This is a genomic window from Massilia arenae, from assembly GCF_008014745.1.
Taxonomy (GTDB): Bacteria; Pseudomonadota; Gammaproteobacteria; order Burkholderiales; family Burkholderiaceae_D; genus Telluria; species Telluria arenae.
On the sequence record NZ_VPFD01000011.1, the window covers coordinates 1 to 56,294 of the forward strand.

Consider the following 56,294-nt stretch of genomic DNA (forward strand, 5'->3'; position numbering starts at 1 on the left):
CAACACCAAATGGGAAGTAGTCGGCGGCACACCTGACGATGCGGTTATCGAGATGCGCGTGTCGCCCCAGGCACGCAAGAAATGCCCTGGTCTGCCTGAAACCTGGCGTGTCCGTGCCATCACAATCATCGACCAAAGCGCTCGCAAACACATCCTGCTGACATCGCTTTTCGACACCAAGCGCTATACGGCCAAGGACATCGCGGCCTGCTACACGCAGCGCTGGCAGATCGAGACGAGCTATCGTGAACTCAAGCAGACGATGATGGGTATGGCGCTCACTCTGCGTAGCCGTACCGTCGAAGGCATCTACCAGGAAATCTGGGGCACACTGACTGCCTACAATCTGATACGGCTNCATCGCGGCCTGCTACACGCAGCGCTGGCAGATCGAGACGAGCTATCGTGAACTCAAGCAGACGATGATGGGTATGGCGCTCACTCTGCGTAGCCGTACCGTCGAAGGCGTCTACCAGGAAATCTGGGGCACACTGACTGCCTACAATCTGATACGGCTTGAGATAGCTAAGGCAGCGTTGGAAGTGAAATGTGAGCCGACCGAGATTAGCTTTATCCGCGCCTTCCACGTCATCCAGTACGAACTGCACTGGGCAGCCGTGACGCGGTCCTACGGCAAGTTGCCCGCCTTGATGCAGCGTTTGCGCCAGCGCTTGGTAATGCTCTTGAATGAAGAACGGCCCGGCCGAAAAATCGACCGGGCCGTAAAGGCCTTGCCTCAGCGCTACACCGTTCGTGTCCTGAAGCGGGACCTTAACTGAACGGCATTAACCCGATTGGGTGCTTTTTTGTTTCAAAGATCATGAACGTTGTTGCAGCACAACCCAGCAATAAACTAATTTCGATTAGTGCGGACGGCGACGGCGCATGGTCAGCATGGCCATCAAGCCGAGCCCCATCAACAGGGCGCCGGCCGGCTCGGGAACTTCGGCCGATTCAGTGCTCACGAAGATATCGAAGTTAATTCCCAGCACGCCGAGTCCGCCCACTCCCTCGGTACCGAAGGCGTCATTCGTCGCCGGGAAATAACCGTCCCAGGGATTATTCTGATAAACATCACCGGCGAGATTTCCGCTGTCGACCAGCACTTTATTACCGGCGTCGAGGAAAGAAACACGGGCCTCGTACAGGGAAACCGCGCTGGTCAGCATCAGCGGAAAATCGAAAAGGCCGATACCGTAGATCGCAGTTTCTCCCAGGAACGGGAATAAATCACCGGTACTGCGAATCTGTATACTGATGAGCGATTGACCATTGCCAAGATCGGTTTCGGACTCGTTCACCGTGAACGCACCGGTGTTGCGAACACCTTGTTCCGCCACGCCATCGAATGTGGCAACAGCGCTATAGGCATTATCGCTTTCATAGCCTTGCAGATAGAAGGAATAGGTGGAGCCAGCTGCGACGAGCGGTGCGGCAACAGCAGCCTGCGCTCCCAGCCCCATTGTCGCCATGACAACAAGAATCGATCCAATAAATTTACGCACGGTTTCCCCTTAGTATGAAAATGCTATGTTTAACATCAATGCAAGTTTCGTGCCGATAAGAAATTTATCGATAAAAATCAAATAATTAGCGCTACGCACCAATTGCTGGCAGGCATCCCCTGTAAATTATTCCGACATCAGCTTTTAGTAGAGACCTTTTTCAAACCACCGGTTCGATTTTCTCAAGGAACTTCGTTCCGCCCTTCCCTAGGCCATCCACAGCACCTTCCTAGCCCGTACCTTGTCCAGCGATGGACTTTCATCCCGCATTTTCGAAAATCTGCCTTTGTTATCCAGATCTTTCTGGAATCATATATTCAAATTTTTCTAGAAGAAATAAGCAGTGAATACATAGACGACAACTCTGCTTCCAAAAATCCTTGCAAGAAATAGTTTCCAGACATGTTCGTGAATGTATATTTGTTAAATATTTCCATAATGCACTGTCACAATTAGTTACAAGTAGGCCCTCATAAACATCGTATCCTTCAAAACTTTCCAACCGGAACAAATTCCAAGCGGAATTTTTTACAGGATAAATATCATGCAATTCTGCAACTCTGCGTCGACCAAACACCATGTCTTCCGCCTGAACGCCGCGCTGCTGATGTCGCTGGCAGCCGTAGGCAGCGCCTCGGCCGCCACCCTGTCGGTGGGTCCGGGCAAGACCTACGCGGCGCCCTGCGCCGCCTTTGCCAAGGCCAAGGCCGGCGATATCATCGAGATCCAGGGAGGCAAGACCTATAGTGGCGACGTGTGCGCCATCTCCGCCAGTGACCTGACCATCCGCGGCGTCAATGGCCGTCCAAAAATCGATGCCGCCGGCAAGAATGCCCAAAGCAAGGCGATCTGGGTCGTCAAGGGCAACAATATCAAGGTCGAGAACGTCGAGATGTACGGCGCAAAGGTCCCGGACAAGAACGGCGCCGCACTGCGCCTGGAAGGCACCAACTTCACCCTGCGCTCATCCTTCCTGCACGATAACCAAAACGGCATCCTGTCCGGCGCCAATGCCAACAGCAATGTCGTGATCGAGTACAGCGAGTTCGGCTACAACGGGTATGGCGATGGCTATTCGCACAATCTGTACATCGGCAATATCGCCAGCCTGGTGTTCCGCTTCAACTACTCGCACGACGCCAACGTCGGCCACAACCTGAAATCGCGCGCCAAGCTCAACACGATTACCTATAACCGCTTCTCGAGCACGCCGTCCGGCCAGACCGGTTCGACCAAGAGCGGCAAACCGAGCTACGAGATCGACCTGCCGAACGGCGGCACATCGTATGTGATCGGGAATGTGATCCATCAGCCGTCGGCTCACAACAATCCGGGCATGCTGGCCTATGGACTGGAAGGCGCGACCAACCCAGGGCAAGACCTGTACGTGGTCAACAACACCTTCTTGAACGACGACAGCTCGCGTGGAACGTTCGTGCTGATCGGTGGCAAGGTGACGAAGGCAGCCCTGATTCAGAACAATATCTTCGGTGGTACGGGTACGGTGACCGGCCAGGCAAGCGCTGTTCAGAAAAGCAATTTCCGCTCTGTGGCGCCAGGCTTCCTCAACCGTGCGCAGTACGACCTGCGTCCTACCGCCAACGCGCTCGTGATCAATGCTGCTACCGCGCCGGGCAAATCGGCATCCGGCTTCAGCCTGGTGCCTACCGCACAGTACAAGCATACGGCAGCCAGCGAGACCCGTCCGGCCTCGGGTGCACTGGATATCGGCGCCTATGAGAGCGCAGCCCCGACGGCATCGCCTTCGATCCCGGCACCATCGGTCCCGGCCGCCCCGGTCACCTGGAAGGTCTGTGCGCCCGAAGGCGGTACTTGCTCCTTCACCGGCACCCGTGAAGTGCGCTTCGGCGCTCCCGGCTACTACAACACCAAGGTCATCACTGCGAAGACCCCCTGCAACAGCACGGTCTTCGGCAATCCGAAGACTGGCGTCTACAAGTCCTGCAGCTACTCGAGCCTGGCCAAGTAAGACCGGCATCGACCGCCGCATGAAAAATGGGCCGCGTAAGCGGCCCATTTTTTTATGCATCCGAGGAATGCTTACCAGATGATCACGCGATCCTTCGGCGCCAGGTACATCTTGTCGCCCGCCTTGACCCCGAACGCCTCGTAGAAGCCCGGCTGGTTCTTCAGGGTGCCGTTGGCGCGGTACTGCGCCGGCGAATGCGGATCGGTCTTGATCTGGGCGATCTGCGCCGGCTCGCGCATCTTGGTGCGCCACACCTGGCCCCAACCCATGTAGAAGCGCTGGTCGCCGGTGAGACCGTCGATGACGGGCGCGGGTTTGCCCTTCAGCGAGATCTTGTAGGCTTTATAGGCGATCGCCAGGCCCGAGTTGTCGCCGATGTTCTCGCCCAGGGTCAGTTCGCCGTTGACGTTATAGCCTTCCAGTGGGCTGAAGGCGGCGTATTGCGCGATCAGCGCGCGGGTCTTCTCGCCGAAACGCTTGCCGTCTTCTTCGGTCCACCAGTTGCGCATATTGCCGTCGCCGTCGTACTGCGAACCCTGGTCGTCGAAGCCGTGGCTGATCTCGTGGCCGATCACGGCGCCGATGCCGCCGTAGTTGACCGCGTCGTCGGCGTTGGCGTCGAAGAACGGCGGCTGCAGGATCGCGGCCGGGAACACGATCTCGTTCAGTTCCGGGTTGTAGTAGGCGTTGACGGTCTGCGGCGTCATGCCCCACTCGTCGCGGTCGATCGGCTTGCCGAGCTTGTTCAGTTCGCGGTTGTATTCCACTTCGCGCGAGCGCATCACGTTGCCGACTAGGTCATCGCGCTTGACGGTCAGCGCGGTGTATTCCTTCCACTTGTTCGGGTAGCCGATCTTCGGCGTGAACTTGGCCAGCTTGGCCTGCGCTTCCTTCTTGGTCGCGGGGCTCATCCAGTCCAGGGTGTCGATCGACTCCTTATAGGCGGCCAGCAGGTTGTTGACCAGGACTTCCATATGCGCCTTGCGCTCGGCCGGGAAGTGCTTGGCCACGTACAGCTTGCCGACCGCGTCGCCCAGGCTCGACTCCAGGGTCGAGACGCCGCGCTTCCAGCGCGGTTCCAGCTGCGGGATGCCGGCCAGGGTGGTGCCGTTGAAGGCGAAACGCTGGTCGACGAAGGCCTTCGACAGGTAGTTGGCGTAGCCGTTCACGGTCTGGAACTGCAGATAGGCTTTCCACGTCTCCAGCGGCATGCGGCCGAGAACATCGGCGAAGCCTTTCAGGTAGGTCGGCTGGCTGACGATCAGGTAGTCGGCCTTGCCCTGCAGGCCCGAAGCCTTCAGCCATTGCTGCCAGTCGTAGCCCGGCGCCAGCGCGGCCAGCTTGTCCAGTTCAACCTTGTTATAGGTCTTGATCGGATCGCGGTTCTCGACCTTGGTCCACTGCACCTTGGCCAGCTCGGTTTCCAGCTCGACGATGGCTTTCGCATCCGCCGCGGCATTCTTGCCGCCGGCCAGCGCCAGCATCTTCTCGACGTGCTGCTGGTACTTGGCGCGGGTGTCGGCCAGCTTGGCGTCGTCCAGCTTCAGGTAATAGTCGCGGTCGGGCATGCCCAGGCCGGCCTGGTACAGGTCGGCCACGTATTTGGTCGAATCCTTGGCGTCCTGGTGGATGAAGAACACGAAGGGCACGTTGACGCCGATGCGGCCCAGGTGGGCGAACATGGCCGGCAGCTCGTTCTTGTTCTTGATCGCGGCGATCTTGCCCAGTTCACCGGCCAGCGGCTTGGCGCCCAGCTGTTCCAGGCGCGCTTCGTCCATATAGCTGGCGTAGAAGTCGCCGATCTTGCGCGCTTCGGTGCCGTTGGCGGCGCTGCGCTCCATGGCCGCCTTTTCGATGACCGCGCGCAGCTGCGGCAGGGTGTCGTCGCGCAGCTGGTGGAAGGCGCCCCAGGTCGACTTGTCGGCCGGGATCTCGACGCTCTTGAGCCACTTGCCGTTCAGGTGGGCGAAGAAGTCGTCCTGGGCACGCACGCCGGCATCGATGTACTGGGTGGCGATACCCGAAGCGACTCCCACCTTGCCTGCATTGGCTTTGGCGGCGGTGGCAGGGGTGGCGGGGGCGGCGGCGCCGGATTCGGCGTGCGCGAACGAAGCTACCAGCACGAGTGCGGCAGCGCTGAACAGATGACGTTTCATGTTCTCTCTCTCTTTGTTGTGAGTGCAATGCAAAACGGGCCGGCGCTCATGACGCCGGCCCGTCATGTGGACCAGATTACCAGATGATGACGCGTTCTTCAGGCGGCAGGTACATCTTGTCGCCCGGCTTCACGTCGAAGGCCTTGTAGAACTCGGCCATATTGCGCACGGTGCCGTTGGCGCGGAACTGGCCCGGCGAGTGCGGATCGGTCTTGACCTGGTTGATCTGCTGCGCTTCGCGCATCTTCGAACGCCACACCTGGCCCCAGCCCATGAAGAAGCGCTGGTCGCCCGTGAGGCCGTCGATCACCGGCGCCGGCTTGCCGTGCAGCGAGATCTGGTAGGCCTTGTAGCCGATCGCCAGGCCGGCATTGTCGCCAATGTTCTCGCCCAGGGTCAGTTCGCCGTTGACGTTATAGCCTGGCAGCGGGCTGTAGCCATTGAACTGGTTGACCAGCTTGTCGGTGCGGGCCTTGAACGCGGTCTTGTCCTCGGCGGTCCACCAGTTGCGCAGGTTGCCGTCGCCGTCCGACTGGCTGCCCTTGTCGTCGAAGCCGTGGCCGATCTCGTGGCCGATCACGGCGCCGATCGCGCCATAGTTGACGGCGTCGTCGGCGCGCATGTCGAAGAACGGCGGCTGCAGGATCGCGGCCGGGAACACGATCTCGTTCATCGTGCTGCGGTAGTACGCATTCACGGTCTGCGGCGTCATGCCCCACTCGGTGTGGTCGATCGGTTTACCCAGCTTGCCGATATTGCGCTCGTACTCGAAGGTGGAGGCGCGCATCGCGTTGCCGACCAGGTCGTCGCGCTTGATGTTCAGGCGCGAATAGTCGCGCCACTTGTCCGGATAACCGATCTTCGGCGTGAACTTGGCCAGCTTGGCGCGCGCTTCCTTCTTGGTCGCGGGGCTCATCCACTCCAGGTTGTCGATCGACTGGCCGTAGGCGATGATCAGGTTCTTGACGAGCTGTTCCATTCGTTCTTTGCGTTCGGCCGGGAAGTGCTCCTTCACGTACAGCTTGCCGAGCGCCTCGCCCAGCGCGCCTTCGACGGTGGCCACGCCCTTCTTCCAGTCCGGACGCTGCTCGGTCACGCCGGTCAGCGCGGTGCCGTAGAAGGCGAAGTCCGCGTCCACGAAGGCCTTCGACAGGTAGGGCGCGTATTCGCGCAGCAGCTGCCATTCGAAGTAGGACTTGACGGTCGCCAGGTCGGTCTTCGCCAGCAGTTCAGTCAAGCCGCTGAAGTAGCTCGGCTGGTTGACGATGATGTAGTCCAGCTTGTTGCCCACGCCGGCCGCGCCCAGGGCCGCCTTCCAGTCGTAGCCCGGCGCCAGCTTGGTCAGATCAAGCACGCTCATCTTGTTGTAGCGCTTGACCGGGTCGCGGTTCTCGACCTTGGTCCACTGCACCTTGGCCAGCTCGGTCTCGAAGTCGACGATGGCCTTGGCCTGGGCCGCGGCGTTCTTCTCGCCGGCAAGCAGGAGCGTCTTCTCGACGTGCTGCTGGTACTTGGCGCGCACTTCGGCCAGCTTGGCGTCGTCGAGCTTCAGGTAGTAGTCGCGGTCGGGGAGCCCCAAGCCGCTCTGGCTGATGTAGGTGGCGTACTTGGTCGACTCGCGCATGTCCTGGCCGACGTAGATGCCGTAGGGGCTCGAGACGCCGATCTTGGCCAGGTGGGCGGCCAGGGCCGGGATGCCCTTCTTGTCCTTCAGCGCGCGGATGCGCGACAGCTCGCCGGTCAGCGGCTTGTAGCCCAGGGTTTCGCGGCGCTCGGCGTCCATGAAGCTGGCGTACAGGTCGCCGATTTTCTTCGTTTCAGTGCCGGCCTTGGCGCCCGTATCTTTCTGCGCCGCCTCGATGATCGCCAGCAGCTGCGGCGTGGTGTCTTCGCGCAGCTTCATGAAGGTACCCCAGCTCGAACGGTCGCTCGGGATCTCGGTCTCCTTGAGCCACTTGCCGTTCAGGTGGGTGAAGAAATCGTCCTGCGGACGCACGCTGGTGTCAATGTACTGGGTGTCGATGCCCGAGATGACGCCGGCCGGCGCGGCGGCCGTGGCGGCGGTGGCCGGCGCAGCGTCGGCGGCCATGGCCGGCGCAGCGAATGCAGTCATCAGGGACAGGGTCAGGGTGCTCAGGAGGTGTCGCTTCACGGGAAAAATCCTTACTTGCAGTGCGATTGCAGGGGTGAATCGGTTCCGGCCGGATGGTCGGCAAAAAATCATTCTAGCGGTTAGGCAATAAACCTCGCTGCCAGAGCACGGATTTTTACTTTTCGATACACGGCACACATGTGTTTTCGCGTATGCATGTGTTGGAAGATGACAACAGGGTGACAAGTGCGGCCCGTGTCCGGCGACGGGGAATGTACAATCTGCGCAGAGGCAGCCGACTAGCTCGCACCATGTGCGAAAACGGGACCGGAAAGAAAAAAGCCCGCGGTGGAGGCCTCGGGCAAAGACCACTTCAAGAGTGGAGAGAGAGAAAAACTGGTTCCAACTATAGGCTGCCTCATCAGCACGCTCTTCTACTCTTACAATTGCTTACCATCGTAAGACCGGGTGCAACAACTCCCCTCCCCCTCCCCCGCCGTGTTTCCAGATTAATAGCTTTTGCGCCGCCGCCCGCAGCCGCGCACGAACCGGTTTATACTGGCCTTGCGCTACCTCAGGCATAAGCTCGCGCCTGCCGGTTCCGTGCGCAACGCGTGCCTCAACGGATCAACACCATGGGTTCCACCTTCAAGAATTCCTGCCTCGTCGGCCTGGGCGTGGTCGCCGGGGTCGGCCTGACCATGCAATTCTCGGCCCTCGCCTTCAAGCCGCCGGTCGACGCCAGCATGCCGATCGCCGAGCTGCGCCAGCTGGCCGACGTCTACGGCGTCATCAAGTCCACCTATGTCGAGCCGGTCGAAGATAAAGCCCTGCTGTCCGAGGCGATCGCCGGCATGGTCGCCTCGCTCGACCCGCATTCGGCCTACCTCGATCCGCGCGCCTACCGCGAGCTGCGCGAAGGCACCGAGGGCCGCTTCGTCGGCGTCGGCATCGAGATCGCCGTGAGCGAGGACGGCTATATCGAGATCGTCACCCCGATGGAAGATTCGCCGGCCTACCACGCCGGCATCAAGGAGGGCGACCTGATCACCCGCATCGACGGCCACCCGGTGCAAGGCACGCCGATCGATGACGCCATCAAGCGCATGCGCGGCGAGCCGGGCACGCGCGTGACGCTCACGGTCGCGCGCAAGGACGCGCCCGAGCCGCTCGACTTCACCATCGAGCGGCGCGAGATCGTACAAAAAAGCGTCAAGGCGAAGATGGTGGAACCGGGCTACGCCTGGCTGCGCATCGCGCAATTCCAGGAACCGACGGTGGACGATATGGCGGCCCGGCTGCAGGCGCTGTACCGCGAAGACCCGGACCTGAAAGGCCTGGTGCTCGACCTGCGCAACGACCCGGGCGGCCTGCTGCAGGGCGCGATCGGCGTCGCCGCCGCCTTCCTGCCCAAGAACGCCGAGATCGTGTCGACCAACGGCCAGCTGGCCGACTCGCGCCAGCGCTTCTACGCGCGGCCCGAGTTCTACATGCTGCGCAGCGGCGCCGATCCGCTGGCCACCCTGCCGCCGGCATTCAAGAACTTGCCGATGGTGGTGCTGGTCAATACCGGCTCGGCCTCGGCCTCCGAGATCGTGGCCGGCGCCCTGCAGGACTACAAGCGCGCCGCCATCCTGGGCAGCCAGACCTTCGGCAAGGGCTCGGTGCAGACCATCCGCCCGATCGGGCGCGACGCCGCCGTCAAGCTGACCACGGCGCGCTACTACACCCCGGCCGGGCGCTCGATCCAGGCGCGCGGCATCGTGCCCGACTTCCCGGTCGACGAAACCCTGGAAGGCGACGGCCTGAACGCCCTGCGCATGCGCGAAGCCGACCTGCAGCACCACCTGTCGAACGGCTCGGGGCCAGAAGTGGCCACGCGCGAGGACGACATCGAGGAGCAGATGCGCCTGCTGGCCGAGGCGCGCACCCGCAAGCCGCTCGACTACGGCAGCGCGGACGACTTCCAGCTGGCCCAGGCCCTGCGCCATCTCAAGGGCCAGGATGTGGTGCTGTCCAGGCGCGCCGAGCCCTCCACCACGCTGGCCCAGCATGGGCCCAAGAGCGACTGAACAGTCCCTGCGGCAGCCGATTCCCAGGTATGCGCCGAGCGTGTAGAATCGGCGCATCTTGCGCACAACCGTGCTTATTTTCCCTGAAAGTTTGCTGAATATGAAACCTGTCGTCATCAGCGGCACCGGCCTGTTCACCCCACCGCACTCCATCTCGAACGACGAGCTGGTGGCAGCCTTCAACGCCTATGTCGAACTGCACAACCAGGAGCATGCCGCGCAAATCGCGGCGGGCGAAGTGACGGCGCTGGAACCGTCGAGCAGCGCCTTCATCGAAAAAGCGTCGGGCATCAAGTCGCGCTACGTGATGGAAAAGAGCGGCATCCTGGACCCGGGCCACATGACGGCGCGCATCCCGGAACGGGCCGACGACGAGATCTCGGTGCAGGCCGAGATGTGCGTGGCCGCCGCGCGCGACGCGTTGACGCGCGCCGGCAAGGCGCCGCAGGACATCGACATGGTGCTGGTCGCCTGCAGCAATATGCAGCGCGCCTATCCGGCGATGGCGGTCGAGGTGCAAGAAGCGCTGGGCATCGACGGCTTCGGCTTCGACATGAACGTGGCCTGCTCCTCGGCCACCTTCGGCATCGCCACCGCGGTCGACGCGGTGCGCAACGGCCGCGCACGCGCGGTGCTGGTGCTGAACCCGGAAATCACCAGCGGCCACCTGAACTTCCGCGACCGTGACAGCCATTTCATCTTCGGCGACGCCTGCACCGCGCTCGTGATCGAGGCCGCGGAGACGGCAAGCGGCGCGCACCAGTGGGAAATCCTCGACAGCCGCCTCAAGACCAGCTTCTCGAACAATATCCGCAACAACTTCGGCTTCATGAACCGCTTCGACGAAGCCGGCATCGGCCAGCCGGATAAACTGTTCCGCCAGCAGGGCCGCAAGGTGTTCAAGGAAGTCTGCCCGATGGCGGCGGCCACCATCGCCGACACGCTCACGGCAGCCGGCCTGGAAACGAAGGACGTCGCGCGCTACTGGCTGCACCAGGCCAACCTGAACATGAACCTGCTGATCGTGCGCACCCTGCTGGGCCGCGACGCCGAGCCAGGCGAGGCGCCGGTGATCCTGGACAGCTATGCCAATACCTCGTCGGCCGGCTCGATCATCGCCTTCCACAAATACCAGGATGACCTGCCGGCGGGCGCCAATGGCGTGATCTGCTCGTTCGGCGCCGGTTACTCGATCGGTTGCGTGGTGGTGCGCAAAAAGTAACCCACATCGGCGCGGCTTACAGCCGCGCCGCCAGTTCCGCCCCTTCGCGGATCGCGCGCTTGGCATCCAGCTCCGCCGCCAGCGCCGCGCCGCCGATCTTGTGGAAGCGCGGTCCACCCGTGGCGCCTTCGGCCGGCATCAATTCCGCCAAGCTTTCCTGGCCGGCGCAGATCACCACATTGTCGACTTCGAGGAGGCGCGCTTCGCCCCCGACCGTGATGTGCAGGCCGGCGTCGTCGATGCGGTCATACCCCACGCCGGCCAGCATGGTCACGCCGTTACGCGCGAGCGTGGCGCGGTGCACCCAGCCCGAGGTCTTGCCCAGGCCGGCGCCAGGCCGCGTGGTCTTGCGCTGCAGGAGCAAGACCTGGCGCGGCGGGTGCGGCGCCACGGGCGGCGCCAGTCCGCCGGGCGTGGCCACCGTCGGATCGACACCCCACTCCTTCAGCCAGTGCGCCGCCGGCACCGGCAGCGCTACCCGCGGATCGTGCACCAGGAATTCGCCGGTATCGAAACCGATGCCGCCGGCGCCGATGATCGCCACCCGCGCACCGATCTGACGGCCATCGCGCAGCACGTCGATATAGCTCGCGACCATCGGATGGTCGATGCCGGGAATCGCCGGCTTGCGCATGCGGATGCCGGTCGCCACGATCACGTCGTCGAAGCCTTGGGCCAGCAATTCCTCGCGCGTAACCCGACAGTTCAGGCGCAGGTCGACACCCAACAATTCCAGTCGGCGGCCGAAATAACGGATCGTCTCCGCGAATTCCTCCTTGCCCGGAATGCGCATCGCGATATTGAACTGGCCGCCGATGCGGTCCTGGGCGTCGAACAGGGTCACGCGATGCCCGCGCTCGGCCGCCACGGTCGCCGCCGACAGGCCCGCCGGCCCGGCGCCGACCACCGCGATGCGGCGCACCGTAGCGGTCTTGCGGAACACCAATTCGGTTTCGTAGCAGGCGCGCGGGTTGACCAGGCAAGTCGCGCGCTTATTGGAGAAAGTATGGTCCAGGCAGGCCTGGTTGCAGGCGATGCAGGTATTGATTTCGTCGCTGCGGCCGGCGGCGGCCTTGGCGACGAAATCGGCGTCGGCCAGGAAGGGCCGCGCCATCGACACCAGGTCGGCGTCGCCGCGCGCCAGGATGCCTTCTGCCTCGGCCGGCATATTGATGCGGTTCGAGGCCACGACGGGGATGCCGACTTCCTTGCGCAGCCGTCCCGCGACCTCGGCAAAGGCGGCGCGCGGCACCGAAGTGACGATGGTCGGGATGCGCGCCTCGTGCCAGCCATAGCCGGTGTTCAGGATCGTCGCGCCGGCGTCTTCCAGCGCCCTGGCGGACAGCACGATCTCGTCCCAGGTATTGCCGCCTTCGACCAGGTCGAGCACCGAATGGCGGTGCATCAATATGAAATCCGGGCCGACGGCGGCGCGGATGCGGCGCACCACCTCGACCGCCAGGCGCATGCGGTTCTCGATCGGCCCGCCCCAGCGGTCGGTGCGGCGGTTGGCGCGCGCGCACAGGAACTGGTTCAGCAAATACCCCTCGCTGCCCATGATCTCGACGCCGTCGTAGCCGGCGGTGCGCGCCAGCGTTGCGCAGCGCACGTAGGCGCGGATCGTCGATTCGATGCCGGCCTCGGTGAGGGCCTTCGGCTTGAAGCGCGAGATCGGCGACTTGATGCTGGACGCCGACACCACGAAAGGCTGGTAGCCGTAGCGGCCGGCATGCAGGATCTGCATCAGGATCTTGCCGCCCTCCTCGTGCACGGCGCGCGTGACGCGCCGGTGGTTGGGCACGTCGAAGAGGGAGTTCAGGGTCCCGCCGAAGGGCAGCAGCCAGCCCTGGCGATTGGGCGAGATGCCGCCGGTGACGATCAGGCCCACGCCGCCACGCGCGCGTTCGCGGTAGAAGGCGGCCAGCTTGCCGTAGTTGTAGAAGCGGTCTTCGAGCCCGGTGTGCATCGAGCCCATGATCACGCGGTTCTTCAGGGTGGTGAAACCGAGGTCGAGCGGCGCAAGCAGGTGAGGATAGGTAGCTGTAGTCATCGCGGCATTACACCGCGATTTTCTGGAGTCGTGCGTCTAAACGACTGAATCAGGGGACGCGCTGCGGCATCAAGCCAGGTGGCTTTCGCGGTCGCGCAGTTCGGCGAAGCTTTCGATGCTGCCGATGCTGACCACCACCGGGTTCAGGCTGGCGCCGGGCGACATCGGACGCCAGGCGAACTGCCATTCCTTTTCGCGCGCCTGGCCCAGGCTCTTGGTAAAGGCCGCGCCCAGCGGCGAACGGTTGCCGTACTCGATGGCGCCGTCGATGCCGGCCCAGTTGGGCAGCATACGCTGCACGGCGCGGTGCAGGCGTTCGCCAAATTCTTCGGTATTGTGGATCACCAGGCAGGCGTCGCTCGGCGTGATGATGTCGAACAGGCGCTTGTCCCAGACGGTGGAAAACGCGACGTGCAGGAAGCCGCCATTGGGCTCGAGGCGGAACTGGCCGGTCTTGAGCGCGTTTTCGAGTTCGGTGCGCAGCGCGTAGCGGTGCAGGGTCGGAGGGCGTTGGTAGTCGTGCATGGGATTCTTTCTTACCGCATTCAAGGCTGGGTGGTCGGCGATGGTGGCGGCGGCGGTGGCGATTGCAGCATCATGATGGCCTGGTGCTGCATGCGCATGAACTTCGATGCGATGAAGATCTCGCGCAAAAAATAGACGAAACTGCTGATCAGGGCGATCATCGCGAACACGAAGCAGGCGGCGATGTACTGGTCGAGCGGAATGCCGGTGGTATCGCCCGCGAACAGCATCGCGATGACCACGCACACCAGCAGGCCGCAGGCGGTGCTGGAGGCGATCGCGAAGTTGATCAGGTGCGAGCGCTGGTAGAGCAGTTCGAGTTCGCTGGAGAACTCGGCGTTGGGGCTGACCTTGAGCCGGTCCTCGAGCACGCGCGTGCGGTCGATGATGCGCGCCAGCCGGTTGGTCAGCACGGTCAGCTTGGTGGCCACGCCGGTGAGCAGGAAAACCGGCGCGATCGCCAGCTGGATGACATGGCCGATGTCGCTGATCTGGATATTCATAAGAACACGTTTCGAATTGTTGTGATGTGCCTGGTGCGTAGGGTGGACGGGTTCCCCGTCCACGCGTTCAACCGCATAAGCGTAGTGTAGCAGCCGTCAGCACCATAACCCTCATTCGAAACGGCCGAGGCGCTTGAACTGCTCGGTCGCCGCCACCAGCGCGCGCGCGATCCCCGCCTCCAGCGCGCCATGGCCGGCGTCGGCGATCATCTCCAGCTTCGATCCCGGCCACGCCGTGTGCAGGCGCCAGGCCGACAGCGGCGGGCAGATCACGTCGTAGCGGCCCTGCACGATCACCGCCGGCAGGTGGGCGATGCGTCCCAGGTCGCGCAGCAGCTGGTCTTCTTCCAGGAAGGCGCCGTTGAGCATGTAGTGCGATTCGAGCCGGCCCACGCCCAGGTCGAGCGTATCGTTCGCCACTTCCTCGGGCTGCGGCAGCAGGAAGACGCGCCGGCCCTCGAAACGGCTCCAGGCGCGCGCGGCCGGCCAGTAGACGTCCGGATCGTGGCACAGCAGGCGGCGTGCGTAGGCCTTGAGCAGGTCGTGCCGTTCTTCCTGCGGAATCGGGGCCACGAATTGTTCGTACAGCTCGGGATAGAACCAGCGCACCTCGTTGATGAACCAGTCCACCTCGGCCTGGGTGCACAGGAAGATCCCGCGCAGCACGAAGCCCAGGCAGCACTCGGGATGGGCCTGGCCATAGGCCAGCGCCAGGGTCGAGCCCCAGGAACCGCCGAACACCAGCCACTGTTTGACGCCGAACAGCGCGCGCAGGCGCTCGATGTCCTCGATCAGGAGCTGGGTCGTGTTGTTGCGCCACTCGCCCAGCGGCGTCGACTTGCCGGCGCCGCGCTGGTCGAACAGGATCACGCGGTAGGCGCGCGGGTCGAAGAAGCGGCGGTGCTGGGGCGACAGGCCGGCGCCGGGGCCGCCGTGCAGGAACAGTACCGGGATGCCGTCCGGATTGCCCACTTCTTCCCAGTAGATCGTGTGCGTTTCGTCGACCGCCAGCATGCCGTGGCGGATGGGCTGGATCGGCGGGAACAGCGACGGCGGCGTGACGGGCATGGCGGCTCTTGTTGGCAGTGATTCAAGAAGCCGATTGTAGCGTACCGACAGCTGCTTTTAGAAGAAGGTATTGAGCGCGTAGCGCACCGTGTAGGCGTCGTCCACGGCCAGCAGCAGCGGCCACTTGTCGAAGGTGGTGCACGGATGCGAGATGCCACAGCCGACCAGGTCGCCGACCGCCAGGCCCTCACACAAAGGGTCGCCGTCCGGCAACCTCAGGTAGGCGTGCTGGTCGTTCATCTTGAAGATCGTACAGCCGGGCGGCAGCGCGGCCGGCGCGGTATCGCCATCCGCAGCGCCGTCGGGGCGCGCCGTGTAGAGCGGGATCGGCAGGTCGGCATCGTAGGAAGCGTCGCGCTTGCCCATGGTGAGGATGGCCAGGGTTGGCTCGGGACGCGACTGGACCATGCTCCAGACTTCGAGCGCCGGCCGTAACCCTTCCTGCAAGCCTTCCCTCACATTCAGCTCGTCGATATGACGGCGGTACATGCCATGGTCGCTCGTCAGGTAGCAGCCGCTGCGCAGGATGGGGCGCAGCGGACGCGACAGGCCGTCCACGCCCTGGAAGCCGCGCGCCACCAGGTCGAAATAGGATGAGCCGCCGGCCGAGACCAGGATCTCGGGCGTGGCGAACAGGCCCTCGCCATCGGCGCCGCGCACGAGGTCGACGAGTCCAGCCAGGAAATCGTCGACCTGGCGCAGGTCGGCGGCGCGGTCGTCGCTGACGAGCAGGCCTTCGTAACCCTCGAAGCCGGCCAGCGCCAGGCCGTCGGCCGCTGCGATGGCGCGCGCCACCTCCATCGCTTCCTGCGGCGTGCGGCAGCCGGCGCGCTTGCCGGCCAGGCCCAGCTCGACCAGCACCAAGAGCGGACGCGCCAGCCTGTGCGCGGCGACCGCCTGCGCCAGGCGCGCCACGCCGGCCTGCGAATCGGCCAGCACGATGCACTCGAAATCCGGATCGCCATGCAGCAGGGCCAGCACGGCCTCGATGTCGCTGCGCGCCACCAGCTGGTTGGCCAGCAGCACGCGGCGCACGCCGAAGCGGTGCGCCACCTGGACCTGGATCGCGGTGGCGAGGGTGATGCCCCAGGCGCCATTGGCCAGTTGCGCGCCGAATAGCTGCGGGCTCATCGTGGTCTTTCCGTGCGGCGCCAGTGTGACGCCGTGGCGCTCGCAAAAATCGCGCATCCAGGCCAGGTTGTGGCGCAGGCTCGATTCCTTGAGCACGGCGACCGGGTAGCTGGTATCGCCGCGCAATACGTTCCAGCCCTGCACGCCGATCGCGCCCTGGCGCAGCGGTTCGCGCAGCGGCAAGCCCTTGGCGCCGGGGAGCAGCAACTGTTCGTCGAGGCTGGACAGGGCGAGGCCGCCGTGGGGCAAGGTGTGCATGATCGGCTCCGATAGCAAGGTGGTCGTCTATTGTAATCGGCGTAAAAAAAGCACCGCCGCAGCGGTGCTTCGTGGTTCGTCCCGAAGGATCAGGACATATGCTGCCCGCCATTGATGGCGATATTGGCGCCGGTAACGAATGCTGCCTCGTCCGACGACAGGTAAGCGACCAGGCCCGCGACTTCTTCGGGCTTGCCCAGGCGGCCCATCGGGATTTGCGGAATGATCTTGGTTTCCAGCACTTCGCTCGGGATGTCCATCACCATCTTGGTGCCGATATAGCCGGGCGAGATGGTGTTGACGGTCACGCCCTTGCGCGCCACTTCCAGCGCCAGCGCCTTGGTGAAGCCGTGCATGCCGGCCTTGGCCGCCGAGTAGTTGGTCTGGCCGAAGGCGCCCTTCTGGCCGTTCACCGACGAAATATTGATGATGCGGCCCCAGCCGCGCTCGACCATGCCGTCGCAGACCGGCTTGGTCATATTGAACACGGAATCGAGGTTGGTCTTGATCACGGCGTCCCAGTTGACCTTGTCCATCTTTTTGAAAGTCATGTCGCGGGTGATGCCGGCGTTATTGACCAGCACGTCGATCGGGCCGACGTCGGCGATCACCTGGCGCACGCATTCCTGGGCCGCGTCGTAGTCGGCCACGTCGCAGGCATAGGCCTTGAAGTCATAGCCCTGCTCCTTCATGGCGCCGAGCCAGGAGTCGACCTTGGTATTGCCTGGCGAAAAAGTGGTGACGACCTGATATCCCAATGCGGCCAGCTTGATGCACACCGCTTCGCCCAGGCCGCCCATGCCGCCGGTTACTAATGCTACTCGAGCCATTGTCTTCTCCAGTTTTATTGTGTCACTTCATACCGCTTGAAACCGACGGTCCCGCCAGGCGGGCCGTCGCTACCGTCATCAGGCTGTCGTCAGTCGCGCTCGACCGCCAGCGCCACGCCCATGCCGCCGCCGATGCACAGGCTCGCCAGGCCACGCTTGGCGTCACGGCGGATCATTTCGTGCAGCAGGGTGACCAGCACGCGGGCGCCGGAAGCGCCGATCGGGTGGCCCAGGGCGATCGCGCCGCCATTGACGTTGATCTTGGACGTATCCCAGCCCATCTGCTTGTTGACGGCGATGGCCTGGGCGGCGAAGGCTTCGTTGATTTCCATCAGGTCGACGTTTTCATGGGTCCAGCCGGCTTTCTTGAGGCACAGCTGCGAGGCCGACACCGGGCCCATGCCCATGATCGCCGGGTCGAGGCCGGACGACGAATAGGCCTTGATGCGCGCCAGCGGGGTCAGGCCCAGCTCTTTCGCTTTCGAGGCGCTCATCATGATCACGGCGGCGGCGCCGTCGTTCAGGCCGGAAGCGTTGCCGGCGGTGACCGAACCTTCTTTGTTGAACGCCGGACGCAGGCCGGCCAGCGCCTCGAGCGTGCTGCCCGCTTTGGGATATTCATCGGTGTCGAAGACGGTCGTGCCCTTCTTGGTCACGATCTCGACCGGGATGATTTCGTCCTTGAACTTGCCTTCTTTTTGAGCAGCTTCGGCCTTCAGCTGCGATTGCAGCGCGAATTCGTCCTGCTCGGCGCGCGAAATCTCGTATTTCTTGGCGACGTTCTCGGCGGTGACGCCCATGTGGTACTGGTTGTAGACGTCCCACAGGCCGTCGACGATCATGGTGTCGGTGAGCTTGGCGTCGCCCATGCGGAAGCCGTCGCGCGAGCCGGCCAGCACGTGCGGCGAGGCGCTCATGTTCTCTTGCCCGCCGGCGATGACGATCTGGGCGTCGCCGCAGCGGATCGCCTGGGTCGCCAGGTGGGTGGCCTTGAGGCCGCTGCCGCAGACCTTGTTGATGGTGTAGCCGGGCACCATGTCCGGCAGGCCGGCCTTGATGACGGCCTGGCGCGCCGGGTTCTGGCCCACGCCGGCGGTGAGCACCTGGCCCATGATGACTTCGCTGACGGTTTCGGGGGCGATGCCGGTCTTGGCCAGCAGGTGCTTGATCACTTGCGCGCCGAGCTCGGCGGCCGGAATCTTGGCGAGGGTACCGCCGAATTTGCCGACGGCCGTACGACCGGCGGCGACGATGACTACGTCTTCCATGTTCAATCTCCGTTCAGCCGGCCGTGGCCGGCAACATACAGAATTCCCTCGGACTCGGCGCGCCATTCTGCGATGGCGGGCTTTGTGCATGGGATCGATAAAAACCTCAAGTTACGGAATGAGGAGCCCATGCTGCTGTTAAAGCATCAGCAATCTTAGCAGTTTATTCATCAAAAACAACACGCCAATCGTGCGTGTTTGATCTAGCGCATGACTTAATTTTTGGTTGCTGACAAACGTTCAATTTCTGTTAGGAATGATGCGTGCGCTTCTGTCCCTTTCTACAATTTTCACAGTAGAATGCACAAGCGCAACGCCAACTACACCGCTTTATGCCTAAAACCACGCTTCCCATCGAAATCAAGATTTCCACGGTCGTTGCCATTTCCACGATCCTGCACTCGGCCGACCCGGAAGCCATCGACTCCGCGCTGGAGCAGATGACCGGGGGCGTATCGGACTTCTTCGAGGACGAGTTCGCGGTGATCGACGTGGCCGCGATCGCGCCCGAAGCGCCGGGACTCGACTGGGCGGCGCTGGTGTCCCTGCTCAAGAAATACCGCCTGAACGCGGTCGCCGTGCGCGGCGCCAGCCCGCCGATGGTGGAAGCGATCCGGGCCCAGGGCCTGGCGCTGGACGACGGCTCGAGCGGCGTGCGCGCCGGCGGCCATGCGGCCCCGCCACCGGCCCCTGCCGCGCCCGAATCGGCGCCGCCCGCGGCTCCGGCAGTACCGGCGCCCGCGCCGACACCGGCCCCGGAAGCGGTCGCTGCCTCCGCCCCGGCTCCGGCCGTCGTGCCGATGATTATCGACACCCCGGTGCGCGCCGGCCAGCGCATCTATGCGCGCGGCACCGACCTGATCGTCACCGCGGTGGTCAACAATGGCGCCGAATTGATCGCCGACGGCAGCATCCACGTGTATGCGCCGCTCAATGGCCGCGCACTGGCGGGCGCCTCCGGCAATCCGGACGCGCGCATCTTCGCGCTGTCGATGCAGCCTGAGCTGGTCTCGATCGCCGGTGTGTACCGCACGTTCGACGAAGGTTTTCCATCCGACCTGTCGCGCCAGCCAACGCAGATCCGGCTGGTGGGTGACCGGATCGACATCCAATCGCTGGCTCCGGCACCCCGCGCCTGATCCCCGAACTGAACAGATACTGTAAAGGACTTTTTTGTGGCAAGAATTATTGTTGTGACGTCCGGCAAGGGCGGTGTGGGCAAAACGACCTCGAGCGCCAGCTTCTCCACCGGCCTGGCGATGCGCGGCCACAAGACGGCGGTGATCGACTTCGACGTCGGCCTGCGTAACCTCGACCTGATCATGGGCTGCGAACGCCGCGTGGTCTACGACCTGATCAACGTCGTCAACGGCGAAGCGACCCTGAACCAGGCGCTGATCAAGGACAAGCACTGCGACAACCTGTTCATCCTGCCGGCTTCGCAGACGCGCGACAAGGACGCCCTGTCCGAAGAAGGCGTGGAACGCGTACTCAACGACCTGGTCAAGATGGACTTCGAGTTCATCATCTGCGATTCGCCGGCCGGCATCGAGCACGGCGCGCTGATGGCGCTGACCTTCGCCGACGAGGCGATCGTGGTCACCAATCCGGAAGTCTCGTCGGTGCGCGACTCGGACCGCATCCTGGGCATCCTGCAGGCCAAGTCGCGCCGCGCCCAGAGCGGCAGCGAGCCGGTCAAGGAACACCTGCTCATCACCCGCTACTCGCCGAAGCGCGTCGAAGCCGATGAGATGCTGTCTTACCAGGACGTGCAGGAAATCCTGCGCATCCCGCTGATCGGCATCATTCCGGAATCGGAATCGGTGCTGCACGCCTCGAACCAGGGCAACCCGGCGATCCATTTCAAGGGCACCGATGTGGCCGATGCCTACGAGGACGTCGTCGCGCGCTTCCTGGGCGAAGAGCGCCCGCTGCGCTTTACCAACTACGAAAAGCCGGGCATCTTCCAGCGCATTTTCGGAGCCAAGTGATATGGCATTGCTTTCATTCCTCTTCCCTGAAAAAAAGAAGAGCGCGACAGCCGCCAAGGAACGCCTGCAGATCATCATCGCACGCGAACGGACCAACCGCGCCGGTCCGGATTTCCTTCCGGCCCTGCACCAGGAGCTGATCGCGGTGATCTCGAAGTACGTCAAGGTCAATCCCGACGACATCAAGGTCTCGCTCGACCGCCAGGGCAACCTGGAAGTGCTGGACGTGAACGTGGTGCTGCCGGATACCTGACCTGCGCCGCCCTTCGCCCGACGATGCCCGCCGCGTGCGGGCATTTTCTTTTGTGGCAAGCATCTCTTGAGTGAGACGATCGGGCAATTATTAGTCGAGTCCGAGCATTCAAAGTATCGATGGCCCTGCCTATACTGGGTTCATGGCTGCAACACATCGGACAGCCAGCCAAACCCAACGAACTTTCGACAAGGAGCTTCACCATGACCCGTCTCGCCTCCCACCCCGTCTCGGACGCCACCGGCGCCGCCGCCCAACTGTTCAGCGCCATCCAGGGCGCCGTCGGCAAGGTGCCCAACGCCTACCGCGACATCGGCAGCAACAGCCCGGTGGTCCTGGAATCGGTGCTGGCCCTGGACGCCAGCCTCAAGAAAACCACGCTGTCGGCGCGCGATATCGAAGTCATCAAGCTGGCGGTCAGCGCCGTCAACGGTTGCGACTACTGCGTGGCCGCCCACAGCCTGATGGGCAAGATGGCCGGCCTGCCTCCCGATGCGCTGGCCGCCGTGCGCCAGGGCCAGGCCACCGGCAATGCCCGTGAAGATGCGCTGGCGGAGTTCGCGCGCCACCTGGTGACGACCCGCGGCACTGTGGATGCAGGCGTGGTCGAGGCGGTGAAGGCGGCCGGCGTGAGCGATGCCCAGATCGTCGACCTCACCCTGGCGATCACGGCGATCACCCTGACGAACCTGTTCAACCGGATCAACGATACGGTGGTCGATTTTCCGAAGGTGGCTTGAACCTGTGGGAGGCTCGGCCTCCCAAGGTTCCGCCAACCTCACGTTACATCACCAACACCGGCTCCTTCGCCGGCCCGCTGACCGCCCCGCCATTGACCGGCGTGGCGGTCGTGTCGTCATTCTCCTCCACCGGCTGCGGCGCCTCGCCCGCGGACTCGGCCCGCTCCAGCTCCTGCACCACCTTCACGCAGGCTTCCACGTGCTGCGCCCCCATCCGCTTGAACAGCGTGTAGCCGATCGCCGCCGATGCGATCTGGCCGGCCAGCGGCACCATCTTGGCCGTGGTCTTGACCGCCATGCGGCCCGCCACGACCCGGAACAGGCGCGCCACCGCCCCGCGCGTGACCAGTTTGCCGACCAGCATCCCGCCCACCGAGGCCGCCGCCTTGTAGGCGATCACGCGCATGCGCGGGTGCAGGCGCTCGATCTGCTTCTGGGTGAGGCCGAATTCGGCATTGATCTGGTCGACCAGGGCGGCGAAACCCGTGATGTCGGCCAGCAGGTCGAGGCCGGGCACCGGCACCGCGGCCACCGCCGCCGAAATGGCCGCGCGTTTCTTGACCAGGGCCAGACAGCGGGTGCGGGTAAGGTCGATCTCGGCGCCGCTGACGGGCACGCGATCCTCGGTCACAGTGATGTTTTTGCGCGTAAACAACATAATTTCCCCCTCTACATTATCTGAATGACATATAAAATTCAGTCTACGCCTATGGGGAGATTTTCTGCGTGGTCCCTTTAACACAACAGTCTTATAGTACAAATGTCACCTTTTGGTGTCCGAGCGAAGTTTATCAGTAGCATCGTTTTGTGAAAGTCTGATATATTTGGTTTAACTTTGTAGGAATCTTCCTACATAGGCAACCACACAACATTTCGCCCGTCATGAAGATCGCCGTCCTGGAGCAAGACCGTCCCCAAGCTGACCTGATTTGCCAGGTCCTCAGCGCCGCTGGCCACAGTTGCCAATCGTATGACAGCGCCAAGGAGTTATTGGGGCAGTTACGCAAGGACAGTGCCGACATGCTGGTGATGGACTGGAATGTCCCCGATATGGAAGGCGCCGAAGTGCTGCGCCGCGCCAAGGAAAAGCTGGCGTCCACGGCGCCGACGATGTTCCTGGTCGGGAATAACGCGGAAGACGACATCATCGCCGGCGTCACCGCCGGCGCCGACGACTACCTGGTCAAGCCGCTGCGCCGCGGCGAGCTGGTGGCGCGCGTCTCGGCCCTGCTGCGCCGCGCCTATCCGTCGCAGAACAGCGCCGAGCAGCTGCAGTTCGGTCCGTACACCTTCGAGACCCGTCCCGGACGGCTGCTCAGGGACGGTTCGGTGATCGACGTGACCCAGAAAGAATTCTCGCTGGCGCTGCTGTTCTTCAGGAATATCGGCCGCCCGCTGTCGCGCGCCTACATCCACGAATCGGTGTGGGTCCGCGAAAACGACGTCCCGTCGCGCACCATGGACACCCACGTTTCGCGCGTACGCAACAAACTCCATCTGCGGCCAGAGAACGGCTTCCGCCTTGTGCCGGTCTACAGCTATGGCTATCGGCTGGAAAAGCTCGGCGCCTGAAACCCTGAAGGCAAGAGGGTATAATGGCCATCGTCCATTGACCCTCGTCCTCCCCCCGAAATGCAACTGCTTGCCGTCGGCCTGAACCACACCACAGCACCGGTCTCGCTACGCGAGCAGCTGGCGCTCGCCCCCGACCAGATCGGCACGGCGGTGCAGTCGGCGCGCGGCTGGTTCGCGCGCCAGGGTTCCACCGGCGGCGAAGAGGCGGCGATCCTCTCGACCTGCAACCGCACCGAGATGTATGCGGCGATCAAGCTGCCCGATCCGCTGGACGCTTCCGCCCAGTTCCTGGCGCATTATCATGCGCTCAACTACGCCGAGCTGCGCCCCCACCTCTACCTGCTGCCGCAGGACGACGCCGTGCGCCACGCATTCCGCGTCGCCTCGGGCCTGGATTCGATGGTGCTGGGCGAGCCGCAGATCCTGGGCCAGATGAAGGATGCGGTGCGCACCGCCGACGCTGCCGGCGGCCTGGGCACCTATCTGCACCAGATGTTCCAGCGCACCTTCGCGGTCGCGAAGGAAGTGCGCACTACCACCGAGATCGGCGCCCACAGCGTGTCGATGGCCGCCGCCGCGGTGCGCCTGGCGCACCGCATCTTCGATCGCATCGCCGACCAGCACGTGCTGTTCATCGGCGCCGGCGAGATGATCGAGCTGTGCGCGGCCCACTTCGCGGCCCAGAACCCGAAATCGGTCACCATCGCCAACCGCACCATGGAGCGCGGCGAGGCCCTGGCCGCCCGCTACAACGGCCGCGCGATCCGCTTGGCCGACCTGCCGGACAGCCTGCAGCAATTTGACATCGTTATCTCGTGCACCGCCTCGACCCTGCCGCTGATCGGCCTGGGCCTGGTCGAACGCGCCGTCAAGGCGCGCCGCCACCGCCCGATGTTCATGGTCGACCTGGCCGTGCCGCGCGATATCGAACCCGAAGTCGCACGCCTGGACGACGTGTTCCTGTACACGGTCGACGACCTGGCCCAGGTGGTGCAGACCGGCATGGAAAGCCGCCAGGCCGCCGTGCGCCAGGCCGAAGCCATCATCGAGACCCGGGTCCAGTCCTTCATGCACTGGGTGGGCGACCGCGCCGTGGTGCCGGTGATCCGCGACCTGCACGAATCGGGCGAGGCCTTGCGCCAGGCCGAGCTGGAACGCGCGCGCAAGATGCTGGCGCGCGGCGACGATGCCGAAGCCGTGCTCGAAGCGCTGTCCAGGGGCCTCACCGCCAAGTTCCTGCACGGCCCGCAACAGGCCCTGCACCAGGCCGAGGGCGACGACCGCGCGCGCCTGGCCACCCTGCTGCCGCAGCTGTTCCGCGGCCGCCGTTAGCGCCCGATTCTCCCGGCGGCCCTGCCCGCCATGCGCGCCTGCTCGCGCAACCCGGCCCTTCCCTGCGGCCATCCGACCATCTTCATACCGAGACTATCCATGAAACCTTCCATGCTGTTCAAGCTGGACCAACTCGCCAACCGCCTCGTCGAGCTGGATGAACTCCTGATGAGCGAAGGCGCCACCGCGAACATGGACAGCTACCGCAAGATGTCGCGCGAACGCGCCGAGCTGGCGCCGCTGGTCGACGTCTACCGCCAGTACCAGGGCGCACTCGAGGATACCGAGGCGGCCCGCGAGTTGCTGCAGGATCCCGACATGAAGGACTTCGCCCAGGAAGAAATCGAGGCCGCGAAAGAACGCATGGCGGGCCTGGAGCTCGAGCTGCAGAAAATGCTGCTGCCGAAGGACGCCAACGACGAGCGCAATATCTTCCTCGAGATCCGCGCCGGCACCGGCGGCGACGAGTCGGCCCTGTTCGCGGGCGACCTGCTGCGCATGTACACCCGTTTCGCCGAGCGCAACCGTTGGCAGGTGGAGATGGTGTCCGAGTCGCCGTCCGACCTGGGCGGTTACCGCGAAGTCATCGTGCGCCTGGTCGGCAATGGCGCCTACTCGAAGCTCAAGTTCGAGTCGGGCGGCCACCGCGTGCAGCGGGTGCCAGCCACCGAAACGCAGGGCCGCATCCACACCTCGGCCTGCACGGTGGCGGTGATGCCCGAGGCGGATGAAGTCGAGGACGTCGACATCAACCCGGCCGACCTGCGCATCGACACCTACCGCGCTTCCGGCGCCGGCGGCCAGCACATCAATAAAACCGACTCCGCGGTGCGCATCACCCACCTGCCGACCGGCCTGGTGGTGGAATGCCAGGACGACCGCAGCCAGCACAAGAACAAGGCCTCGGCCATGAAGGTGCTGGCGGCGCGCCTGAAGGACGCCCAGCTGCGCGAACAGCAGTCGAAGGAAGCGGCCACCCGCAAGAGCCTGATCGGCTCGGGCGACCGCAGCGAGCGCATCCGCACCTACAATTTCCCGCAGGGCCGCCTGACCGACCACCGCATCAACCTGACCCTGTACAAGCTCGACTTCATCATGGACGGCGACCTGAAGGAGCTGACCGAGGCGCTGGCCCAGGAACACCAGGCTGAGCTGCTGGCGGCGCTGGGCGACTAAGGCAATAAGCTGACTTAAGTCATTGTTAAGTTGCCAGATTGAAAATGCACGACGTCGGGCGTCGCCGCTTCATGCGAAAATAAGCGCTTGCTTCGCCCCTTGGTACCCGTTCTGAGAAAGCCACGCATGCCTACCAACCGCCAGGTCCTGTTCGCCATCTCGTCGATCTCGTTCGCGCTGATCGCCGTCGCCCTCTATCTGCAGCACGCCATGGAAATGCGGCCTTGCCCGCTGTGCGTGATCCAGCGCTATATGTTCCTCGCCATCGGCGTGTGCACCCTGGTCGGCGCCATCGGCGGCAAGGTGCGCGCAGCGACGATCCTGGCCCTGCTGGCGGCCTTCGGCGGCCTGTACACGGTCGGCAAGCACCTGTACGTGATCGCCAATCCCGGCTTCTCGTGCGGCATCGATCCGATGGAGACGATGCTCAACAAGATCCCCACCGCCGAATACCTGCCGTGGCTGTTCCGCGCCGACGGCCTGTGCGAAGGCGCGACCGACGCCATCCTGGGCCTGGCGATTCCGCAATGGTCGGCGGTCTGGTTCGTGGTGCTGACCGTGCTGCTGGGCTGGGTGCTGCTGCGCCACTCCCGCGCCCGGCGGGCATGATCGAGGCCGGCGCCACCCTCGGGCAGGTGCGGCTGTCGCTGCCGCTCGATCCGCTCGAAAACCGCATCCTGCTGTGCCATGCGCTGCGCCTGCCGCGCGTAGCCCTGATCACGCAAGCGGAGCGTGTGCTCACGCCTGAAGAAGCGGCGCTGCTGGCGGCGCTGGTGCGCCGTCGCCTGGACGGCGAACCGATCGCCTACATCGTCGGCGAGCGCGAGTTCTTCGGGCTGCCGTTCAAGGTGACGCCGGCGGTGCTGATCCCGCGTCCGGACACAGAGCTGCTCGTCGAACTCGCGCTGGAACGCCTCGCGCCGCAACAGCGCGTGCTCGACATGGGCACTGGCAGCGGCGCGATCGCCGTTGCCCTCGCCTACACGCGGCCCGAGGCCGACGTCACGGCGCTCGACGTCAGCGAGGAGGCGCTGGCCGTCGCGCGCGCCAATGCCGAGGCCAACGGCGCGCGCGTGCGCTTCCTGCGCAGCGACTGGTACGAGGCCCTAGGCGCGGAATGCTTCGACCTGATCGTCTCCAACCCGCCCTATATCGTGGCCGGCGACCGTCACCTGGTCGAGGGCGACCTGCGCTTCGAACCGATCGACGCGCTCACCGACCATGCCGACGGCCTGTCCGACCTGCGCACCATCGCCGACGGTGCTGCCGCGCACCTGGAGTCCGGCGGCTGGCTGCTGCTCGAGCATGGCTACGACCAGGCCGGGGCGGTGCGCGATTTGCTGAAGGCAGGCGGCTACGGCGAAGTGCAGAGCTGGCGCGACCTGGCCGGCATCGAACGGGTCAGCGGAGGCCGACGCAGTGCATGAGGTGCCTGGGGCGCGCACCCCTCGGGATGGACTTGTTAAAATGACCAGTCCTGATTCCGGAGCATGCATGCGCATCCTGTTCGCCTCCCTCGTCCTGCTCGCGCCGCTGCACGGCGGCGCCGCTGCGGTGATACCGCCCGCGCCGCCTGCCGTCACCCAGGATGCGTCCGCTGAGCAGTCACCCGTGCAGCCGTCCGTGCTGGCCGCCCGGCTCTACGAACGCGACTGGCAATGGCAGTTGCGTCATGCGCCCGAGAGGGCCACCGCCCTGGGCGAGCATCGCTACAACGCCTTTTTGAGCGACACCTCGCTGGCCGGACGCGCGGCCGCGCTCGAGCACGAGCGCGCCACGCTGGCGGCGGCGCAGAAGGTCGACCGCGCGCTTCTGACTGGAGAAGACCAGGTATCGTACGACCTGTTCGTGGCCGACAAGGAGCGCCTGATCGCCGCCGGCGCCCTGCGTCCTTTCGATCCGCTCCCGATCACGGCCTACGACGGCCTGCAGGTGCGGCTGCCGCGCCTGGTCGCGCAGATGCCGTTCGCGAACGACGCCGACTACCTCACCTATCTGGCGCGCCTGCAGGCGCTGCCGGCCCACGTCGATGGCCTGATCGAGCAGCTGCGTGCCGGGAAACAGGCCGGCTGGACGATCCCGAAGGCCGCCATCGCGCCGGTGCCGGATGCCTTGCGCGCGCTGCGCGAAAAAATCGCCGACGGGGCGCTCGGCGCGCCCTTCCAGCGCATCCCGGCGACCATCGTCCCCGAGGTGCGCGAGCAGTTGCGCGCGGCCGGCAAGGCGGCCCTGGAACAGCAGGCGGCGCCCGCCCTGCGCAAGCTGGAGGACTTCCTGCGCCAGGACTACGTGCCGACCGCGCGCGACAGCATCGGCGCCGCGGCGCTGCCGGGCGGCGCGGCGTGGTACGCCCGGCTGGTGAGGGACAGCACCACCACCGCGATGACCCCGGCCCAGGTGCATGCGCTCGGCCAGCAGGAGGTGGCGCGCCTGCGCGCCGAGATCGAGCGCCTGATCCCGCGCACGGGCTTTCGCGGCGGCTTCGCCGAATTCATCGTCTTCGCGCGCAGCGACCGGCGCCTGTTCTTCGTCGACGCGGCGGCCCTGCTCGACCGCTACCGACGCACGCTGGCGCTGGCCCAGGGACGGCTGGGCCGCGTCGCGACCGTCATTCCGGCCGCCGGCATCGTCGTCAAGCCGATGGGCGGCGATGGTGGTGGAAGCAGCGGCCAGCCGGCCGCCTATTACGAGGCCGGCAGCGCGGCGCGCACCGCCGCGCTGGTGGTCGACACGGCGCGCCTGAACGCGCGCCCGATCTGGCAGGTCGATACCGTGGCCCTGCACGAGGGCGTGCCCGGCCACCACCTGCAGGTGGCGCGCGCCCAGGAACTTGCGCTGCCGGCGTTCCGGCGCCACGGCTGGTACGACGCCTACGGCGAAGGCTGGGCCACCTATGCCGAGAGCCTGGGCCCCGAGCTCGGCCTGTTCCAGGATCCGTTCTCGCTGTTCGGGCACCTGAACGAAGAGATGTTCCGCGCCGCGCGCCTGGTGGTCGACACCGGCATCCATTCGCTCGGCTGGACGCGCCAGCAGGCGATCGACTACCTGAACACCCATACCGCCAATCCGCCGGCCGACAACGCGGCCGAGGTCGACCGCTATATCGCGCGCCCGGCCCAGGCGCTGGGCTACAAGATCGGCCAGTTGCGCATCCTGGCGCTGCGCACCCAGGCGCGCGCCACGCTAGGCAAGCTGTTCGACCTGCGCCGCTTCCACGACGCCCTGCTCGGCGGCGGCGCGCTGCCGCTGGCCGAACTGGAACGCCGCATGGGCCGTTGGATCGCGGCCGAGAAGGATCCGGCGACGCGCGCCGGCGCGATGCCGGTTGCGGTCAGCGCCGACGCAGAATTCAATGCGGCATCCGAACCGGTGTCGACCTGGGAACCCGCCTTCGAATTCGACTTCGTGCTCGACGGCGAGCTGCCGCCCGGCTACGACCCCGGCCCGTCGCCCGATTTCGAGCCGCCGGCCGCGCCGGCGCCGGCGCCGGCCCGCAAATCCTTCAGCGCGCCGCACTGGCTTGCGCCTTTGCTTGAATGAGGGGCGCCCGAACGCGCAGTCCGTTTTTCGGTTAATCTCTGCACCAACCGAACTGGCAGTATAAGAAAGGAAACACTGTGTCGAACCAATTCAACCGCCGCCTGGCACTGCTCGACGACGACGACCACCGCGCCCTGCTGGGCCAAGGTTTGCGCGGCATCGAGCGCGAAACCCTGCGGGTCGACGCGGCCGGCCAACTGGCGCGCACCCCGCATTCCCCGGCACTCGGTTCGGCCCTGACGCACCCGCACATCACGACCGACTACGCCGAGGCGCTGCTGGAATTCATTACGCCGGCCGAGCACGACATCGCGCTGGCGCTGCACCGCCTCGATGCGATCCACCGCTACGCCTATGCCAAGCTGGGCGAGGAGATGCTGTGGGGCGTGTCGATGCCGGGCGAACTGCCGCCCGAGGAAGATATCGAGATCGCCTGGTACGGCAAGTCGAATATCGGCATGCTCAAGCACGTGTACCGGCGCGGCCTGGCGCTGCGCTATGGCAAGGCGATGCAATGCATCGCCGGCATCCACTACAACTATTCGCTGCCGGAACAACTGTGGCAGCTGTTCGCGCAAGAAGAAGGGATCGCCGAGGAACGCCGCCATGCGCTGCGCGACTTCCAGTCGGAAAGCTATATCGCGATGATCCGCAACTTCCGCCGCTATTCCTGGCTGCTGATGTACCTGTTCGGCGCGACGCCTGCGCTCACCACCAGCTTCCTGCGCGGCCGCGAGCACAATCTCGAGACGCTGTCCGACGACACCCTGTACCTGCCGTACGCGACCAGCCTGCGCATGAGCGACCTGGGTTACCAGAACGACGCCCAGTCCGGCCTGCGTCCGCACGAGAACAGCCTGGAAAGCTATGTCACGAGCCTGATGGATGCGGTCAACCGTCCCTACGAGCCCTATGCGAAACTGGGCACGCAGAAGGACGGCGAATGGATCCAGCTGTCGACCAATGTGCTGCAGATCGAGAACGAGTATTACTCGACCATCCGCCCCAAGCGCGTGATCCGCACCGGCGAGCGTCCGGTACAAGCCCTGTGCAACCGCGGCGTGCAGTACATCGAGGTGCGCTGCCTCGACGTCGATCCGTTTGAGCCGGTGGGCATCGCCCTCGACACGGGCCGCTTCCTGGACGCTTTCCTGCTGTTCTGCGCACTTGAGGAAAGCCCCCTGATCAGCGCTCACGACAGCCAGCTGCACGCGCGTAACTTCGCGCGCACGGTCAAGGAAGGCCGCCGCCCCGACCTGACCCTGACCCGCGACGGCCTCGAAGTGCCGTTGAAGGAATGGGCGCTGGAACTGATCGAGCGCATCCGCCCGGTGGCCCAGCTGCTGGACGACGGGCATAACGAGGGCGACGTGCACCAGGCTTCGCTCGGCAAGCAGAAGGCGAAGATCGAGGATCCATCGCTCACCCCATCGGCGCGGGTGCTGGAAGAAGTGCGCGCGCTCGGCTCGGCCGCGGCCTTCGGCCTGCAGCAGAGCCGCCTGCATGCGGCCACCTTCCGCGACAGCCCCCTGATGCCGGCCGAGGAAGCGCTGTTCGACGAGATGGCGGCCGGCTCGCACGCCGAGCAGGTGAGCATCGAAGCGATGGACACCGGCAGCTTCGACGACTTTGTTGCGGCGTACAACAGCAGTAAGCTATGCTCCAACAACTGAGGTAGCCGCCAGTCGCGGCGCCCGCTCGAATCCGCAGCCGCGAGGACCACTTGCTCACGTTTTACAACGAACACCATGCCCAGCATGACGGCCGCGGCCACTTCGCGCTCGATCGCGGCGAGCTGGCGCCCTGTTCGGAAAAACCCGAGCGCGTCGCCATCGTCCTGAAGGAATGCGAGCGGCGCGGCCTGGGCGCCATCGTCACGCCGCACGGCGTGCCGCTCATGACGCTCGAGCGGGTGCACAGCCCGCGCTACCTGCATTTCCTGCGCAACGCCTGGAGCGAGTGGGTCGGTCTCGATCCGCGCCATGCCGGCAAGGATGCCTTGCCAAGGGTATGGCCGGTGCGCACCCTGCGCTCCGATATCGAGCCGGACGATTTTGGCGCGCGCCTCGGCCTGTATTCGATGGACGCCGGCACGCCGCTCACGGGCGGCACCTGGATCGCGGCCAAGACCGGCGCCGACTGCGCCGTCAACGCGGCCCACGCCCTGCAACGCGGCGAGCGCGGCACCTTCGCGCTCACGCGCCCGCCCGGCCACCATGCCGGCAGCGATTTCTTCGGCGGCGCCTGCTTTTTGAACAATGCCGCGCTGGCGGCCCAGCACCTGCTGGACGACGGCCTGGAGCGCGTGGCCATCCTCGATCTCGACTACCACCACGGCAACGGCACCCAAGGCATTTTTTATCACCGCAACGACGTGCTGTTCGTCTCGATCCACGCCGATCCGCGCGTCGCCTATCCGTTCTACCTGGGTCATGCCGACGAGACCGGCAGCGGCGCCGGCCTTGGCTACAACACGAACATCCCGCTGGCGCCCGGCTGCGGCAGCGGCGCCTGGTTCGCAGCGCTGGAAACCGCCTGCCTCAAGATCGCCATGGCCCGTCCGCAGGCGCTGGTGGTCTCGCTCGGCGTCGACACCGCCGCGCAAGGGCAAGATCCGCGCTTCGGGCTGCAGGGCGGCGACTTCCTGCGCATCGGCGAACGCATCGCCCACCTCGGCCTGCCGACGGCCTTCGTGTTCGAGGGCGGCAAGGCCGGTCCCGAGCTCGGCATCCATACGGTCAATGTGCTGGAAGGTTTCGAAACCGCCGCCGAATGACCGCCGTTCCCCATTCCACCACCATCGCTTCGCATCCATGACCACCCCTAGCCTGATCGACTGGCAATTCTCGCGCTTCGCCGACCTCTCTCCGTTCGACCTGTATGAAGTGCTGGCCCAGCGCCAGAACGTCTTCATTCTCGAACAGACCTGCCTGTATCCCGATATCGACGGCCAGGACCTCGACGCCCACCACCTGCTGGGCTGGCGCACCGTCGACGGCAAGCGCAGCCTGGCCGCCTACCTGCGCGTGCTGGCCCCGGGCGCCAAGTACGACGAGATGTCGATCGGCCGCGTGATCACTACCCCTGCCGCGCGCGGCACCGGCGCCGGCCGCGCCCTGATCGGCGAAGGCATCCGCCAGGCCGAGGCGCTGTATCCGGGCCACCGCATCCGCATCGGCGCCCAGCAATACCTGGAGCGCTTCTACGGCAGCTTCGGCTTCCAGACCGTCTCGGAACCGTATGACGAAGACGGCATCATGCACATCGATATGCTGCGCTAGGAAGTCCTCTGCTCAATCGCAGCGGCGCGGCCGCAGGCCTGCTTCCCGTTCTTTCTTGGCCTCGCGATCGCACTCGATCTTGCGCACCATCTCGAGGCTGTCCTTGCTGTTCTGGGTCGAGATGCGCTGGCGCTCGAGCGCATTGAGCTTCTCGTTGTCGCGCCGGGTTTGCTGCGAGAGCATGCATTCCGTGTATTCGCGCGAACCCTGGCGCGCGCCGAAATCGGCGCAGGTGCCGGTGTCCTCGGCGAGGTGAAGCGCGCGCCGCTGCTCGGGCGACTGGCATGCCGCCAGGCCCGCGCCCAGCACGGCCACTAGGCCCAGCGTTACGAAGGGGCGGCAAGCCGCGCCCAGATATGGTCGATTCATCTTGTTCTCCTGTCTGACATTCGATGGCCGGCCGCGTGGCCGGAGGCGACAACGTCGCCATGCAGGACAGTAGAACAGCGCGGGATTGCAGGATCATGGAGTGCCAGGCGAAACCGGCCGCGCCGGCGCCAGGACGACGCGCGCAATCGTGCCGCCGCCGGGCGCGCCAAGGATGGCCACGTGGCCGCCGTGGCGCTCGACCACCTGCTGCACCAGGTGCAGGCCAAGGCCGCTGCCGGCCGATCGGGGCCGCAGGCGGTGGAACGGTTCGAACACGCGCTCGCGCTCTTCGGGCGGGATGCCCGGCCCGTCGTCCTCGACCTCGAACCCCGGGCCTTGCACGCGCACGACCACGTGGCGCCCGCCATGCTCGATCGCGTTCTGGACCAGGTTCGTCGCCACCCGCTCGATCGCCCCGGCGTCACCCCGCACCGGCTGCACCGCGTCGACCTCGACCGCGATCGAGCGGTCGGCGGCGATCAGGAGCGGCGCCAGGTCGGCGGCCACGCGCCGCACCAGCGCAGCCAGGTCGATCTCTTCGTCGCGCCGCCCCGTATCCAGACGCTGCAGGTCGAGCATCTGTTCGGTCAGGTTGGCGAGCCGCTCGACGTCGCTCCCGAGCCGGCGCGTGTCGGGGTCGCTGGAGGCATCGACCTTGACCCGCAGGATCGCGATCGGCGTGCGCAATTCGTGGGCGGCGGAGGCGATGAAGCGCCGCTGCCGCTCGTATCCTTCGTCGAGCCGGCCGAGCGCATCGTTCACCGCCCGCACCAGCGGCGCGATCTCGCTCGGCACCTGCGCTTCGCTGAGCCGCACGCCGCGCCGGTCGACGTCGATGCATTCCGCCTCGGCGGCGATCCTGGCGACGCCGGCCAGCGAACGCCTGACGATCCAGGGGATGGCGATCAGCGACATCAGGACCATCAGCAGAAAGATCGGCAGCGCGGCGACGTTGGACGCGGCCAGGACGGTAAAGCCCACCTGCGTCAGCTTGCCATGCCCGAGGATCGTCACCGGGCCGGCAGGCGAGTCTTCGCGGCGGATCACGGCGCTCAGTGCATGCGGCGCGAAGCGGTCGCGCACATGGCCGTAGGAGAGATTGCGCAGCAGGCTGGTGGCCGCTGCATATTGCGCCGGCACCTGCCCGAAGCTGAGGCGGCGGCCATGGTCGTCCTCGGCGACGAACCACAGGTTCGGCGTCTCGGCGCGCAGCGCGGCCAGTTGCTCCGTCATGCGCAGCGCCAGCGCGCCATCGTCCGCGCGCACGATGGCGGCGGCGATGACGGGCGTGATCCGCTCGTCGGTATACGGCCCGCCGCTATCGGCGCGCAGCGCCAGCGCGACGAGGAGCGGAAAGCAGATGAACAGGATGGCGAACTGGAACAGCAGCGGCTGGACGATCAGCGGCCGCTTGAGCGAGGGCGGCCTGCGGCTCACGGCCGCGCCTGCAGCAGGTAGCCGACGCCCTTGATGGCATGGATCTCGATGCCGGCATCGACGGCGGCCAGCTTGCGCCGCAGGCGCGAGATATGGGAGTCGAGCGTGTTCGACTGGATCGCATCGTCGAAGCCATACACGGCCTGTTCGAGCGATTCGCGCAGCACTGTGCGCCCGCGCCGCTTGACGAGCGTCGCCAGCACGCGCAGTTCGCGCCGCGCCAGGTCCAGCCGAATGCCCGCCACGCTCGCCTCGTCGTTGGCGACATCGAACACGAGCGCGCCGACGTGGATTTCCTCGGGACCGAGTTCGGCGGGACGGCGCCGCACCGCGCGGATGCGCGCGAACAGTTCTTCGAGCGCGAACGGCTTGACGAGGTAATCGTCCGCGCCCTCGTCGAGGCCGGCGACGCGGTCGGTGACTTCGCCGCGCGCGGTCAGCATGATGACGGGCAGGCCGGGATTGGCGGCGCGCAGCAGCGGCAGCAGGGACATGCCATCGCCATCGGGTAAGGTTCGGTCGAGCAGGACCAGGTCGTAGGAATTCAGGCGGCTGGCCTCGCGCGCCAGCGCCAGCCGGTCGGCATGGTCGACGACGTATTTTTCGCGCTCCAGCGCGCCGCGCACCGTGTCGGCGAATTCGGTTTCGTCCTCTACCAGCAGAATTCTCATCGGGGCTTCTTCCATGGACAGGTGGCTTGGCGGCATGCTGCGCGCGCGAATGAGCATACCTGCCACGCATTGCGGCAACATGGCGCCCTCCTGTTCAGGTCCGGATGTGTGCGCTTGCTCCCTTCCAAAGATACACCACTGCCAGCCTGTCGCCCCTGCCGACGGCGCGCCCCTTCACATGACCCCAGCTCAGCAGCCGCACGACGGCGGATCGAGCCGCACGTACAGGCAATCTTCCTGATTGCAGGCCTGCGCCAGGATCTGGCGCGCATCGTTGATGTCGGTCGCGCTGACCAGGACCCAGCCCGCGGGCAGCGCGGCCAGCTCGTTCAGGTCGCGCATCGCTCCTTTTTCGTACAGGAAGGCGTGCGACGCCGGCCCCTCGGGCGTGATCGCGGTCGAGGAACCCACCACCGAGGCGGCATTGTTCAGGCCCCAGGCAACGCCGTAGTTGCCGCCCAGCGAACCCAGGCTGGTCATGACTCCGCCCGCGTACAGGAAGGGCAGTTCCATGAAGTAGCTGCCGTCGACAACGATGCCGGTATCGGCGATGCCGACCACCTCGCCAGCATCGTTGATGTCGAAGGCGCTGCTGTTCTTGCCGCCCAGCGTGCCCAGGCTGCGCATGATCTGGTCGCGGTAGACGTAGGCAAGATAGCGCGGCACTGGGATGGCGTCGCCCGTGACCGACGCGGTGCCGGTCACGGCGCCATGCCGGTTGATTGCGGCGGAGCCGCTCCAGGTGCCGCCGAACGTGGGAATGATGCGCGTGATGCCGTTGGCGACGACGAAGCCGCGGCCACGCTCGCCGACCCCGTAGCCTGCGTTGCCGGACACGGCGCCGTTGTCGTTCAATCCGCTCGCCGAGTTGAAACCCACCAGCACCCCGCGCCCTGCATTGCGCAGGCCGGCCGGCGAGAACACGTGTGCGGCGTCGACGTAGACCCCGGCCAGGTGGCCGTGGCCGTTGATGGCGGCGGCGCTCGAGCCCGGCGCCAGCGCGCCGTAGTCGCGCACGACGGCGCCATCCCACACGGCGGCGGCGCCGTTGGCGCCGGCCACATGGCCACGGCTGTTGATGGCATAGCCGGAGAACCCGGCCGGCAGGAAGGTGGCCCGGAACAGGCCCGGCTTGCCCTGCGCCGCCTCGACCGCGGGTGCGGCTGCTGCCGGCGTGGACGCCAGCGGCGCCGTCAGCGTTCCCATCAGGAGCGCCGGCGCCATCCAGTGCAAGCGCGTGCGCAGGCGCCGGCGCGCATGCCAGGCCAGCAGCGCCAGCCCGGTCCCCAGCATCGCCCAGCTGCCCGGCTCGGGCACCGCCGCGACCAGGTCGAGCCGCACCGCACGGCAGTCGCCCAGCCCGTTGCAAGCCTGGGCCAGGATCTGGCCGGCATCGTTGACGTCGAGCGCATTCACCAGCTGCCAGTCGCCGCGCTCGCCCACCAGCGCGTTGAGGTCGAGCATGCCGTCAGGCCCATAAATGAAGGCGTGGTAGTCGAAGCCGCCCACGCTGCCGATGCCGGACAGGCCCACCACCACCCCGGCGTTGTTGAGTGCATTGGCGCGCCCGGACGCGCCGCCCAGCGTGCCCAGATCGATCATGCGATTCTCGTCTGGCGAGAACAGGAAGGGCCGCTCGCTGAAATTGTCTTCGAGCCCGGACCAGCCGGCGACGAAGCCGGCGTCGTTGATGTCGTTCGCTTCGCTGAACCAGCCGCCGAGCGAGCCGAGGTCGTGCTGGACGCCGTCGCGGTAGACCGAGGCGGTGCGGCGCGGATCGCCCCAGTCGTCGCCATCGCCGGCGCTGCTGGCGAAACCCGCGATGTGGCCACTGGCATTGATCGCGTTGGCCACGCTGATCGTGCCGCCGAAGCTGCCCAGCTGGGTCACCACGCCCGACTGGTACAGGAAGGCATAGGTCTCGGAAAAGCCGGCGGCGCCGAAGCCCGCCACCTGGCCGGCGTCGTTGATGGCGGTGGCCCAGGTGCCGTAGGCCGGCGGCACGTTGAAGACCGAGAAGGCGCCGCCGGCATACACGAAGGCATCGCTGCCGATGCGGCCGACGATGGAGCCGCCGTTATTGATCGCCAGGCCTTCGCTGCCGGGCAGCAGCGAGGCCAGGTAGGTGGTACCACCCGTCGACCACAGCGCAGCCCCACCCTGCGCGGTGCCGACCACCCGCCCGGCGCCGTCGATACCGGCGGCGGTGAAATCCTGCGGCAGCCAGGTCATGCGGTAGAGCGGCGCTGCCATGGCCAGGCCCGGCAACAACAATATGACCAGCAACAATTTGTTTAGGAAATGTTTGCGCACGGACATGATTGATCCTTCCGGAGGCCGGGGAATCTCAACGATGTCGCAAACAAAGCGGGCGCGTTCTGCGCCAGCGCAGGCGCGCGCGGGTCACGAGGCGGCCAGGCGGCCGGCTCCCAGCAATAACACCGCGGCCGCGAGCAGCAGCCAGGCGGGCGGATCTGCGGTCAGGGCCGGATCGATGACGACGCAGGAGGGGAAAGTCTGCGAGGGCGCGGGCGCGGCAGACGCGACGGGACAGATGGGCAGCAGGCAGACGGCAAACTGGAAAGAGAAACGCATGATCGGCTCGGCCTGAAAAGCCCCGAGCATCGCCTGCCGCCGTCGCGTCGGTCATGCGCGCGGTCAGCCGTGCGCGCAAAAAAAACCGGGGCATTGCCCCGGTCTCATTCCCTCGCGCCAGCCGGCTTATTCGACCTTGGTCAGGGTGATTTCGTACACCAGGCCCGAGTTCCCTGGAATCGGACCGTTGCCGGCAGGGCCGTAGGCCTGGTTGGACGGGATCAGGACCGTGCGCTTGCCGCCGACCTTCATGCCGATCACGCCCTGGTCGTAGCCAGGAATGACGCGGCCGCTACCGATGACGTAGGCTGGCAGTTCGCCTTTCTCGAGCTCCTTGCCCTTGAAGTTGGCCGCCTTGTCGTCGTACAGCCACAGGACGTATTGGGTGGTGACGCGCTTGCCGGTAATCGCCTCGGCGCCGGTGCCGACCGTGATGTCGGTCTTCGTCAGCGTTGCCGGGCTGCTGACGACAGGCTTGTTGTCGTCGCTGCCGCCACCGCCGCAGGCGGTCAGGGCGAGCATGGCGGCAAAGGCGGCGATCAGGGGGAACTTCAGCTTCATGGGGTGTCCTCGACTGGGAAAGGCAAATAAGGTTTGTGTAACGCAACCTCGTACCTTATCGAATCAGTCCCATGAAACTGTCTGGAATTTGTCTGATAATTGTCGCGCCGGCATCTGCGATGAACGTGCTCGTTCCGCGACGCTCAGCGACGCGATGCGATATCGAGCTGGTCGAGATAAAGTGCTAACGGACTGTACCAGTGCGTCGACGCGCTGAATGTTGAACTGAACAGGGCCCGCACAGCTCGCGGAAGGGCAAAGCGCTTGTTGATCAATCGTGATGAGGGGCGAAGCAGCAGGCGCTTGGCTACCTGTTTGCCAAATTCTGAATGAAGCCGCATGAAGTCTGGCGAATCGGCTCGCTTACCCTTGTCTTCATATGGAAGACCTGCATGCGCGGGATATGCGCGACTTATGGTATCTGTATGGAAGGTATGATCGATCAGCATTTCTACAGGCAGTCCGGTAAGGAAGTCGTAGAGATCATGATCCAGGAATGGCGCATACACCGTTGGCACATCTCCCATTAGGCCATATGGCACCAAGGCAATCTCGCGTCGTGTACGGTTCCAGAAGAAGAACGATCCGACCGGATTTGGACTATCCAGATGCGTCTTTACTTCTTTCTCCAGATGGCTGATAGCGAGTTCCAGGCTTGTGCTCCGGTATAACTGCGGCGCGAGAAGATTGCTGAGTTTCTTCTCGGCTTTGCTAAGGAGCTGTGTTGCGATCTCTTTGGGCGAACCGTTCTGGAATAATCGCAGGCGCTCCTCTGTCAGAAACACGCTTTGAGAAAGAACATCTCCTGCAATACCGTCATAAACAACACGATCTCGCTCGCGAATATTGGATACTGTCTCCAGATACCAGGAGTGTTCATCGGTGCAATAACTAGTCAACGGATTTTTCGCCGCTTCCGCTTTGTAAAATGAACCGGATTGCTCAATGATGTCATGCTTCAAGCCGAATTCTTGCGTCAGCATGGTAGCGATGCGCGCATCTTCGTTTCCCCGTGGCGGGAAGTGGAGTGCGGTAATGCAGCGACCAGGCTTATGCCCTTGGCGCAGCAGTTCAAACAAGATATGTCGTGAATCGCGCCCTCCACTCAATGGCACAGCGAAATTCGCATCGGAAGGAGCCCGCCGGGTCATCGAACAGCGGAAAAGTTCGTTATAGGTGTCGAGCGCAGATGTCCGGGATTCGCCACGACTGGGGGCGCCACGGGCCCTGATCGCGCGTTCAAGACGTAGCTCACCATCCCAACTCAGTGTCGCCGCTGGCGGCAGTGCGCGGATGTGGCGGAAAGGTGTATCTTCGCCGATAAAAAAACCTAGCCTGAAGAATACAGACAGCGCTGTTTCATCCAGTTCGGGACTGGCACCGGCATTGAGAAGCTGATCGATGGACGAGGATATCGCGAATTCCCCGTCGCGCGAGTAATAAAAACCCGGGAACATCCCGTAGCGGTCATTGCGCGCAGTTAAGCGCTTCCCATCCCAATTCCATTCGACGTAAATGCCATCGGGATTACCTGATTTTCGTGCGATCTGGTGCCCAAGAGCACAATGCGCTTTTCCCCGAGCATCAAACCCTTCAGTCAGCCGTTTGACGTGGAAAAATGATTCGTTCATTCCAATATCCAATTCATGAAAAGATTGCTGCGCAAGTTCTATATCACAATCCGTTCAATGATCCAGTCTTGCGATGCCCGGTCGAGCCCGCTAAGGCAAGCTCATTGTTTTCGCGATGCTGCGTTTTTTAGATCATGTGCCTGGTGCAAGAATCCGCGCGTGTGATGGTAGTGGAAGCGCGCCTTGAACTTGGCTTCACGATCGCCACGCAAGGTTGCCAAGGCGATTTGCAGCGCATGATGCATTTTTTTCGTATAAAGCCAGCGGGGTACGCCAAACAATGTGGGGAAATGCGTCAGATCGCCGGTTTCCAGACATGTACCTCGTCCTCCGCGGAAAGCGCGACCCAGGCAAAACTCCTCGGTCAACTGGTGCGGACGAATAAAATGGTTGACTCGCGCATTGTTGCAGAACCAGGCTTTATGGCCTGCGGCGACGACACGTTTATTGAATTCCGTCTCGCTACCCATAATGTAGTTACCGCGGTTTGGTCCTACATTCGGGTTGAAGCGGTGTCCAGCTTTGAATACTTTGCGGCGCACCGCCATATTCGGCCCCCATATGGCGCCAGGCTGAATCGGGCCATCGCTGAAATTGGTGATTGCGAACGCTAGCCCAAGTGGAACGTGACGCAGTACCCAGTCAGGAGGTGGCGCGCCCCAATCGGGCAATATTGCACCGCCAAACAAGTCATAGTCAACGTTCTCCAGCATACAAGCCTGCATCGCAACAAGCCATTCGCGCTCAGGCGTGGCGTCATCGTCTGTCATCACGAACAACTCGGCGGCCGGCCGGCGTTGGAGGGCCAGCTCAACGCCACGGTTGAGCGCGGCGTTCTTGCCGCTTCGCTCCTGATGAACGTATTCGATCGGCAATAATTTTGCGTACGATTCGACGATCGAACGGGTCTCGTCATCGCTCCCGTCATCCACCACGATGGCCGACCACCCGCCTGCAGGTTGAGCGAGCTTCGCATATCCTTCTAACACTTTTGGCAACGTCTTGGCCCCGTTGCACGTCGCCATAATAATGATCATGGACAAGATTTATCTCCTATAGTCACCTGAATCTTCGTGAGTGTGTGGCCTGAACTGATCACTGTCAGCCGCAAGGTAGTGAGGAGGGGCGGTTTCGGCTTCAAGTCCAGAATGCGGCACGTGTCTTCAGGCCAGGTAGCAGGAATCGCCGTACTTACCGCTACCCCTGGAACCTGGTTGGCACCTCATGCAGATACGCTTCTGCTTCACTCTCACGAAAATGATGGCGTCAGGCATATGCAGTTTTGCATGACCATACCCAAAGGTCTCCCTGACCATCGGTAAAAAATTGTCAACAATCTTAGCATTTTTCTGCCGGGTGATCTTTCCTGGAGAAAATCATGTCAACTAGCCATTGTTCTGCCCGACATCGAGCGGCACAGACCCTGTGATCGTGGTGCCGCCATGGCCATGCATGCAGACTGCCGGCAGGCTGGCGGTCTACTCAGATCTCGATCTGCGTGCCCAATTCGATCACCCGGTTGCTGCGGATCTGGTAATAGTCGGCCGCGCTGCGCGCATTGCGCGACAGCGCCACGTACAGGTGCTCGCGCCATGGCGCCATGCCGCCGCCCGGGGCCGAGATCACGGTCTGGCGCGCGATGAAGAACGAGGTCTCCATCATCTCGAACGACAGGCCGAGCGCGCCGCAGCGGTCGAGGATGTCCGGAATGTCGGGCTCGTCCTTGAAGCCATAGTGGATGTTGAGCTGGTAGCAGTTGTGGCCCAGGTCGACGATGTCGATCTGTTCCTCGAACGGTACCCACGGCTCCTCGCGCATGTGCACGGTCAGGAACACCACCCGTTCGTGCAGCACCTTGTTGTGCGACAGGTTGTGCAACATCGCATGCGGCACGCCGTCGCTCTCGCCGCGCAGGAAGATGGCGGTGCCCGGCACCCGCGTCGGCGGCGCCACGAACAGCGATTCCATGAAGGCCTCCAGCGGAATCGCATGCTTCTGCAGGTTCTCGAACACCAGCCCGCGGCCGCGCTTCCAGGTCAGCATCAAGGTCAGCAGCACGCCGCCCATCAGCAGCGGGAACCAGCCGCCGTGGAAGATCTTGGTGGTGGTGGCTGCGAACAACATGAGATCGATCGCCAGGAAGAAGCCGGTCGCAGCCAGGCAGACCCACAGCGGCAGGCGCCAGCGATAGCGGGTCACGAAGAAGGTGAGTACGGTGGTCATCATCATGGTCGCCGTGACCGCGATGCCATAGGCGCCGGCCAGCTCGTCCGATGAGCCGAAGCCGACCACGGCGATCAGCACCACCGCCAGTTGCAGCCAGTTGACGGCCGGGATATAGATTTGCCCGATCTCGCTTTCCGAGGTGTGCAGGATGCGCATGCGCGGCAGCAGGCCGAGCGCGATCGCCTGCTTGGTCATCGAATAGGTGCCGCTGATCGTGGCCTGCGAGGCGATCACCGCCGCCATGGTCGACAGGATCACCAGCGGGATCACACTCCAGCTGCCGAGCTGGTGGTAGAACGGATTTTCCACCGCGCCCGGGTCGGCGATCAGCAGGCCGCCCTGGCCCAGGTAGTTCAGGGTCAGCGCCGGATAGGCGATCAGGAACCAGGCCATGCGGATCGGCTTGGCGCCGAAGTGGCCCATGTCGGCATACAGCGCCTCGGCGCCGGTGATCGCCAGCACCACCGCGCCCAGCGCAATAAAGGCCAGCAATTTATTGTCCAGCATGAAGTGGGCCGCATGCCAGGGATTGAGCGCATTCAGGATCTCGGGCGACTGGACGATGTTGACGATGCCCATCGCGGCCAGGGCCAGGAACCAGACCAGCATCACGGGGCCGAAAAAGCGGCCGATGCCGGCCGTGCCATGGCGCTGCACGCTGTACAGGGCCACCAGCACCACCACCGCCAGCGGCACCACGTAGTGCGACATGCCGGGCGCCGCGACTTCGAGGCCCTCGATCGCGCCGAGCACCGAGATCGCCGGCGTGATCACGCTGTCGCCATAGAACATGGTGGCGCCGATGACGCCGATGGCCAGCAGCGGGAAGCTCCAGCGCGAGTTGCGCGCCACCGAGTTGGTCGCCAGCGCCATCAGGGCCATGATGCCGCCCTCGCCGCGGTTGTGCGCGCGCAGCACCAGGGTCACGTACTTGAGCGAGACGATGACCGTCAGGGCCCAGAAGATCAGGGAGATGACGCCGAGGATATTGGGGGTGTTCAGGGGCAGGCCGTGGGTGTCGTCGAACACCGCGCGCAGCGTGTAGAGGGGGCTGGTGCCGATATCGCCGTAGACGATGCCGACCGCGGCCAGGGTGAGTGCCGCCAGGCTGCTTTTCTTGCTATCTGATGTCAAGATTACACCATCGCTTTTGTATTGGTGCGGCGCACCATAAAATAGTGGCTGGAAAAAAGCAAGAATATTTCGTGGTGCATCATACACCCGTGCAAAAAGAGGCACGCTCCAGCAGCCATGTACATATTCAGGGATAATGTCATCCCTGCAATCCAGCCCCCATTCCCATGCGTTCCGGCATCATTTACGCGGCCCTGGCCTTCCTCTGCTGGGGCCTGTTCCCCATTTATTTTCACGCGCTGGACGGCGTGCCGCCGCTGCAGATCCTGGCGCACCGCATGCTGTGGTCGCTCGGTTTCCTGCTGATCGTGCTGGTGCTGCGGCGTCAGTGGAAATGGCTGAACGTGGTGCGCCAGCCGCGGGTATTCTTCAGCTTCGTGCTGTCGGCCGTGCTGCTCAGCGCCAACTGGCTGGTGTACATCTGGTCGGTCACCAACCACCACGTGATCGAGGCCAGCCTCGGCTATTTCATCAATCCGCTGGTCAATATCATGCTGGGCTACCTGATCCTGAAGGAGCGCCTGCGCACCGTCCAGTGGGTGGCGATCGCGATTGCCGCGCTGGGCGTGGCCTGGCTGACCTGGCAGGCCGGCACGGTGCCCTGGATCGCCCTGTTCCTGGCGTTCTCCTTCGGCAGCTACGGCCTGCTGCGCAAGACCGCGGCGCTGGGCGCGCTCGAGGGACTGTCGTTCGAGACCATCGTGCTGTTCCCGCTGGCGGCCGCCTACGTCATCTGGCTGACGGTCCAGGGCCAGAACGTGTTCATCAATACCGACTCCGACACCATCCGCGTGCTGCTGGTGATGGCCGGCCCGCTCACCGCGATCCCGCTGCTGCTGTTCGCCAGCGGCGCGCGCAAGATCCCGCTGTCGATCCTGGGGCTGCTGCAATACCTGTCACCGACCCTGCAATTCCTGCTCGGCGTGTGGCTGTTCAAGGAGGCGTTTACCGCCGACCGCCTGGTCGGCTTCGCGCTGATCTGGAGCGCGCTGATCCTGTTCGCCGGCGAAGGCCTGCTGCGCCGGCCGCCTGCACCTGCACCTGCGAAAACCTGATCGCGCGCAGCACCCGCACGGGATTTCCAGGCCTCGGCCAAGAAATCCTGTGTCGGGCGCGGGTTCTGTCGTATCCTGTGCACCTTAAACAACACCAGAGTCAAAGCATGGCCAATTACGTCTATACGATGAACCGCGTGGGCAAGATCGTCCCGCCGAAACGTCAAATTCTTAAGGACATCTCGCTGTCCTTCTTCCCGGGCGCCAAGATCGGCGTGCTGGGCCTGAACGGCTCGGGCAAGTCGACCCTGTTGAAAATCATGGCCGGCATCGACACCGACATCCAGGGCGAAGCGCGCCCGATGCCGGGCCTGAACATCGGCTATCTGCCGCAGGAACCGCAGCTCGATCCCGAAAAAACCGTGCGCCAGGAAGTCGAATCCGGCCTGGGCGAAGCCTTCGAGGCGCAAGCCAAGCTCGAAGCCGTGTACGCCGCCTATGCCGAAGAAGATGCCGATTTCGACGCGCTGGCCAAGGAACAGGAACGCCTGGAAGCGATCATCTCGGCCTCCGACGGCGGCAACCTGAACCTGCAACTGGAAATGGCCGCCGACGCGCTGCGCCTGCCGCCATGGGACGCCAAGATCGGCGTGCTGTCGGGCGGCGAGAAGCGCCGCGTGGCGCTGTGCAAGCTGCTGCTGTCGAAGCCCGACATGCTGCTGCTCGATGAACCGACCAACCACCTGGACGCCGAATCGGTCGAGTGGCTGGAGCAATTCCTGCTGCGCTTCCCGGGCACCGTGGTCGGCATCACCCACGATCGCTACTTCCTCGACAACGCCGCCGAATGGATCCTGGAACTGGACCGCGGCCATGGCATCCCATGGAAGGGCAATTATTCGTCGTGGCTGGACCAGAAACAGGCCCGCCTGAAGCAGGAAGAATCGACCGAATCGGCGCGCCAGAAGGCGCTGCAGAAAGAACTCGAGTGGTCGCGCCAGAATCCGAAGGCGCGCCAGGCCAAGTCGAAGGCCCGCCTGGCCCGCTTCAACGAACTGTCCGAATTCGAATACCAGAAGCGCAACGAGACGCAAGAAATCTTCATTCCCGTGGCCGAGCGCCTGGGCAATGAAGTCATCGAATTCAAGAACGTCTCGAAAGCCTTCGGCGACCGCCTGCTGATCGACAACCTGTCGTTCACCGTGCCGCCAGGCGCCATCGTCGGCATCATCGGCCCCAACGGCGCCGGTAAATCGACCCTGTTCAAGATGATCGCCGGCAAAGAACAGCCGGACAGCGGCGAAGTCGCAATCGGCAAGACCGCCCACGTGTCGCTGGTCGACCAGCACCGCGACGAGCTGGCCAACAGCAAGACCGTGTTCGAAGACGTCTCGGGCGGCGCCGACATGCTCAGCGTGGGCCGTTTCGAAATGCCGTCGCGCGCCTACCTGGGCCGCTTCAACTTCAAGGGTTCCGACCAGCAAAAAGTCGTGGGCAACCTGTCGGGCGGTGAACGCGGCCGTCTGCACCTGGCCAAGACCCTGCTGCAAGGCGGCAACGTCCTGCTGCTGGATGAACCGTCGAATGACCTGGACGTCGAAACCCTGCGCGCGCTGGAAGACGCACTGCTCGAGTTCGCCGGCAGCGTGATGGTGATCTCCCATGATCGCTGGTTCCTGGACCGCATCGCGACCCACATCCTGGCCTTCGAAGGCGACTCGCAAGTCACCTTCTTCGATGGCAACTATCAGGAATACGAAGCCGACAAGAAGAAGCGCCTGGGCGAAGAAGGCGCCAAGCCGAAGCGTATCCGCTACAAGCCGCTGACCACCTGATAAGTGGACAGAGTGCAAGCGCTTGTTTCGTAAGAGAAAGCCCGCCTTGGCAACCGCCATTTGGCGGGCTTTTTACTAGCGGAAATGGAACGGGGTCAGAATGCAAAATATGTAAAACTGTTTGCGATCAGGACTACCGGAAGCTCGTCGACCGCAGCCGCTTCGTGCGCGCGGCGCTGGCCAGACCATGCTCAATTGCCACAACGGTTACCGCAATAACCGCGTCCCCGGCGGGACTTTCTTTTTCACAGTGCGCCTGCTCGACCGCGGCAGTCACCTGTTGACCGAACATATCTCCGCATTCGGCGAAGCCATGCGGCTGGCGCGTGCGCGCCGTCCTTTCCACGTCGACGCCTGGGCAGTCCTGCCCGATCACGCGCATGCGATCTGGACCCTGCCACCGGGCGACCACGACTGTTCCAGCCGCTGGCGCACCGTCAAGATCGCGTTTTCAAAGGCGCTGCGCAAGACCGGCCAGTGCGGGGTGGACGATGGCGCGCTCTGGGAGCGCCACTACCGCCACTACCGGGTCGGCCAGGACGACGATTACACGGCCCTGGTCGACTACGTCCACACCGACGCCGTGCGCCACGGCCACTGCCAAGAGCCATGCGACTGGCCTTGGTCGTCGCTGCATCGCTTCATCTCGGCCGGACATGCGGCGCCCGAACCGGCGATCATCGTGCCGCCGTGGGTGCAGCGGCCGCAGGGGCTGGCGCTGGCGCGGCTATGAATGCCTCCCGCGCACGATTCGTTTAAATTTTCGTACCGATAACAAAAAAGGCCCCGAAGGGCCTTTTTCGTTCACTACACGCTCTGCTTAGAACGAGTATTTCGCGCCGATGGTCAGTGCGTTTGGACGCACGCCGAAGTCGCGGGTGCCGCCGAAGCGTTCGTATTCGGCGATCACTGCCACGTCCTGGTTGATGTTGTACTGCACACCCAGGGCGCCGTAGGCGTTGTTGTCGCTGTCGCGACGGTTCAGCGACGCGTTGACCGCTGCCAGTTCGTTCACGTCATGCGACACGCCCAGCTTGGCGTAGCCGACCAGCTTCTCGGTCAGTGGCGAGCTGAACTTGGCGGCGACGTAGGTCGAACGGCCATCGACCTGACCGCTGGCAGCCACTGGGCCCAGGGTGTAGTAGATGTCGGCGCTGCGGTAGTCGGTGTGGCCGACTTCGACTGCCCAGTTCGGGGTGAACTCGTAGCCGCCGAACAGCTTGGCCGATGCCTTGATGGTATCGATGTCGGCGCTGGTTGCACCTGGGACGCGCGATTCATAATCGGTGGCCACCGCACCGACGCCAACATAGGCGCGTGGGGTGAATTCTTGTGCCTGGACAGCCGAGACAGCGGCGGTGGTAGCGAGCAGTGCAACGATCAGCTTTTTCATCTCAATTCCTCTTCTTGTTCATCTGGCTCGTGATTCCCAACGAATCGCGATGTGATCAAGATAGCACTGGCGGCAGAGCAAGTCCGTGCCGATTCCGTAAGAACTGTAAGAAAGTGTAACTTAATGACCGGCTGGTTATTAATATTTCCGCGTGGATCGATGGGGTTGCACGCAGTTTAGACGATTTTCCTGAAAGTTAGGTTGACCCGCGCTTGTAACGTGCGTGTCATCTTATTGATGCCATGCAACCAATATTCCTGTGTTTTACCGCGCATCAGCAACAGACTGCCGTCCGTCAATTCTAGTCGCACAGTCTTTTTGTTGTATTTATGCTTCAGGATAAAGGTGCGGGCAGCGCCAAGGCTGAGCGAGGCGATGGCCGGTTGCGGTCCCAGTTCCGGCTCGTCGTCGCTGTGCATGCCCATGCTGTCGCGCTCGTTACGGTAGAGATTCAGCAGGACGCTGTTGAAGCTGTGCCCTGTCGCCGTTTCGACGACCTTGCGCAGGGTGTCGAGCAGCGGCGTGAACGGCGCCGGCTGCAGGCGCAGGCCGGAATAGGTATAGGCCGCGTCGCCATACCAGGCGCTCAGGCGCGGCTGCAGGTGACGCTTGCCGTACACCACCACCGTTTCTTCGCGCCAGTCGGTTTCGCGCAGCAGGCGCGCCATGACCTCGGCATTGGTCCAGGGCAGCGGGAGCTGGGGCATCCAGGCGAGATCGCCGTCTTCGAGCGGGATCGGACTCAGCAAGGAGTCGTCGGCAAATAAATCCATGGTCAAACCATACGCAAAATTGACGGCTATGATGGTGTACTTTCCACCACACCGCATTCTCGCATGGACAAACGCCATTTCCTCGGCGCCGCAGTATTGGCTGGCGCTGCGCCGGCCTTCGCCAGCCGCAGCACGGGTACCGCTGCGGCTCCGGCCGCAGGGCCCACACTGCTGACCATCACCGGCGCCATCACGCGCAGCAACCGCGGCGCCATCGATCCAGCGCTCGACCAGATGATGGCCAAGCAAAAGCTGGCGTTCGACCGCGCCTATGCCCTCGATTTCGCAGCCCTGGCCGCCCTGCCGGCGCGCACCATCCGTCCGACGCTGGAATATGACGGCAAACCGCACACCCTGCGCGGACCGCTGCTGGCGGACGTGCTGGCCCAGGCCGGCGCCAAGCCGCGCGATGCCGCCAAGGTGCTGATGCGGGCGGTCGACGGCTATGCCGCCGTGCTGGAAATGCGACAGTTACGAGCGTGGAATTTCATTGTCGCCACCCACCTGGATGGAAAACCGATGCCGCTGGGTGGGCTGGGGCCGCTATGGGCCGTGTATGACGCCGACCGGGTGCCGGAAATGGCGGCGCTCCCGGTGGCGCAGCGTTTCGGCGCCTGCCCATGGGCCTTGTATCACCTGGAAGCGATGGCCTGACCCATATTCAGGCGGCCGGCGCAGGCTTCAGGCGTAGGCTTCCGCCAGGCTCATCACGCGCGGCGCCACCTTGATGCCGACGTTGCCGAACAGGGCGTCGATGGCGGCCAGGTTGGCGCTGCATTCGTCCGCCTTCCAGCCCTTGAACATATCGGTGCCGTCCTTCTGGAAATGCAGGTCGAGCACCTTGCCCTTGTCGCGGTGCACATAGTTTTGCTGATGGACGTTCTGGAAACCCAGTTCGGCCAGGCCGGCAAGCACGGTGTGCGGCGGATTTTCCGGGTCGGTGGCCAGGAAGACGCCGAAAGTCTTGCCTGGCGGCTTGGCTGCGACGTCGACCTCATAAATCCCTGGCGCCTTGGTCACACTCGTGCTCTTCAGAAACAACATATTGTTCTCCTGGCGCGCCAGTGACCATCAGGACAGGACGCGCGATGCTAATTAGTAGTAGTCCTCAAGCATATTTCCATACGGGAACTTTGTCGATCTTTGTATTCGCTTTTTTCGCTTTAGCGCATTAATAAGCCGAAAACTGTGGCGCCGATTAACGCGGCGCAAGCCAGCATGCCCAAAATGAAGCCGGCTTCGCGCTTTGCCGGGTCACGGTAATAGCCAATCGCATACAGGATGCGGCCCAGGCACCACAACAGGCCGCCAGCCGCCGCCCACAGGTCGCCCAGGAAAGTGGCGCACAGCCACAAGGGCACCAGCACCAGCGGCAGCATCTCCAGGGTATTCATCTGGACACGGTGGGCGCGCTGGAAGGCTTCGGGACCATCCATCGATGGCGCCGGCACCTTGTAGCGCACGCGGGCATAGCCGGCGACGCCCCAGGTCCAGAAATACACACCGAGTACGGCCAGGGTGGCCCAGGCAGTGAAGAACATTGTGTTTTCCTTATTGTCTTGAAGTCATGAGGCGGCGTGCTTGCGCCGCGCCAGGTCGGCCGTCAGCGGCACCAGCGCCTCGTACAGCCTGCCGGTCGGCTCGTCCCAGTCGAGCAGGGCCTGCTGCTGGCGCGCCACGGTCGCGTGGTCGCCGCGCGCCACCGGCCCGCTCAGGGCCGCCGCCGGACCGAGGCGGAACACGTTCGCCATGGTCTCGCTGGCGAGCGGCCGCGCCAGTTCGCGCGCGATCGGCTCCGGCACGCCGGCCGCCTGGTAAGCGCGCAGGGCGGCGTCGAGTACCGTGGTCAGGTAATTCGACGCGAACACCGCCGCCGCGTGATAGACCGTCTTGGCCGCGCCATCGATGGTCACGAGGCGCGCGCCGATCGTCTCGAACGCCGGCGCCAGCAACGCCAGCGCCTGCGCTTCGCCTTCGATGCCGCAGAAGGTGCCGGCGAAGTCGCGCGCCACGGTGTCGGGATCGGCGAAGCTGCGGATCGGATGCACGCTGGCCACCAGCGCCCCTTTGTCGGCAAGCGCCTGCAACTCACTCGACGCCTTGGCGCCGCTGCAGTGGAATACGACCGCCCCCTTGACCTCATGCGCCTGCGCCAGTGCGGCCGCCATGGGCGCGATCTGGTCGTCGTTCACGGCCAGCAGCCAGATGTCGGTCGGACGCAGTTCCTCGATGCCGGCGCAGGCGCGGCCGGCGTCGATGAAATCGACCGCCGCCCGGGCGCTGGCGGGCGAGCGGGTCAGCACGTCCTGCACCACGCAGGCGCCGCTGGCCGCCAGCAGGCGCCCCAGCACCTTGCCGACGTGGCCGGCGCCGACCAGGTTCAGGGTCGGCGTCACCTCAGAAACCCGAACCCGGTGTGGCCAGGTAATCGCGTTCTTCGGGCGTCGAGGCGCGGCCCAGGATCGGGTTACGGTGCGGGAAGCGGCCGAAGCGCGCGATCACGCCGCGGTGACGGTGCGCGTAGTCGAGCTGCTCGTTGAAGCCTTCGTGGCTGGCGGCCAGGTCGGTGAACAGCTCGACCGATTGCTCCTGGGTGCGTGCGTCTTCCGCGTGCTCGAACGGCATGTAGACGAAGACACGCTCGAGCGGCGACAGGGACAGGTGCCCGCCGGATGCCACCAGCTGGCGCGCGGCGTTCAGCGCCAGGGCGTCGCCGGCGAAGGATTCGGGCGTGCCGCGGTAGGCGTTGCGGGTGAACTGGTCGAGCACCAGGATGCGCGCCAGCACGCCGCGCGGGCCCTCTTCGTCCCACTCGCGCAGGCCGCCGGCGATCGCATGGTCGATCGCGGCGCCGAAGCGTTCGCGAACGGCGGCATCGAACGCTTCGTCCTTGCGGAACCATTCGGCGCGCTGCTTGCCATGGCCTGGATCGGAAGGCGGCAGGAACCAGAAATCGAGAACTTCTTGTGCGTCCATTGGAAAAACCCCGTTTGGAATTGTTATTGGTGTTGCGAGATTGAAGCGCGGCTTTGTTAGTTACGTGCGTGCGACAGCTGGAACGAATCGACGCCGTCGAAGGCGGCCAGTTCGCGCGCCAGTTCCGACAGCGGCGCGCCGGTCTTGCGCGACAGCGCCAGCGCCACGAAGCGCCATTCCTGGCGCCCTTCGTCGCTGCTGATGGTCAGCGAGCTGCCGGCGATCTCGTAGCCGCGCTCGAGCGCCACCTTGCGGATCGCGTCTTCGCGCGGCATGAATTCGGGCCGGAAGCGCATCCGCACCGCCACCGCGTGGCGCGACGGCAGGAAGGTCTCCAGGCGGTTCAGGTAGATCATGATCATCGCCGACAGGAAGGCCAGGCCCATCGCGGCCAGATAGAAGCCGATGCCGATCAGGATGCCGATCGCCGACGAGGCCCAGATCGAGGCCGCCGTGGTCAGGCCGCTGATATTGAAGCCGTCGCGCATGATGACGCCGGCGCCGAGGAAGCCGATGCCGGTGACCACGCCCTGGATGATGCGGGTCGGATCGATCGGCGCCAAGAGGCCCGCATGGCCGCCGTACCACAGGTCCGGATAGCCGGCCAGGATGGTCAGCGCGGCCGAGGCCATGCACACCAGGCCATAGGTGCGCATGCCGGCGGCGCGCCCGTGATAGGCGCGCTCGTAGCCAACCAAGAGGCCAAGCAGCAAGGCCCCGACCAGGTGCAACAGGATCAGGCCATTGGCAAACAGCTCGTGCTTCGACCAGTAGGCCGCGAACAGGTTGGTTTCCGTCATGCGCGCATCGTGTTCATGGTCGGCGGGCGGTCAGGGTTTTTTCTTGACCAGCTGCTTCTCGAACGCCAGGTCGTTCTTGCTGATGCGCGGCTGCTCCTGCGGGCCCAGGCCCTTGACGAAGGCGACGAAGTCGTCGAGCTCCATCGGTGGGCACAGCGGCGGGCTGCCGGGCGCCTCGGACAGGTAGAAGTGCCCGTCGCCGGTGCGCGCCATCGAGTACAGATTGTTCCCGGTGCGCTGCTTCAGGCGCTCGACGGCGGTGCTGGCGCGGGTGGAACGTGAGCTGGCCATCAGATCGCCTCCGTGCGCTGCATCAGCCACTCGAATGCCGGGCCTTCGACGTGCGGCGTCAGGCGCGCGCGCACGGTCGCGTGGTAGTCGTTCAGCCACGCGATTTCGTCGGGCCGCAGCAGGCTGCGATCGATGGGGCGCGTATCGATCGGGCACAGGGTGAGCGTTTCGAAGCCGAGATACTCGCCGAACTCGGACGTCTCGACGTGCTGGTTCAGCACCAGGTTCTCGATGCGGATGCCCCAGCGTCCCGGACGATAGATGCCCGGCTCGATCGAGGTGATCATGCCGGGCTCCATCGCGGTATGCGGCTCCGGCGGCACCGCCGGCGAAATCGTCTGCGGGCCTTCGTGCACGTTGAGGAAGTAGCCGACGCCGTGGCCGGTGCCGTGGCCGTAGTCGATGCCGGCGGCCCAGATCGGGGCGCGCGCGATCGCGTCCAGCATTGGCGCGCGGGTGCCGCGCGGGAAGCGCGCGGCCGACAGGTTGATCAGGCCTTTCAGCACCAGCGTGTAGTCGCGCATCTGCGCGCTGCTTGGCGTGCCGACCGGGATCACGCGCGTGATGTCGGTGGTGCCGCCCAGGTACTGGCCGCCCGAATCGATCAGCAGCAGGCCGTCGCCTTCGATGACGGCGCAGGTCGCGCTCTCGGCGCGGTAGTGCATGATCGCGCCGTTGCTGTTGAAGCCGGCGATGGTCGAGAAGCTGGCGCTCACGAAGTTCGGACGACGTGCACGGCTTGCGGTAATGCGGGTGTCGATGTCGACTTCATTCAGCGGCGCGCGCTTCGGGTCCGCCAGCAGCGGCTCGAGCGCGGCAAAGAATTCGCACAGCGCCGCGCCATCCTGTTCCATCGCGGCGCGCACGTTGACGGCCTCGCTTTCCAGCTTGCGCGACTTGGCGAAGGTGGTCGGGTTGATCGCCTCGACCACGTTCACACCCTGCGCCACGGCGGCGCGCATGCCGGCGGTGACGCGGCGCGGATCGAGCAGCAGGGTCGCGCCTTCCGGCAGCGATTCGAGCGCGTGCACGGCGTTGGCGTACGGCGCCAGGTGCACGTCGTCGGCTTCCAGGCGGGCGCGCACATCTTGAGGCACCTTGCCTTCGAGGACGAACAGGGTCGCGTCGCCGTGGCCGATCAGCGCATGCGCCAGGAACACCGGGTTGAAGCTGACGTCGGCGCCGCGCAGGTTGAACAGGTAGGCGATATCGTCCAGCGTCGAGATGAAATGAAAGCCCGCGCCATGCGCTTCCATCGCTGCGCGCGTGGCGTGCAGCTTGTCGGCGCGGCTGACAGTCGCGTAAGGCGCGACGTGTTCGAACACCGGTTCAAGCGGCAGCGACGGCCGCTCGCTCCAGACTTCGTCGAGCAGGTCGGCATCTAGACGCAGGGTCACGCCCTTGGCGGCCAGGGCATCTTTCAACAGGCGCGCGCCGGCCAGGCCCAGCACGCGCGCATCGACGGCGGCGGTCTGGCCGGCGGCCAGGTTGGCGGCCAGCCAGTCGACGTGCAGCTGGCTCGCGGCGCCCGGGATCTTCATCAGGGCGATTTCGGAGCCGGCCAGTTCGGTCTCGGCCTGCGTGAAGTAGCGGCCGTCGGTCCAGACGCCGGCAAAATTGGCGGTGGCGATGAAGGTGCCGACCGAGCCGGTGAAACCGGAAAGCCATTCGCGGCCCTTCCAGTGGCCGGGCAGGTATTCGGACAGATGCGGATCGCTCGACGGGACGATATAGGCGTCGATACCGTGGCGCGCCATGGCGGCGCGCAGTTGCGCGAGGCGGCCTGCACGGGCGGCCTGGAATTCGTTATGGGACATGGCTAGGTGCGTCGGTTTGGTTTTCCAAGCCACGTATCATACGCCGCAATCCTCTTGAATGGCCAACGGGACCGCACGCCTCTCACGGATGACGCATAATGGCCGCGCACTCAACTGAACTGAAGACCATGCACGAATTCCACCATGAGCGCGCACGCGCACTGCTGGCCAATGCCACCCAGATCGTCGAACCCGTCGAAGTCAATGCCGCCGTGCGGCGCGTCGCCGACGAACTCAATGCCCGTTTCAACGCCGAGGGCGCGGCCGAATTCCCGCTGGTGCTGGGCGTGATGGGCGGCGCGGTGGTATTTACCGGCCACCTGCTGCCGCAACTGAGCTTCCCGCTCGACTTCGACTACATCCACGTGAGCCGCTATGGCGACGAAGACCGCGGCGGCGAGATCGTGTGGAAGGTGATCCCGCGCCAGAACGTCGTCGGCCGCAAGATCGTGGTGGTGGACGACATCCTGGACGAAGGCGAGACCCTGGCCCACGTCAAACAGCGCCTGCTCGACATGGGCGCCGCCGAAGTGATCGTCGTCGTGTTCGCCGACAAGGACCTGGGCCGCGCCAAGCCGATCCAGGCCGACCTGGTGGGCCTGACCTTGCCGAATAAATTCGTGGTCGGCTTCGGCATGGACGTGTATGGCTACTGGCGCAACCTGCCGGGCCTGTGGACCATTCGTCCGGAAGACCTGAAGCCGGCGGATTGAGCGTTACAGCGCCAGCCTTGCCCGCGCGGCGTCATACTCGCGCTTGAGCCGCTCGACCATCTCGGCCACCGTCGGCACGTCGTCCATCAGGCCCACGCCCTGGCCCGCGCCCCAGATGTCGCGCCAGGCCTTGGCCGCGCCCGAGCCGAAGCTCATCTTGCTCTTGTCCGATTCCGGCAGATTGTCCGGATCCAGCCCGGCCGCCACGATCGATTTTTTCAGGTAGTTGCCGTGCACGCCGGTGAACAGGTTCGTGTACACCACATCCGCGGCGCTCGATTCGACGATCGCGTCGCGGTAGCCGTCGCTGACGTTCGATTCTTTGGTCGCCAGCCAGCGCGAACCGATGTAGGCGAAATCGGCGCCCATCGCCTGCGTCGCCAGGATCGCGTCGCCGGTCGCAATCGATCCGGACAGGGCGATCGGCCCCTTGAAGAACTTGCGCACTTCGCCCACCAGCGCGAACGGCGACAGCGCGCCGGCATGGCCGCCGGCGCCGGCCGCCACCAGGATCAGGCCATCGACGCCCGCTTCCAGCGCCTTCTCGGCATGGCGGATCGAGACCACGTCGTGCAGCACGATGCCGCCATACGAATGTACAGCGTCCATCATCTCGCGCGGCGGCGCGCGCAGCGACGAGATGATGATCGGCACCTGGTGCTTCACGCACACCTCGACGTCGTGCGCCAGGCGGTCGTTCGATTGATGGACGATCTGGTTGACCGCGATCGGGCCCACTTTCGCGCCCGGATTGGCGGCCGCGTACTCGGCCAGCTCGCGCTGCAGATCGGTCAGCCAGGTGTCGAGCAATTCGGCCGGACGGGCATTCAGGGCCGGGAAGGAACCGACGATGCCGGCCTTGCACTGGGCCGCCACCAGGGCGGGACCGCTGGCGATGAACATCGGCGAAGCGATGACGGGAAGGGACAGGTCTTGCAGCACGGCGGGCATCGTCATGGACAGCTCTCGGTGGTTAGTTGACGAGGCATTATAGCCCCGAAAAAAGAACGATCGTGCTAGATCGATGGTGATAGACCCCTTCCTCTAAAGATCGAGCAACATCTCTCCCTCGATGCGCGCCGCGCCGGCGCGCACCAGCGCTGCGGCTGCCCACTGCGCCAGTTCGTCGGCATCCAGCCCCAGCACGGTCGGGCGCACCTGCTCGACCAGCGGAATCGATGCAAGCAGGCGCGGTAGCGTTGCTACGGCAATCTTCCCACGCTCCAGCAACAGGAACTTGAGCAGTACCTTGACCGCGTTGCGTGCATTGCGTTTCGGGTCGACCGCCAGGTAGTCGAGGCGCGCCCTGGCCCGCGCCAGCGCCGCATCGACGTCGCCGAACACCGGCCCGTGCCCGGGAATGACGACGCGCGGCGCCAGGCTGTCGATCAGGTCGAGCGTGGCCCCGACCTCGTCGAAACCGGGTTCACCGGTCAGTTCCGGGAAAATCACGCCAAAGCCGTCCTGCCACAGCGCATCGCCCGAGACCAGCACGCCTTCGTCTGCACAAAAGATGAGC

Annotated in this window: 53 protein-coding genes and 1 pseudogene (1 of these 54 running past the window's edge); 23 read left to right on the forward strand and 31 right to left on the reverse strand. The window is 64.5% G+C overall.

Annotation, left to right across the window (positions count from 1 at the left end):
- Window positions 1–52 precede the first annotated feature (52 nt).
- Window positions 53–409 (forward strand): transposase, encoded by a 357-nt coding sequence (locus FVD38_RS27285; protein ID WP_441294925.1) that lies wholly within the window; start codon window positions 53–55, stop codon window positions 407–409.
- Window positions 360–779, forward strand: a pseudogene (locus FVD38_RS11215) (transposase); the annotation flags it as partial. The gene FVD38_RS27285 and the pseudogene FVD38_RS11215, both read left to right, overlap by 50 nt.
- A gap of 84 nt (window positions 780–863) precedes the next feature.
- Here the strand turns inward: FVD38_RS11215 and FVD38_RS11220 are convergent.
- Entirely contained in the window at window positions 864–1,505 is a 642-nt protein-coding gene (locus FVD38_RS11220) for a PEP-CTERM sorting domain-containing protein (protein ID WP_147934896.1), read from the reverse strand.
- A 544-nt stretch (window positions 1,506–2,049) separates the two neighbouring features.
- Between FVD38_RS11220 and FVD38_RS11225 the strand changes: the two genes are divergently transcribed.
- Window positions 2,050–3,495 (forward strand): right-handed parallel beta-helix repeat-containing protein, encoded by a 1,446-nt coding sequence (locus FVD38_RS11225; RefSeq protein ID WP_147934897.1) that lies wholly within the window; start codon window positions 2,050–2,052, stop codon window positions 3,493–3,495.
- Between the two features lie 71 nt (window positions 3,496–3,566).
- Here the strand turns inward: FVD38_RS11225 and FVD38_RS11230 are convergent, their stop codons facing one another.
- Window positions 3,567–5,651, reverse strand: coding sequence for a M13 family metallopeptidase (locus tag FVD38_RS11230; RefSeq protein ID WP_147934898.1), 2,085 nt, complete (start codon window positions 5,649–5,651; stop codon window positions 3,567–3,569).
- A gap of 76 nt (window positions 5,652–5,727) precedes the next feature.
- Entirely contained in the window at window positions 5,728–7,803 is a 2,076-nt protein-coding gene (locus FVD38_RS11235; protein WP_147934899.1) for a M13 family metallopeptidase, read from the reverse strand.
- Between the two features lie 575 nt (window positions 7,804–8,378).
- Between FVD38_RS11235 and FVD38_RS11240 the strand changes: the two genes are divergently transcribed.
- Both FVD38_RS11240 and FVD38_RS11245 read left to right on the forward strand, forming a co-directional pair.
- Entirely contained in the window at window positions 8,379–9,815 is a 1,437-nt protein-coding gene (locus FVD38_RS11240; RefSeq protein WP_147934900.1) for a S41 family peptidase, read from the forward strand.
- Between the two features lie 100 nt (window positions 9,816–9,915).
- A complete protein-coding gene (locus FVD38_RS11245; protein WP_147934901.1) occupies window positions 9,916–11,037 on the forward strand; it encodes a beta-ketoacyl-ACP synthase III in 1,122 nt (373 codons plus the stop codon).
- A gap of 16 nt (window positions 11,038–11,053) precedes the next feature.
- Here the strand turns inward: FVD38_RS11245 and FVD38_RS11250 are convergent, their stop codons facing one another.
- From FVD38_RS11250 to FVD38_RS11280, 7 genes are all read right to left on the reverse strand, one after another.
- Window positions 11,054–13,087, reverse strand: coding sequence for an NADPH-dependent 2,4-dienoyl-CoA reductase (locus FVD38_RS11250; RefSeq protein WP_147934902.1), 2,034 nt, complete (start codon window positions 13,085–13,087; stop codon window positions 11,054–11,056).
- 69 nt (window positions 13,088–13,156) lie between these two features.
- Complete coding sequence (locus FVD38_RS11255) at window positions 13,157–13,612, reverse strand: hypothetical protein (RefSeq protein ID WP_147934903.1); 456 nt, start codon at window positions 13,610–13,612, stop codon at window positions 13,157–13,159.
- 20 nt (window positions 13,613–13,632) lie between these two features.
- Window positions 13,633–14,115, reverse strand: coding sequence for a DUF2721 domain-containing protein (locus FVD38_RS11260; RefSeq protein ID WP_109345637.1), 483 nt, complete (start codon window positions 14,113–14,115; stop codon window positions 13,633–13,635).
- A 111-nt stretch (window positions 14,116–14,226) separates the two neighbouring features.
- Window positions 14,227–15,183, reverse strand: coding sequence for a prolyl aminopeptidase (pip, locus tag FVD38_RS11265; protein ID WP_147934904.1), 957 nt, complete (start codon window positions 15,181–15,183; stop codon window positions 14,227–14,229).
- A 57-nt stretch (window positions 15,184–15,240) separates the two neighbouring features.
- Window positions 15,241–16,572, reverse strand: coding sequence for an amino acid deaminase (locus tag FVD38_RS11270; RefSeq protein ID WP_147934905.1), 1,332 nt, complete (start codon window positions 16,570–16,572; stop codon window positions 15,241–15,243).
- An 89-nt stretch (window positions 16,573–16,661) separates the two neighbouring features.
- Window positions 16,662–17,402 carry an acetoacetyl-CoA reductase gene (gene phbB, locus FVD38_RS11275; protein WP_123070082.1) on the reverse strand — a complete coding sequence of 247 codons (741 nt, stop codon included), beginning with the start codon at window positions 17,400–17,402 and terminating at the stop codon, window positions 16,662–16,664.
- An 89-nt stretch (window positions 17,403–17,491) separates the two neighbouring features.
- Window positions 17,492–18,670: an acetyl-CoA C-acetyltransferase gene (locus FVD38_RS11280; protein ID WP_147934906.1), complete on the reverse strand. Its 1,179-nt coding sequence runs from the start codon at window positions 18,668–18,670 to the stop codon at window positions 17,492–17,494.
- 332 nt (window positions 18,671–19,002) lie between these two features.
- Here FVD38_RS11280 and minC point away from each other — a divergent pair, with 332 nt between their 5' ends.
- The 4 genes from minC to FVD38_RS11300 all read left to right on the forward strand — a co-directional run bounded on the left by minC (window position 19,003) and on the right by FVD38_RS11300 (window position 21,654).
- Window positions 19,003–19,809: a septum site-determining protein MinC gene (minC, locus tag FVD38_RS11285; RefSeq protein WP_147934907.1), complete on the forward strand. Its 807-nt coding sequence runs from the start codon at window positions 19,003–19,005 to the stop codon at window positions 19,807–19,809.
- A gap of 36 nt (window positions 19,810–19,845) precedes the next feature.
- Window positions 19,846–20,661 (forward strand): septum site-determining protein MinD, encoded by an 816-nt coding sequence (gene minD / locus FVD38_RS11290; RefSeq protein ID WP_123070085.1) that lies wholly within the window; start codon window positions 19,846–19,848, stop codon window positions 20,659–20,661.
- A gap of 1 nt (window position 20,662) precedes the next feature.
- On the forward strand, window positions 20,663–20,914 hold the full coding sequence (minE, locus tag FVD38_RS11295) for a cell division topological specificity factor MinE (protein WP_005663943.1): 252 nt from the start codon (window positions 20,663–20,665) through the stop codon (window positions 20,912–20,914).
- Between the two features lie 203 nt (window positions 20,915–21,117).
- Entirely contained in the window at window positions 21,118–21,654 is a 537-nt protein-coding gene (locus tag FVD38_RS11300; RefSeq protein ID WP_147934908.1) for a carboxymuconolactone decarboxylase family protein, read from the forward strand.
- Window positions 21,655–21,697: 43 nt separating this feature from the next.
- On the opposite strand, the gene FVD38_RS11305 is transcribed toward FVD38_RS11300, so the two are convergent.
- Window positions 21,698–22,312 (reverse strand): hypothetical protein, encoded by a 615-nt coding sequence (locus FVD38_RS11305; RefSeq protein WP_147934909.1) that lies wholly within the window; start codon window positions 22,310–22,312, stop codon window positions 21,698–21,700.
- A gap of 224 nt (window positions 22,313–22,536) precedes the next feature.
- Here FVD38_RS11305 and FVD38_RS11310 point away from each other — a divergent pair, with 224 nt between their 5' ends.
- The 9 genes from FVD38_RS11310 (at window position 22,537) to FVD38_RS11350 (ending at window position 32,558) form a co-directional block, all read left to right on the forward strand.
- Window positions 22,537–23,226 carry a response regulator transcription factor gene (locus FVD38_RS11310; protein ID WP_123070088.1) on the forward strand — a complete coding sequence of 230 codons (690 nt, stop codon included), beginning with the start codon at window positions 22,537–22,539 and terminating at the stop codon, window positions 23,224–23,226.
- 60 nt (window positions 23,227–23,286) lie between these two features.
- Window positions 23,287–24,561: a glutamyl-tRNA reductase gene (hemA, locus tag FVD38_RS11315; protein WP_147934910.1), complete on the forward strand. Its 1,275-nt coding sequence runs from the start codon at window positions 23,287–23,289 to the stop codon at window positions 24,559–24,561.
- A 99-nt stretch (window positions 24,562–24,660) separates the two neighbouring features.
- A complete protein-coding gene (gene prfA / locus FVD38_RS11320) occupies window positions 24,661–25,737 on the forward strand; it encodes a peptide chain release factor 1 (protein ID WP_123070090.1) in 1,077 nt (358 codons plus the stop codon).
- Window positions 25,738–25,863: 126 nt separating this feature from the next.
- A complete protein-coding gene (locus tag FVD38_RS11325; RefSeq protein ID WP_147934911.1) occupies window positions 25,864–26,346 on the forward strand; it encodes a disulfide bond formation protein B in 483 nt (160 codons plus the stop codon).
- The gene (gene prmC / locus FVD38_RS11330) at window positions 26,343–27,164 is read left to right on the forward strand and encodes a peptide chain release factor N(5)-glutamine methyltransferase (protein WP_147934912.1); all 822 of its coding nucleotides are present in this window, start codon (window positions 26,343–26,345) and stop codon (window positions 27,162–27,164) included. Before FVD38_RS11325 ends, prmC begins: the two co-directional genes overlap by 4 nt.
- Before the next feature lie 67 nt (window positions 27,165–27,231).
- The gene (locus FVD38_RS11335; protein ID WP_147934913.1) at window positions 27,232–29,277 is read left to right on the forward strand and encodes a DUF885 domain-containing protein; all 2,046 of its coding nucleotides are present in this window, start codon (window positions 27,232–27,234) and stop codon (window positions 29,275–29,277) included.
- Between the two features lie 77 nt (window positions 29,278–29,354).
- A complete protein-coding gene (gshA, locus tag FVD38_RS11340) occupies window positions 29,355–30,950 on the forward strand; it encodes a glutamate--cysteine ligase (RefSeq protein WP_147934914.1) in 1,596 nt (531 codons plus the stop codon).
- Between the two features lie 50 nt (window positions 30,951–31,000).
- Window positions 31,001–32,053, forward strand: a complete 1,053-nt coding sequence (locus FVD38_RS11345) for a histone deacetylase family protein (protein WP_147934915.1) — start codon at window positions 31,001–31,003, stop codon at window positions 32,051–32,053.
- A 37-nt stretch (window positions 32,054–32,090) separates the two neighbouring features.
- Entirely contained in the window at window positions 32,091–32,558 is a 468-nt protein-coding gene (locus FVD38_RS11350) for a GNAT family N-acetyltransferase (RefSeq protein WP_187271554.1), read from the forward strand.
- A gap of 12 nt (window positions 32,559–32,570) precedes the next feature.
- On the opposite strand, the gene FVD38_RS11355 is transcribed toward FVD38_RS11350, so the two are convergent.
- The 9 genes from FVD38_RS11355 to FVD38_RS11395 form a co-directional block, all read right to left on the reverse strand.
- Window positions 32,571–32,927, reverse strand: a complete 357-nt coding sequence (locus tag FVD38_RS11355; protein WP_147934916.1) for a hypothetical protein — start codon at window positions 32,925–32,927, stop codon at window positions 32,571–32,573.
- A gap of 93 nt (window positions 32,928–33,020) precedes the next feature.
- Complete coding sequence (locus FVD38_RS11360; RefSeq protein WP_147934917.1) at window positions 33,021–34,364, reverse strand: sensor histidine kinase; 1,344 nt, start codon at window positions 34,362–34,364, stop codon at window positions 33,021–33,023.
- A complete protein-coding gene (locus tag FVD38_RS11365) occupies window positions 34,361–35,035 on the reverse strand; it encodes a response regulator (protein WP_147934918.1) in 675 nt (224 codons plus the stop codon). Before FVD38_RS11365 ends, FVD38_RS11360 begins: the two co-directional genes overlap by 4 nt.
- A gap of 189 nt (window positions 35,036–35,224) precedes the next feature.
- Entirely contained in the window at window positions 35,225–37,354 is a 2,130-nt protein-coding gene (locus tag FVD38_RS11370; protein WP_147934919.1) for a PEP-CTERM sorting domain-containing protein, read from the reverse strand.
- An 84-nt stretch (window positions 37,355–37,438) separates the two neighbouring features.
- Complete coding sequence (locus FVD38_RS11375) at window positions 37,439–37,660, reverse strand: hypothetical protein (RefSeq protein WP_147934920.1); 222 nt, start codon at window positions 37,658–37,660, stop codon at window positions 37,439–37,441.
- 96 nt (window positions 37,661–37,756) lie between these two features.
- Window positions 37,757–38,191 carry an FKBP-type peptidyl-prolyl cis-trans isomerase gene (locus FVD38_RS11380; RefSeq protein ID WP_147934921.1) on the reverse strand — a complete coding sequence of 145 codons (435 nt, stop codon included), beginning with the start codon at window positions 38,189–38,191 and terminating at the stop codon, window positions 37,757–37,759.
- 143 nt (window positions 38,192–38,334) lie between these two features.
- The gene (locus tag FVD38_RS11385; RefSeq protein ID WP_147934922.1) at window positions 38,335–39,822 is read right to left on the reverse strand and encodes an asparagine synthetase B family protein; all 1,488 of its coding nucleotides are present in this window, start codon (window positions 39,820–39,822) and stop codon (window positions 38,335–38,337) included.
- A 101-nt stretch (window positions 39,823–39,923) separates the two neighbouring features.
- Window positions 39,924–40,859: a glycosyltransferase gene (locus FVD38_RS11390; protein WP_229493599.1), complete on the reverse strand. Its 936-nt coding sequence runs from the start codon at window positions 40,857–40,859 to the stop codon at window positions 39,924–39,926.
- 445 nt (window positions 40,860–41,304) lie between these two features.
- A complete protein-coding gene (locus tag FVD38_RS11395) occupies window positions 41,305–43,182 on the reverse strand; it encodes a potassium transporter Kup (protein WP_147934924.1) in 1,878 nt (625 codons plus the stop codon).
- Between the two features lie 167 nt (window positions 43,183–43,349).
- Between FVD38_RS11395 and rarD the strand changes: the two genes are divergently transcribed.
- The 3 genes from rarD (at window position 43,350) to FVD38_RS11410 (ending at window position 46,745) form a co-directional block, all read left to right on the forward strand.
- Entirely contained in the window at window positions 43,350–44,237 is an 888-nt protein-coding gene (gene rarD, locus FVD38_RS11400; protein ID WP_147934925.1) for an EamA family transporter RarD, read from the forward strand.
- Window positions 44,238–44,344: 107 nt separating this feature from the next.
- On the forward strand, window positions 44,345–46,012 hold the full coding sequence (ettA, locus tag FVD38_RS11405; RefSeq protein WP_147934926.1) for an energy-dependent translational throttle protein EttA: 1,668 nt from the start codon (window positions 44,345–44,347) through the stop codon (window positions 46,010–46,012).
- 187 nt (window positions 46,013–46,199) lie between these two features.
- Window positions 46,200–46,745 carry an REP-associated tyrosine transposase gene (locus FVD38_RS11410; RefSeq protein WP_147934927.1) on the forward strand — a complete coding sequence of 182 codons (546 nt, stop codon included), beginning with the start codon at window positions 46,200–46,202 and terminating at the stop codon, window positions 46,743–46,745.
- An 87-nt stretch (window positions 46,746–46,832) separates the two neighbouring features.
- Here FVD38_RS11410 and FVD38_RS11415 read toward each other — a convergent pair whose 3' ends face one another.
- Together FVD38_RS11415 and FVD38_RS11420 are read right to left on the reverse strand one after the other, a co-directional pair.
- The gene (locus FVD38_RS11415; RefSeq protein WP_071360926.1) at window positions 46,833–47,405 is read right to left on the reverse strand and encodes a porin family protein; all 573 of its coding nucleotides are present in this window, start codon (window positions 47,403–47,405) and stop codon (window positions 46,833–46,835) included.
- Between the two features lie 176 nt (window positions 47,406–47,581).
- Entirely contained in the window at window positions 47,582–48,178 is a 597-nt protein-coding gene (locus FVD38_RS11420) for an alpha-ketoglutarate-dependent dioxygenase AlkB family protein (RefSeq protein ID WP_147934928.1), read from the reverse strand.
- A 63-nt stretch (window positions 48,179–48,241) separates the two neighbouring features.
- On the opposite strand from FVD38_RS11420, the gene FVD38_RS11425 reads away from it, so the two are divergent.
- Window positions 48,242–48,832 carry a molybdopterin-dependent oxidoreductase gene (locus FVD38_RS11425; protein WP_147934929.1) on the forward strand — a complete coding sequence of 197 codons (591 nt, stop codon included), beginning with the start codon at window positions 48,242–48,244 and terminating at the stop codon, window positions 48,830–48,832.
- 27 nt (window positions 48,833–48,859) lie between these two features.
- Here the strand turns inward: FVD38_RS11425 and FVD38_RS11430 are convergent, their stop codons facing one another.
- The 7 genes from FVD38_RS11430 to FVD38_RS11460 form a co-directional block, all read right to left on the reverse strand.
- Window positions 48,860–49,222, reverse strand: coding sequence for a hypothetical protein (locus tag FVD38_RS11430; protein WP_109345670.1), 363 nt, complete (start codon window positions 49,220–49,222; stop codon window positions 48,860–48,862).
- Between the two features lie 119 nt (window positions 49,223–49,341).
- Window positions 49,342–49,719 carry an MAPEG family protein gene (locus FVD38_RS11435; RefSeq protein ID WP_147934930.1) on the reverse strand — a complete coding sequence of 126 codons (378 nt, stop codon included), beginning with the start codon at window positions 49,717–49,719 and terminating at the stop codon, window positions 49,342–49,344.
- Window positions 49,720–49,743: 24 nt separating this feature from the next.
- Window positions 49,744–50,574, reverse strand: coding sequence for a Rossmann-like and DUF2520 domain-containing protein (locus FVD38_RS11440; protein ID WP_147934931.1), 831 nt, complete (start codon window positions 50,572–50,574; stop codon window positions 49,744–49,746).
- 1 nt (window position 50,575) lies between these two features.
- Window positions 50,576–51,154 (reverse strand): DUF924 family protein, encoded by a 579-nt coding sequence (locus FVD38_RS11445; protein WP_147934932.1) that lies wholly within the window; start codon window positions 51,152–51,154, stop codon window positions 50,576–50,578.
- A 56-nt stretch (window positions 51,155–51,210) separates the two neighbouring features.
- The gene (locus FVD38_RS11450) at window positions 51,211–51,954 is read right to left on the reverse strand and encodes an MgtC/SapB family protein (protein WP_147934933.1); all 744 of its coding nucleotides are present in this window, start codon (window positions 51,952–51,954) and stop codon (window positions 51,211–51,213) included.
- 30 nt (window positions 51,955–51,984) lie between these two features.
- Window positions 51,985–52,245, reverse strand: a complete 261-nt coding sequence (locus FVD38_RS11455) for a hypothetical protein (RefSeq protein ID WP_109345677.1) — start codon at window positions 52,243–52,245, stop codon at window positions 51,985–51,987.
- Complete coding sequence (locus FVD38_RS11460) at window positions 52,245–54,062, reverse strand: aminopeptidase P family protein (protein ID WP_147934934.1); 1,818 nt, start codon at window positions 54,060–54,062, stop codon at window positions 52,245–52,247. Before FVD38_RS11460 ends, FVD38_RS11455 begins: the two co-directional genes overlap by 1 nt.
- A gap of 128 nt (window positions 54,063–54,190) precedes the next feature.
- Between FVD38_RS11460 and FVD38_RS11465 the strand changes: the two genes are divergently transcribed.
- Window positions 54,191–54,775, forward strand: coding sequence for a hypoxanthine-guanine phosphoribosyltransferase (locus FVD38_RS11465; protein WP_147935000.1), 585 nt, complete (start codon window positions 54,191–54,193; stop codon window positions 54,773–54,775).
- Between the two features lie 3 nt (window positions 54,776–54,778).
- Here the strand turns inward: FVD38_RS11465 and FVD38_RS11470 are convergent, their stop codons facing one another.
- Both FVD38_RS11470 and FVD38_RS11475 read right to left on the reverse strand, forming a co-directional pair.
- Window positions 54,779–55,732 carry an NAD(P)H-dependent flavin oxidoreductase gene (locus tag FVD38_RS11470; protein ID WP_147934935.1) on the reverse strand — a complete coding sequence of 318 codons (954 nt, stop codon included), beginning with the start codon at window positions 55,730–55,732 and terminating at the stop codon, window positions 54,779–54,781.
- Window positions 55,733–55,819: 87 nt separating this feature from the next.
- Window positions 55,820–56,294, reverse strand: partial view of an MBL fold metallo-hydrolase gene (locus tag FVD38_RS11475; RefSeq protein WP_147934936.1) — the 3' portion only. It continues 437 nt past the right edge of the window; 475 of the gene's 912 nt are visible here — the last part of the coding sequence; the start codon falls outside the window, past its right edge — the gene reads right to left on this strand; it ends in the stop codon at window positions 55,820–55,822.

Excerpts from the sequence above, each read along its gene's own strand:
- FVD38_RS11270 (WP_147934905.1), bottom strand. The coding sequence starts at position 16,572 with ATGCACACCTTGCCCCACGGCGGCCTCGCCCTGTCCAGCCTCGACGAA.
- FVD38_RS11300 (WP_147934908.1), top strand. The coding sequence starts at position 21,118 with ATGACCCGTCTCGCCTCCCACCCCGTCTCGGACGCCACCGGCGCCGCC.
- FVD38_RS11445 (WP_147934932.1), bottom strand. The coding sequence starts at position 51,154 with ATGGACGCACAAGAAGTTCTCGATTTCTGGTTCCTGCCGCCTTCCGAT.
- FVD38_RS11435 (WP_147934930.1), bottom strand. The coding sequence starts at position 49,719 with ATGTTCTTCACTGCCTGGGCCACCCTGGCCGTACTCGGTGTGTATTTC.
- FVD38_RS11230 (WP_147934898.1), bottom strand. The coding sequence starts at position 5,651 with ATGAAACGTCATCTGTTCAGCGCTGCCGCACTCGTGCTGGTAGCTTCG.
- FVD38_RS11390 (WP_229493599.1), bottom strand. The coding sequence starts at position 40,859 with ATGATCATTATTATGGCGACGTGCAACGGGGCCAAGACGTTGCCAAAA.
- FVD38_RS11375 (WP_147934920.1), bottom strand. The coding sequence starts at position 37,660 with ATGCTCGGGGCTTTTCAGGCCGAGCCGATCATGCGTTTCTCTTTCCAG.
- FVD38_RS11380 (WP_147934921.1), bottom strand. The coding sequence starts at position 38,191 with ATGAAGCTGAAGTTCCCCCTGATCGCCGCCTTTGCCGCCATGCTCGCC.
- prmC (WP_147934912.1), top strand. The coding sequence starts at position 26,343 with ATGATCGAGGCCGGCGCCACCCTCGGGCAGGTGCGGCTGTCGCTGCCG.
- FVD38_RS11305 (WP_147934909.1), bottom strand. The coding sequence starts at position 22,312 with ATGTTGTTTACGCGCAAAAACATCACTGTGACCGAGGATCGCGTGCCC.
- FVD38_RS11420 (WP_147934928.1), bottom strand. The coding sequence starts at position 48,178 with ATGGATTTATTTGCCGACGACTCCTTGCTGAGTCCGATCCCGCTCGAA.
- FVD38_RS11455 (WP_109345677.1), bottom strand. The coding sequence starts at position 52,245 with ATGGCCAGCTCACGTTCCACCCGCGCCAGCACCGCCGTCGAGCGCCTG.
- hemA (WP_147934910.1), top strand. The coding sequence starts at position 23,287 with ATGCAACTGCTTGCCGTCGGCCTGAACCACACCACAGCACCGGTCTCG.
- minC (WP_147934907.1), top strand. The coding sequence starts at position 19,003 with ATGCCTAAAACCACGCTTCCCATCGAAATCAAGATTTCCACGGTCGTT.
- FVD38_RS11425 (WP_147934929.1), top strand. The coding sequence starts at position 48,242 with ATGGACAAACGCCATTTCCTCGGCGCCGCAGTATTGGCTGGCGCTGCG.
- FVD38_RS11370 (WP_147934919.1), bottom strand. The coding sequence starts at position 37,354 with ATGTCCGTGCGCAAACATTTCCTAAACAAATTGTTGCTGGTCATATTG.
- FVD38_RS11250 (WP_147934902.1), bottom strand. The coding sequence starts at position 13,087 with ATGACTACAGCTACCTATCCTCACCTGCTTGCGCCGCTCGACCTCGGT.
- prfA (WP_123070090.1), top strand. The coding sequence starts at position 24,661 with ATGAAACCTTCCATGCTGTTCAAGCTGGACCAACTCGCCAACCGCCTC.
- FVD38_RS11385 (WP_147934922.1), bottom strand. The coding sequence starts at position 39,822 with ATGAACGAATCATTTTTCCACGTCAAACGGCTGACTGAAGGGTTTGAT.
- FVD38_RS11335 (WP_147934913.1), top strand. The coding sequence starts at position 27,232 with ATGCGCATCCTGTTCGCCTCCCTCGTCCTGCTCGCGCCGCTGCACGGC.
- FVD38_RS11325 (WP_147934911.1), top strand. The coding sequence starts at position 25,864 with ATGCCTACCAACCGCCAGGTCCTGTTCGCCATCTCGTCGATCTCGTTC.
- FVD38_RS11255 (WP_147934903.1), bottom strand. The coding sequence starts at position 13,612 with ATGCACGACTACCAACGCCCTCCGACCCTGCACCGCTACGCGCTGCGC.
- pip (WP_147934904.1), bottom strand. The coding sequence starts at position 15,183 with ATGCCCGTCACGCCGCCGTCGCTGTTCCCGCCGATCCAGCCCATCCGC.
- FVD38_RS11410 (WP_147934927.1), top strand. The coding sequence starts at position 46,200 with ATGCTCAATTGCCACAACGGTTACCGCAATAACCGCGTCCCCGGCGGG.
- FVD38_RS11460 (WP_147934934.1), bottom strand. The coding sequence starts at position 54,062 with ATGTCCCATAACGAATTCCAGGCCGCCCGTGCAGGCCGCCTCGCGCAA.
- FVD38_RS11450 (WP_147934933.1), bottom strand. The coding sequence starts at position 51,954 with ATGACGGAAACCAACCTGTTCGCGGCCTACTGGTCGAAGCACGAGCTG.
- FVD38_RS11430 (WP_109345670.1), bottom strand. The coding sequence starts at position 49,222 with ATGTTGTTTCTGAAGAGCACGAGTGTGACCAAGGCGCCAGGGATTTAT.
- ettA (WP_147934926.1), top strand. The coding sequence starts at position 44,345 with ATGGCCAATTACGTCTATACGATGAACCGCGTGGGCAAGATCGTCCCG.
- FVD38_RS11365 (WP_147934918.1), bottom strand. The coding sequence starts at position 35,035 with ATGAGAATTCTGCTGGTAGAGGACGAAACCGAATTCGCCGACACGGTG.
- FVD38_RS11225 (WP_147934897.1), top strand. The coding sequence starts at position 2,050 with ATGCAATTCTGCAACTCTGCGTCGACCAAACACCATGTCTTCCGCCTG.
- FVD38_RS11355 (WP_147934916.1), bottom strand. The coding sequence starts at position 32,927 with ATGAATCGACCATATCTGGGCGCGGCTTGCCGCCCCTTCGTAACGCTG.
- rarD (WP_147934925.1), top strand. The coding sequence starts at position 43,350 with ATGCGTTCCGGCATCATTTACGCGGCCCTGGCCTTCCTCTGCTGGGGC.
- FVD38_RS11240 (WP_147934900.1), top strand. The coding sequence starts at position 8,379 with ATGGGTTCCACCTTCAAGAATTCCTGCCTCGTCGGCCTGGGCGTGGTC.
- FVD38_RS11465 (WP_147935000.1), top strand. The coding sequence starts at position 54,191 with ATGCACGAATTCCACCATGAGCGCGCACGCGCACTGCTGGCCAATGCC.
- minE (WP_005663943.1), top strand. The coding sequence starts at position 20,663 with ATGGCATTGCTTTCATTCCTCTTCCCTGAAAAAAAGAAGAGCGCGACA.
- FVD38_RS11260 (WP_109345637.1), bottom strand. The coding sequence starts at position 14,115 with ATGAATATCCAGATCAGCGACATCGGCCATGTCATCCAGCTGGCGATC.
- FVD38_RS11280 (WP_147934906.1), bottom strand. The coding sequence starts at position 18,670 with ATGGAAGACGTAGTCATCGTCGCCGCCGGTCGTACGGCCGTCGGCAAA.
- FVD38_RS11245 (WP_147934901.1), top strand. The coding sequence starts at position 9,916 with ATGAAACCTGTCGTCATCAGCGGCACCGGCCTGTTCACCCCACCGCAC.
- FVD38_RS11310 (WP_123070088.1), top strand. The coding sequence starts at position 22,537 with ATGAAGATCGCCGTCCTGGAGCAAGACCGTCCCCAAGCTGACCTGATT.
- FVD38_RS11415 (WP_071360926.1), bottom strand. The coding sequence starts at position 47,405 with ATGAAAAAGCTGATCGTTGCACTGCTCGCTACCACCGCCGCTGTCTCG.
- FVD38_RS11470 (WP_147934935.1), bottom strand. The coding sequence starts at position 55,732 with ATGACGATGCCCGCCGTGCTGCAAGACCTGTCCCTTCCCGTCATCGCT.
- FVD38_RS11350 (WP_187271554.1), top strand. The coding sequence starts at position 32,091 with ATGACCACCCCTAGCCTGATCGACTGGCAATTCTCGCGCTTCGCCGAC.
- phbB (WP_123070082.1), bottom strand. The coding sequence starts at position 17,402 with ATGGCTCGAGTAGCATTAGTAACCGGCGGCATGGGCGGCCTGGGCGAA.